The organism is Streptococcus shenyangsis (assembly GCF_006385785.1).
Taxonomy (GTDB): Bacteria; Bacillota; Bacilli; order Lactobacillales; family Streptococcaceae; genus Streptococcus; species Streptococcus shenyangsis.
On record NZ_VFSH01000001.1, the window covers coordinates 206,728 to 264,398 of the forward strand.

Sequence of the window (57,671 nt, forward strand, 5' to 3'; positions counted from 1 at the left end):
CTTTATCATCTACAACTACTGTTGCACCTGGGTTTACAGCTTTAACTTTATCTTCGATCGCTTTCTTCTCTTCTGGAGTTAAGTTAGCTGGATCTTTAACTGCTGTCTTATCTGCTGGTTTAACGATGTCGTTGCCTGCATTTGGTTTAGTTGCAGCTTCTGGATCTTTCGTCAAGTCTGTTGCTGGAATTACGGCTGTCTTACCTTCTGGGGTTGTAACTGTCGCATTTCCTTTATCATCTACAACTACTGTTGCACCTGGATTTACAGCTTTAACTTTATCTTCGATCGCTTTCTTCTCTTCTGGAGTTAAGTTAGCTGGATCTTTAACTGCTGTCTTATCTGCTGGTTTAACGATGTCGTTGCCTGCATTTGGTTTAGTTGCAGTTTCTGGATCTTTCGTCAAGTCTGCTGCTGGAATTACGGCTGTCTTACCTTCTGGGGTTGTGACTGTCGTATTTCCTTTGTCATCTACAACTACTGTTGCATCTGGGTTTACAGCTTTAACTTTATCTTCGATTGCTTTCTTCTCAGTATCTGTAAGTTTTTCTGGATTTGCTACTACAGTCTTATCTGCTGGTTTAACGATGTCGTTACCTGCATTTGGTTTCTTAGTATCTTCAACAGTACGTACTAATTCTTCTACAGGAATAACTTGTGTTTGACCATCTGGAGTTGAAACTTTAGCATTTCCTTTGTCATCAACTACTACAATTGAGTTTGGATTTACAGCTTCAACTGCTGCTTTAATTTTCTCCTTCTCAGCATCTGTCAACTTAGCTGGATCATTTACAACTACTTTATCCGCTGGTTTAACGATATCGTTGCCTGCTTTTGGATCATTTGCTGTAGCTGCAGTTTTCACTACTTGCTCAGGAGTGATGATTTCTTTGTGCCCATCTGGAGTTGTAACAGTAACATTTCCATCTGCGTCTTGAGTAATTTCTTTAGCATCTGGATTTACTTTCTTAACAGCTTCTAAGACCTTAGCTTTTTCATCATCTGTTAAAGCACTTGGATTATTTACAAGAACTTTATCAGCCGGAATATTCACTTCACCTACAGCTTTAATAGCCGCTTTATCTGACTCTTCAATTCCATCAACAGCTTCTGATGTTTTAGCTGCATCTACAGATTTCTTAGCTTGATCTGCGATTGCATCTACTTGAGCTTTAAGATCTTCTTTAGCTTTAGGAGTTAAGTCTGTACGTGCATCAATTGCTTCTTTCTTAGCTTTTGCTTCATCTTCAATTGCTTTACGTGCATTTGGCTTATCTTCTACAACAGGTACAGATTTTTCGATTTCACCTTCAGCTTCTTCTTGAAGTTGCTTAACTTCTGCATCTGTTCCAGCTTTATCGATTTCTTTCTTAGCTCCTTCTGCTAGAGCTTTAGCTGCATCTGCTGCAACTTTCTTCTCATCATCTGTAGCATCTGGAGTGTTAGCAATGTCTTCCAATTGTTTTGCTAATTTATCTTCGATGGCTTTCTTAGCTACTGGTTTAGCTTTGGCTTCTGGATCTACAGCTTTAACATCTGCTACACCTTTATCTTTAGCACCATCTACTGCTGTTTGAGCTTCTGCTGCTTTCTCTGGTGTTTCTGCGTTGCTTGGTTGAGCATCGATTGCATCTGTTGCTTCCTTAGCTTTCGCTTGAGCTTCTTCTTTGGCTTTAGCTTTCTCTTCATCTGTGAGGTCGTTACGGCCAGCAATTTCTGCTTCTTTAGCTTTCAATTCATCCGCAACTGCTTTCTTAGCTGCTTCTTTAGCTACTGGGTTAACTTTGGCGATTTCACCAGTACCAGCTTCTTTAGCTTTATCTACTTCTGCATTGCTTGGTGCTGCATCAATTGCTTCTTTAGCCTTATCTGCTGCATCTTTAGCTGCATCTTTAGCTGCTTTCTTCTCGTCATCTGTCAAGTCTGTACGAGCGTCAATTGCTGCTTCCTTAGCTTTAAGAGCGTCATCGATTGCTTGCTTAGCTTCTGGTTTAGCTTTGGCTTCTGGATTGATTGCTTCAACTGCTCCAGTACCAGCTTCCTTAGCTTTATCTACTTCTGCATTGCTTGGTGCTGCATCAATTGCTTCTTTAGCCTTATCTGCTGCATCTTTAGCTGCATCTTTAGCTGCTTTCTTCTCGTCATCTGTCAAGTCTGTACGAGCGTCAATTGCTGCTTCCTTAGCTTTAAGAGCGTCATCGATTGCTTGCTTAGCTTCTGGTTTAGCTTTGGCTTCTGGATTGATTGCTTCAACTGCTCCAGTACCAGCTTCTTTAGCTTTATCTACTTCCGCATCACTTGGTGCTGCATCAATTGCTTCTTTAGCTTTATCTGCTGCATCTTTAGCTGCATCTTTAGCTGCTTTCTTCTCGTCATCTGTCAAGTCTGTACGAGCGTCAATTGCTGCTTCCTTAGCTTTAAGAGCGTCATCGATTGCTTTCTTAGCTTCTGGTTTCTTAGTTGCTGCTGGATTTACTGCTGTAACATCTGCTACACCTTTATCTTTAGCACCATCTACTGCTGTTTGCGCTTCTGCTGCTTTTTCTGGTGTTTCTGCGTTGCTTGGTTGAGCATCGATTGCATCTGTTGCTTCCTTAGCTTTTGCTTGAGCTTCTTCTTTGGCTTTAGCTTTCTCTTCATCTGTGAGATCGTTACGGCCAGCGATTTCTGCTTCTTTCTTAGCTAATTCATCCGCTACTGCTTTCTTAGCTGCTTCTTTAGCTACTGGGTTAACTTTTGCAATTTCACCAGTTCCTGCTTCTTTAGCTTTATCTACTTCTGCATTGCTTGGTGCTGCATCAATTGCTGCTTTAGCTTTATCTGCTGCTTCTTTAGCTGCTTCTTTAGCTGCTTTCTTCTCGTCATCTGTCAAGTCTGTACGAGCGTCAATTGCGTCTTCCTTAGCTTTAAGAGCGTCATCAATAGCTTTCTTAGCTTCTGGTTTAGCTTTGGCTTCTGGATTGATTGCTTCAACTGCTCCAGTACCAGCGTCTTTAGCTGTATCTACTGCTGCATCTGTTGTTGCTGCATCAATTGCTGCTTTAGCCTTATCTGCTGCATCTTTAGCTAGATCTTTCGCTGCTTTCTTCTCGTCATCTGTCAAGTCTGTACGAGCGTCAATTGCATCTTCCTTAGCTTTAAGAGCGTCGTCGATGGCTTTCTTAGCTGCTGGTTTCTTAGCCGCTGCTGGATCTACAGCTTTAACATCTGCTACACCTTTATCTTTTGCACCATTTACTGCTGTTTGTGCTTTTTCTGCTGCTTCTGGTGTTGCTGCGTTACTTGGTTGAGCATCGATTGCATCTGTTGCTTCCTTAGCTTTATCTTGCGCATCTTTCTTAGCTGCTGCTTTTTCTTCATCAGTTAAGTCAGTACGTCCGTCGATGGCTTTTTCTTTCTCAGCTAATTCATCTGCGATTGCTTTCTTAGCTGCTTCTTTAGCTACTGGGTTTACAGCTTTAACGTCTGCTACACCTTTATCTTTTGCACCATCTACTGCTTTTTGTGCTTCTGCTGCTTTGTCTGGTGTTTCTGCGTTATCTGGTTGTGCATTAATAGCGTCTGTTGCTTCTTTTGCTTTCGCTTTTGCGTCTTCCTTAGCTTTTGCTTTCTCTGCATCTGTTAAGTCAGTACGTCCATCGATTGCTTCTTCTTTCTTAGCTAACTCTTTTGCGATTTCTTCTTTAGCTTTTGTTTTCGCTACTGGGTTTACTTTCGCAATTTCTCCAGTACCTGCTGTTTTAGCTGTATCTACTGCTGCATCTGTTGTTGCTGCATCGATTGCATCTGTTGCTTTCTTAGCTTCTGCTGCTGCTTTATCTTTAGCTGTTTGTTTTTCTGCTGGAGTTAAGTCTTCACGTGCGTCAATTGCAGCTACTTTAGCTTTAAGAGCGTCATCAACTGCTTTCTTAGCTTCTGGTTTCTTAGCCGCTGCTGGATCTACAGCTTTAACATCTACTACACCTTTATCTTTTGCACCATTTACTGCTGTTTGTGCTTCTGCTGCTTCTTCTGGTGTTGCTGCGTTACTTGGTTGAGCATCGATTGCATCTGTTGCTTCTTTTGCTTTCGCTTTTGCGTCGTCCTTAGCTGCTGCTTTTTCTTCATCAGTTAAGTCAGTACGTCCGTCGATTGCTTTTTCTTTCTTAGCTAATTCATCTGCGATTGCTTTCTTAGCTGCTTCTTTCGCTACTGGGTTTACAGCTTTAACATCTGCTACACCTTTATCTTTTGCACCATTTACTGCTGTTTGTGCTGTTGCTGCTTCTTCTGGCGTTGCTGCGTTGCTTGGTTGAGCATCGATTGCATCTGTTGCTGCTTTTGCTTTCGCTTTTGCATCGTCCTTAGCTGCTGTTTTTTCTGCGTCAGTTAAGTCAGTTCGTGCATCGATTGCTTTTTCTTTCTCAGCTAATTCATCCGCAACTGCTTTCTTAGCTGCTTCTTTCGCTACTGGGTTTACAGCTTTAACATCTGCTACACCTTTATCTTTAGCATTATTTACTGCTGTTTGTGCTGTTGTTGCTGCTTCTGGTGTTTCTGCGTTATCTGGCTGTGCATTAATAGCGTCTGTTGCTGCTTTTGCTTTCGCTTTTGCATCGTCCTTAGCTGCTGTTTTTTCTGCGTCAGTTAAGTCAGTTCGTGCATCGATTGCTTTTTCTTTCTCAGCTAATTCATCCGCAACTGCTTTCTTAGCTGCTGCTTTTGCTACTGGGTTTACTTTCGCAATTTCTCCAGTACCAGCTTCCTTAGCTTTATCTACTGCATCGTTTGTTGTTGCAGAGTCGATAGCTTTAGTTGCTTCTTCTGCTGCCGTATTATTTTTCGCAATAGCTGCATCTTTTTCTGCTTGTGTTAGATTTGGATTTGCTTTAATTGCATCTTCTTTAGCTTTACGAGCTGTTTCAACATCTGCTTTTGCTGCATCTTTCTTCGCTACTACTGGATTATCTCCTACGATTGCAGTAGTACCAGCTGTTTTAGCTGTATCTAATGCTTCTTTTGTTGTAACTTCAGGTTTCGCTATTTCATCAAGAGCTTTTTTCTTATCAGCATTTACTTTATCGATTGCTGCTTGTTTCTCGTCATCAGTAGCATTTGGAGTTTTATTAATCTCGTCAATTTTGGCTTCTGCTGCTTTTTCTACTGCCTCAATAGCTGGTTGTTTATCAAGAGTTACGAATTCTGATAATGATCTTGTATCTTTAGATCCGTCTGTGTATGTTACTACAAGATTTCCATTAGCATCTTTTTCTACTGATTTAATCTTAGTCTTAGCATCTTCAGCATCTACAGCTTTACCTTTTTTCTCTGCTAAGTTAGCATCATCATTACGCTTAGAATACTCAATTTGTAATTTTTCTTTGATTTTATCTAACTCATCTTGCGTTACGTTAGCTGGGTCTGTTACAGCTACTTTTTCTGTTGGAGTCGCTATATCGTATTTAAATGTTTGATTTTTAACTAGGAAGTGAGCGTATCCTGGTTTTTGTCTCGCATTAGGATCTTTATCTAGCGCTCTATAATCAGTGTTTGAAAGTTTACCATCGTTGTCTTTAGAAACAATAAAACTTGTCCACTGTTGCCCAGCTGGTAGATTAGTTTTACCAGTCATCTTGATAGTAGCAGTTCTTTTATCTTCAGATACTGAACCTTCTCCAGTCACTGCACCATTTTCAACTTTACCTGTTGGTAATCCATAGCCTGCTGCATTATTCCCTGAAATATCTCCAGGTCCACGTAGGTATAGATCTTTCACTTCATTTTCATCTGTACCTTTGAAAGTTAAATCAGTGTTTTCACCTGTATAAACATAGATTTGTTTATTAGCTTCATTCGAGTATGGAAGTGCTACTTTTGGAGCTACGTTTACAAAATCTGCTAATGCTTTTGTATCTTTAGAACCATCTTTATATGTTACTACAACATTATTTCCTTCTCTAGTAATACTTTCAATACGCTCATTTTGGTTTTCAACATCTTTACCTTGTTTATCAGTCAGATTTTTATCTGGGTTTGTAGTAGAGTATTGAATCTTAATACTATTTTTAATCTGGTTAAACTCGTCTTCTGTGATATTATTAGCATTTGCTACAGTAACTTTTGTCTCTGGATCTTTAATATCATATTTTGCTGTTTGAGCTTTTAATTTGATAGTGAATGATCCTGGATCACTTGCATATGCCTGCTCTGTTGCAGTATTTTTGATATAGGCACCATCAGTATCTGTAGCCGTTGCATAGCGAGTTACAATTTTCAGCTCTCCTTCTGCTGTTTTAGGGAATAAACTTGCAGAAATTCCAGAATTGTCTTTTGAAATGTTACCTTTAATTTTTACAATAGCAGGGGTCTCAGCTGTTGCTACTGTTTCAGTTGAAATTTTTTCAACTGTTGTATTAAACTCATTATTTAAAATATTTGGATTTAATGCATCTTTAGGTGGTTGTTCTACATTTCCACCGCGGGTTATTGTTGCTGATGCTACTTTCCCATTGTCATCCTTAAATTTAATAGGAATATCGAAATCTTCATTAGCATATACGTAAACGTCTTTTTTACCATCTACAGAGAAAGGAATTTCTACTGTTGGCGCTGCGTTTACACGTGCTACATTTGCAACTGGAGTAGTGTCTACTGAGTCATCATTATAGGTAACTGTGACTGTTCCACTTGCAACATCGATGTTTTTTACTACTGAAGATCTATTTGCTAAGACTTCCCCTTTGTGAGACGCTAGTCGAGCATCTTCTCTAGTTGCAGTATCAGAATATTGAATCTTAATTTTCTCTTTGATTTTAGTAATCTCAGGCGCAGTTAAGCTGTTAATATCAGCAACAGGAACTTTATTCTCCTCTGCTACTGGTTGAATATCGTATTTATATGTTTGAGATTTAACAACTAAGTTGAACCCACCAGGAGCTTTTAAGTTGCTACCTGCAGCCAGCTTTTCACCATTAGAATTTTCAAGTTGTAAATATCTTGCTCCTAATACTGCGTTTTGATCTTCAGTTTTTTTGTAAACTGAAAGTCCTTTAAATTCATCATTTGGTTTACCAGTTATTTTAATTGTTACTGGACCTTTAGTTGAAGTTAGTGTCTGACGATAAGTCCAACCAAAACCATCTATTTCATTTTCTTCTTCAACAGGTTGAGGTTTCGTACCAGCTTTTACTGCATCTCTCTTAGATTTTAGTAAGAACTGACCACTTCCACTTTTAACTGTTGCTTTAGTAATATCTCCAGCCGTTGAGTTAACTGTGATATCGATGTCTGCGTCTTCTTCATTATAAAGGTAAATTTCTTTTTTATTAGAATTAGAATATTCCATAGAATAAGTAAAGTTACCTTGAGTTTCAGGTGTTTCCGCACGGAAAGCATTGTTTTTGTCTAATGCTTGTCCATTACGTTCGTCTTTTGAACCGGTATTTTCGATAGAGTTAGATTCTGATTTTTTCTCAGTGTTTTCTGCTTTTTTACCTACAGTTTCTTTTCCGTTAGTAGTGTCTACTGCTGGAGTTTCTTTTTTCTCTACAGGTTTATTTTTTAATTTAGTGTTAGCTGTAGTGACAAGTTTACTGTAAGCTTTTTTTAGTTCAGCTTGAGTAGTTGCATTCGCTAATGTAGCTTTTGCAGATTCTAAGTCAGCTTTTAATACTGCAACACTTTCTTCCGTTTTGTTATCGTAAGAACCGTTAGAAAGTTTTGTCTCAATTTCTGAAATGTAGCTTTCAAGTTGAGTTTTATTCAAAGCTGGTGTTACTGCTTCTGCTGGTTTAGCAGTAGCCTCTTCCGAAGTTGGTTTGTTTTCAGAGGCTGGCGCTGAAGCTTCTACAGATGGTGTATCTTGTTTGCTTAGCTCATTAGCTGATACAGCTCCATTACCTAAGAACATGAAAAGAGCAGCGACCGCTACACTAGCCGCTCCAAAGCTATATTTACGAATCGAATAACGCGTGACTTTTTCACGGTGCAAACGTTCAACACGACTCATGGGATTTTTGTGTTCCATTTTATTCTCCTTTTGGAATTAGTTGATTTAGCTTCTACATAACAAAATTTATTACTTAAAACGAATAAGCAATATTCTCTTATGCATGCAGAAACCTACATTCGTATTCTACCCTATTTTCAATATATATGCAAACTTTTTGACTTCAAATTTTTGCAAAAAAAAAAGCGTTTTGGGAAAGCAAGGAATTTTCAGACAATTTAAATTTGCATTTTTTTACGTTTGAATATATATTTAATCTCTATATTATACTATTGTATTTTTGTTCGATTTATACGTAATTGCAGAAGATATTACATATATATAATTAGAATCAGAGTAAGTTTAAAAACAAGCATTGACTATTAGCCCAAAATAAAACATGCTATCTAGTTCGATAACATGTTCCCATTCTCATTTATAGTAAAGCCTCAAACTCAGCGACAGTCATGCCCAATTGCTGGCTAGCAACTTCAGATGTCAGTAGCTGTTGACGGACTAGATTTGCTAACATAGCGAAACTTCCTTCAGCTTTCCCACGCTCCAGTCCCTGTTCAAGACCACGCTCTAAACCTTGTTCAAGACCTTCCGCCCTAGCAGTCTCCAAGGCATAATCCTGAGCCAATAACGCTTGTTCTTCGCGCATACGTAGTTGACTAAACATTTTTCTGTCCTCCTCGGACCAGCTTTTGTAGTCCAGCAGTTGATCTGCCTGACTGATGGCTCGCTCGGGTTCTTGAGTAAAGGGTTTATTCCCGAAAAACTCCAACCACGGCTTACGAACCTCGTCTTTGCTGGTTTCTCTATATTTTTTTAGTTCTAAGAACGCCATCTTGACCAAATGGTTTTCTTGACCGTTATTTGTGATGGTTAAGACTTCACCTGTCGTGTTCTCCCGCATACTAAAGCTATGAAAAGCCAAGTCATCTGAAAAGTAATTACTGTCTACGATAGCGATAGCATATACTGGTGCAATATGTTTATAGCTCTGGTGGGTATCACCTTCTCGTTGGCGAATTTTTTCTAAGTTTTGATTGACCTGACTGCAAAGGTAAGCCCACAGGCGATTGATGAAAAAATTCTGATGATGGACTTGTATTTCGATAATAACCTGTGTCCCATTGTCCAACTCCGCTAAGACGTCTATACTGGTATAAAAATCCTGAGCCGAGTACGGCAGGGAAGGCAAGACATGAATATTGCTTCCCTCCAAAATAGTTACATTTTTGGTTGGTAAGTCCAGCATATCGCGGATAAATTGACAAGTGATTTCTGGATTGCTGAAAATTTTCTTAGCTACCAAATCATTGGTCGGGCTGATGCCCGGATGTCTTAAAGTCATCCATTTCCTCCTCTTATTATACCACAGTTTTAAATCTAATTTTACTAGATTCGATGGTTCTATCTATTTATTCGGAAAGGAAATGAATTGTGAAAATATTTTATCTCGTTTCAACTAAAATATGAGCTTGATCAACCAGTTGTCTATCCACATTCAGATTTCGATAAAAATTCAAAGTTCTATCAGTAGCAAAGTACAGAGTTAGTATGATCAGATCTTTTTTGGTTTCCCCAGCTTGAAATGACGGATTTTAAGCTCAAATCTTAGTTTCTAAAGGATTACTATTTTGAACTACACCCTCTTATTAACAACTTTATCCACAGCTGTGGATAAAGTTGTTAATAACTAAACATCCTCAAAAGTTTCTTATTACCGTGTGAAAAGTCTTGACTTTTCTAACTAACTACTATTCTCTACCGAAGATCCTCCCTCCTAGCTAATAATTAAAATTCTCTCCTCGTCAACAAGTGATACTCAATGAAAATCAAAGAGCAAAATAGGAAGCTGACCTAGTTTGAAGAGATTTTTGAAAAGTATGAAACAGTAGTGTTTACAAATATTGCCGTACTTCCTCCCTTTAATTTTCTACATGAAATAGACTATCAATTCAAAAAATAGTTAAGCAGATATATACACATGATTATCCACAAGTTGTTGATAACTTCTGTGAATTACCCAATTTTTAGGAACCATTTCACTCTCAGTTGTCTATTATCTCTAAGGTTAATGAGCTATTCCCACTCTTATAAATCTGTGGAAAAGTCTGATAATCACTTCATGTTCATACAAACTGTAATTTTTAAGAAACAAGGTCAAATCTTACACAAGCGCAAAAACCATCTCTCTGAATATTCATTATTACTGTATATCAGAAATAGTTTGTATTCACAAATCTTTCTAGTTATTCCCTTATCATTCCAAATTAAGGAAAACAACATACAATAATTTTAGTTAAATGTATATCAATGTTCTTTGCTTTTCTTAACAAACGCAATGCAAAAAGAGCCTGTTGCCAAGCTCTTTAGTCTATTATTTCTTCTCAGCACGGAGGGCTGACAAGATTTGTGTACGGATATCATCTACCCCATTTGGCGTATTTGGTAGAAAAATGGTTTGATTTCCTTTAGAAGCAAAGGTATTCAAGGTATCCAAGTACTGGTTGGTCAAGAGGATGGACATGATTTGTTCTTCTGTCATGCCAACATTGGCTTCCTTGAGTTCTGTGATAGACTCTGCCAGTCCATCCACAATGGCTTTACGTTGTTGGGCAATCCCCACACCATGAAGGCGATCTTTTTCTGCTTCGGCTTCAGCTGCAGTGACGATTTTAATCTTGTCTGCTTCCGCCAATTCTTGCGCTGCGACCCGCTTACGTTGCGCCGCATTGATTTCATTCATGGATTGCTTGACTTCTGCATCTGGTTCAACCTTTGTAATCAAGGTTTTCACAATAATATAACCGTAAGTAGTCATTTCTTCTGCTACCTGATGTTGAACTTCAAGGGCAATCTCATCTTTTTTCTCAAACAATTCATCCAAGGTTAATTTGGGAACAGAAGAGCGAAGAGCATCTTCGATATAAGATTTAATCTGAGATTCAGGACGCATGAGTTTATAGTAAGCATCTGTCACGCTCTGCTCGTTGACACGGTACTGGGTCGCCACATTCATCATAACGAACACATTGTCCTTGGTCTTAGTCTCAACCACAATATCACTTTGCAACAAGCGCAACTGAATCCGCGCTGCAATCGAGTCAATCCCAAAAGGCAAGCGAATGTGAATACCGCTATTGGCAACCTTTTGGTATTTCCCAAAGCGTTCAATAATCGCCACCGACTGCTGACGAACCACATAAACTGTACTCAGTGTGACTATCACCAATAGGAGCACACAAACCACCACAAAAATCATCAAAAATGTTGCCATTATCGTGACCTCCATTATTATTTTTTCCTGTATTATAGCACATTTAAAGAAGGTTGTGCAGTTTTTACTGCAATTTTTCCTGAAATGTCAATAATTAGAGGTGAAACTACATTTCAAGTTAGTAATCGCTTTTTTCATTACATTAACTTCTATAGAATCTACATCAATAGTCAGGGAATAACTTGCCTTAACTTTTCCTTCGTGCTATACTAGTGATTGAAATTAATAATGGGAGATATTTCATGAAAACAGCAAAAACTACTGTTACAATCCTTTCTGCACTTGCTTCTGTCGTCTTATTGGCTAGTTGTGCAACAAAGTCCACAGAAACACAGACAAGCAATAATAGCTCATCTGATAATCAAATTACAATGACATATGACCAACTACGGTCAAGAGAAAACACTATGTCAACCCTTTGGTACCAAAAATCAGCTGAAACTAAAGCTTTATACATACAGGGTTATAACGTTGCAACAAATCACCTAAAGGAATTGCTCAAAACAGAATCAGACAAACCTTACTCTATCGTTTTAGACTTGGATGAAACTGTCCTAGATAATAGCCCTTATCAAGTACAAAATGTCAAAGACGGTACAGCATTCACACCCGAAAATTGGGATGTTTGGGTTCAAAAAGCTGCAGCAAAAGCCGTCCCTGGAGCCAAGGATTTTCTTCAGTTTGCTGATCAAAACGGTGTCCAAATCTACTATATTTCTGACCGCTCAGCTAATCAAGTGGATGCTACTATTAAAAATCTTGAAAGTGAAGGAATTCCTGTTCAAGGACGTGATCATCTCATGTTCTTAGAAAGTGGTGTAAAATCCAAAGAAGGTCGTCGCCAAAAAGTTCAAGAAAAAACAAATCTTATCTTATTGTTTGGTGATAACCTCGTAGACTTTGCAGATTTTTCTAAGACTTCTGAATCTGACCGTGATAAACAACTTGAAGAATTGCAAAAAGAATTCGGTGAAAAATTCATCATCTTCCCAAATCCAATGTACGGATCATGGGAATCAGCTGTATACGGTGGTAACAAACTAGATGCTAAAGGTCAAGTAGAAGAACGCCAAAAAGCCTTGCAAGGTTTTGATAAATAAAACAAATAAGTTGATTCTACATAAAATTAGGTTAACTTACAATCTTCAAAAAGTGGATAGGAAGGAATTCTGATAATCAGAAAACTTTCCTATCTACTTTTATGATTGATATAACATCTGATACTATACGTTTTTTGATTTTAAAGACTTTGTCGCCTAGACCCTGTATTTCAAGCATTAAGTGAGGTTGATGAGCTAAATTTATTGTGGTATACTATTTTTGTCATCGGTTACCGATTACGTTCCTTACGGTTCGTGAGAGCCTTATCATAGAGCTCGTTCTTACTATTATAGCAGACGTCTTCGCAGGAATTATCTTGTATTTCGTTTGCAAATGGCTAGATGGTAAGAAGCAGACCGAGTGACTAGCCTATCAACACCCGTTAAATCGCTAAGATACGTCAAAAAAGCCCTTAACTACTGGCATAGTTAGGGGCTTTGGTGTTCTAATGAACCTTGCCTATCGAGTTTATTCTAACATACAGGTCCAGATATTTCAAGAGCTTTATTTATTTTTTACAGTTCTGGAAAGGTCTATAATGAAGTTAGCCATCTAATATCTAAAAACCGACTAGCTCCTATGAACTAGTCGGTTTCTCATCAATGCGCCAACATTTCTTGGGCGATTTCTTGGCCAGATAGGTTATCTGGATAGTAGGTTGGCCAGTTATCCATTTCTTCAAAGAGGGCTTCTTGGCTTGTGCCTCCAAAGAAGATATGGAAATGTTCTGCCTTAACTGGGGCGATATTGTGGTCACTAAACTGAACATACTTGAACTGTCCAGCATCAGCATCTGTCGCTTCAAAGAGGAAGCGCACACCACGATTGCCTTTCTTGTAAGTCAAGATTTTCTTTCCAACATACTTATAAGTATATTTCTTGATTTGTCCACCTTGAACAAATTCCATAGTATTATCAGTAATGTTAATCTTAGTGACATCTGTCTGATAGCCTTTTGTATAGTAGGCCTTGTACTCAGCCTGAGTCATCTTGCCAGTCAACTTAGCCTTGTAGTCAAAGACTTGATCAAACGTGCCATCTTCAAGGAAAGGATAAACTGATTGCCAGTTACCTGCATAGTCACTCAAGGTGCGATCCTTGACAGCTGTATCCTCAAAGTAACCATTTTGGACTGTTTTGGTATCCTCTGCTTTTTCAGGCTCAATTGCTGGGCCTTCTTGGTCCGTTGTTTGTTTCAGAGCCTTGAGGTTTTTCTCCATAACGGAAATATAGTTTTCGCCAGCCTTGGTGTCCTCTTCTGTCAGACTTTCCAAAGGATTGAGGACATCTGTTTTGACACCTGCCTCTTTTGAAAGTGTGTTAGCAAGGGCCTGTGAGGCATTTTCCTCAAAGTAGATATAGGCAATTTTATTTTTCTTAACGTACTCTGTCAATTCTGCCAGACGAGCAGCTGATGGTTCTGCATCTGGAGAGATGCCTGAGATTGCGACTTGTTTGAGTCCATAGTCTAAAGCGAGATAGTTAAAGGCTGCGTGTTGCGTTACAAAACTCTTTTGTTTGGCTTGAGACAAACCTTCTGCATAAGCCTTATCCAAGGCTTGCAATTTTTCGATATAAACAGCAGCATTCTTCTCAAAGGTCTCTTTTTTATCAGGATAAGCTGCTGACAAACTATCACGGATGTGTTCTACAAGTTTAATGGCACGAACTGGTGATAACCAAACATGGGGATCGTACTCATGGTGATGGCTTTCTTCTCCATGGTCATGGTCTCCCTCTTCTTCCTCTCCACCTGGCAAAAGCAACATATCGCCTGTAGCCTTGATGGTTTTGACCTTTTTCTTATCCAAAGTATCTAACAATTTAGGTACCCATGTTTCCATGTTTTCATTTTCATAAACGAAGGTATCTGCGTCTTGGATTTTGGCAACTGCCTTGGCAGACGGTTCGTATTCATGGGGTTCTGTACCAGCACCGATTAGGAGTTCCACATTAGCCTTATCTCCTGCGACTTGCTTGGTAAATTCATAGACAGGATAAAAGGTTGTCACGATATTTAGTTTACCATCCACCTGCTTTTGATTGGAACAAGCCACTAAAAACAAGGCACATAGACTGACTAGCAATAAGCTAATTTTTTTCACGTTCGTCTCCTATTTGATAAAACGTCTTACTAAACTGATTAGTATAAAGACAGTTACAAAAATAATGGTAATACTTGCACTTGCAGGTGTTTCTGCATAGTAGGAAATGTAAAGTCCTGCTACCATTCCCAAAAATCCAATAGCACTGGCAAGCAGCATAACCGATTTAAAGTTTTTCCCCAGACGCAGGGCAATACTAGCTGGCAAGACCATGATAGTCGATACCAAAAGAGCTCCTGCAGCAGGAATCATAAGGGCAATGGCCACCCCTGTCACCATGTTAAAAAGAATAGACATGGTACGAACTGGCAGACCATCCACAAAGGCCGTATCCTCATCAAAAGTCAAGATATACATAGGACGAAGGAAGAGGAAGGTCAAAATCAAAACAACCGCCGCAATGACAAAGAGGGAAATGACCTGCTCCTCACTAATAGTCACAATCGAACCAAAAAGATACTGGTCCAAACTCATAGAACTAGAGCTTTTACCCTTGCTCATGACAATCAGAGAAACAGCCAGACCCGTTGACATGAGGATAGCTGTCCCAATTTCCATAAAGCTCTTGTAAACCGTACGGAGATACTCCAAAAAGACCGCCGCAATCAAGACAATAGCAATAGTTGAAATAGTCGGAGAAATCCCCAGAACCAACCCAAAGGCTACACCCGAAAGCGAGACGTGGCTGAGGGTATCACTCATCAAACTCTGACGACGCAAGATAAGGAAGGTTCCCAATACTGGCGAGAAAAGACTCATGGCAATAACCGCCAGAAAGGCGCGTTGCATAAAGTCATAAGATAATAAACTAAGCATGACCCACCTCCTGGTCATTCTCATGAACGTTGAAACAACGCCATGGCGAGTCTTGGTTACGGACTAGATGAATATTGCGGTCCGCATAGTCCTTAACTTCTTCAGGGTCATGAGTAATCATCAAAACAGCCTTGCCATGATGATGGGCGCTGTGGTGCATGAGTTCGTAAAATTCGTTTTTACTTCCTGCATCCATCCCCGTTGTCGGCTCATCTAGGATAAACACATCTGGATCAGAAGCAAACATACGCGCAATCACCGCTCGCTGCTTTTGTCCCCCTGAGAGAGAGCCCAAGCGTTTGTCTCGGTGTTCCCACATGCCAACTGAGTCCAGACTAGCCTTGATATGCTCCTCATCATGAGCATTCAAGCGACGGAACCAGCCCTTTCGCGGATAGCGACCCGACTTGACAAATTCGTAAACCGTACTTGGAAAACCAGCATTAAAACTGGCAATCTGTTGGGGAAGATAGGCTATTCTCAATTTCTTACCTTGTGTATTTGTCTTTGAAATAGTCACCTTGCCAATGCGTGGTTGGAGGATACCAAGACTAGCCTTGATCAGTGTCGTCTTAGCTGCCCCATTCTCCCCTGTCAAGGTAACAAATTCCCCACTATCAACACTATAATTGATATGTTCAAGAACGGGCTCCTTATCATAATGGAAAGATAAATCCTCTACCGTAATATATCTCATTATTTGATTTCTCCTACTAAAGCAGTCAAAAACCGCTGAATCACTTTTTGTTCATTTGGAGTAAACTGAGTCGCCACTTGTTCATAGGTTAAAAGTGTATGCTCATGGTGATGGTGGTGCTCCTCAGCAATTGGACGAGCCAAATCAGTCAACTGATAAAAAATCACACGCGCATCCTTCGGATCTTTAGATGTTTCCAACATCCCTTCCTTGACCAAAGACTTAATGGCCTTGGTAACTGCCGCCTGACTGACATTGAGACGACGAGCCAAATCTGAATTTGTTAAAGATTCCTCCGATAAGAGCATGAGGATATGCTCCTGGGTATTGGTCAGAGCTACCTCGCTAGTACAATGACCTATTAGGATTTCATGTTGGTTTTCCGCCTGTAAAATCACCTCATTCAAAAAGCCATCGATATCCTTCGCTAGCTGTCTCATATCTGACTCCTTTCCTTTTGGACTTCTCTTTTTTAAGAGAAAAATACTATTCTTTGGAATTTTATTTACCAGTTAATTATATCACAAGCAAAAAAAGAGTCAAGAAAAAACGTGAAAATAGGCTTCATTCTTGAACTCTTCTACATTATTATCTATTGAAATTCTTTGACATCTCCATCATATGTCGCCCAATCTTTGCTGAAAAAGCGTTCATTCAGATGATAAGTCGGAGCTGGTGTAGGATTGGATAGGAAAGGATCAACTGCCTTATCAAAAGCCAACCAACCCAACCAACCAAGGTGGATAGTATCCTTCATAAAGAAAGGCTCCCCGCCGTCCTTAGAAAAATCTGCTATATTGGTAAAACCTTGACTTTCTAACTGGTAGCGAATCTTCTGCACCGTTTGTTGGTACATATCCTCTCGTAGACCAGCATAGTCCATCCATTTTTTATTAACAGGTGGAATAATAAAAATCGGGTTTACTTTAGATTTGGAAAATTGAGTTAAAACCAACTGCAGGTCATTATACTCTGGCGACTTAAGATAGGTAAAGCTTTTCTGAGAGTCCTTTAATTTCTTCAAATCCTTCTTGATCTGCGTATTATAGAAATAATTTTCCATTCCCAGATCATTATTGGAAGTATTCTTTTCAGCATCTGCTTTAACAATATCTTCTATCGCTTGATAAGAAAACTGGTCTGGCAATGTCTTTAAATATCTGGTTACATGCTTATCGTAGTTAACATAGCCTCTGACCGAAAACTGGCCAAAAAAGGAAGCTTGGTGTTGGTTAAAACGAGCCAATAATTCAATCATTTTATTGTCTGCTGTCGATAATTCTTCTTTACTTGCCAACTTCTGAACCAGGTCCTTCATAGCTACATTTGGAAACTGCTGCAGTAAGCGAGTCGCTGCATATTGGCTAGCCTGATCTCCAGATTGATTTTCCAGAAAACTGGTCAACTGGTCTCCATTAAAATACTGCTGGAAGGCAGCTGGTTCATAGCCATTTTTACTGAACCACTGAGGCGAGATAACATATACAACTTGTTTATTCTCCAGTTGTGGCAGCATCTGTTGCATTCCAAAATACTGGTTAAGCGATGCAGCTCCCCTCTGTCCTAAAAGATAAGGACGGTAGGAGCGATTGTATTTCTCAGCTAATACCGCAGGATGAGCACCATCAAAACGAAGCCATTCACTAGAGCCAAAGAAGGGAACAAAACGCATATTTGGATCAGATAGAGCTCTGACCTTTTGACTTCGCTCCTTAAAACTATCGATAGTAGTAGCCACCGCTGAACGCTTTTCAGCTCCTAGATTATGACGCATCTCAGTAGGATAAAAGAAAATGAGCAGAAAAACCAACAAACCAGCTATCAAGACCGGTCCGAAGATCATCCATAAGCGTTTAAGCATTTTGTAGCTCCACAATACCAGCTATGATTTTATTAGCTGTATTCCAGTCATCACGACCAAACTCTGTTACAGGGACACGAATGTCAAAACGGTTTTCAATCTCCACAATCAATTCAACCGTTCCCATGCTATCCAAGACACCTGCATCAAAAAGATCTTCATCCATCATGTCAGAAACATCTTCCATAAACAATTCATCAATAATTTCGATAACTTCTGATTTGATATCCATATTTTATTTCCTTTTATTTTTTAAACCATAAATCATTCAAAAATCCAGAAAAGATTAAGAATGATAGCATGACGACATGGAAGGTGACAACCATGCCAAGCAACTGAATCCAGCGATTCTCAGGTAGAGTAGCATTCCCTGCTTTTTTCCGCTCCTTATTGAGCGTTTTTTTCTTGCGAATCCAAGCGTCATTGATAACCAGTCCAATCCCATGAAAGAGGCCATAGGCGATATAGTACCAGGTCACTCCATGCCAAAATCCCATAATCAGCATATTTACAATGTAGGCCACACTTGAGGTTACATTACGATTTTTAAAGACCTTCTTTCTGGTCAATACCATGACCATCCGCATAAACACAAAGTCACGGAACCAGAAAGAAAGACTCATGTGCCAACGATTCCAAAACTCCTTTAAATCCCTTGATAAAAAGGGCTTGTTAAAGTTAATGGGACTACGGATTCCCATTAAGTTTGAGATGGCTAAGGCAAACATAGAGTAACCTGCAAAGTCAAAGAAGAGCTCCAGACCAAAGGTATACATAACCGCTAAAGCATAGAGGTTAAAGAAACCACCTGATTGCAAGGCTAAATTCTTCAGAGGAGGCAACAAGGTCTCTCCTAAAACATGAGCTAGGATAAACTTATACAAAAAGCCCCACATGATATAGCGAACAGATTCATCCAGCATATCCATCAACTCATCCCGCTCAGGAATGGTCTGATAATTTTCATTAAAACGCTTAAAGCGATCAATTGGACCACTTGAAAAAGTCGGCATGAAGAGTAGAAAGCGGAGGAATTCCCAGAGGGTAAAATCCTTAATCACTCCATCTCTCAGCTCGATGATAATCCCAACCGAACGAAAAGTCAGGTAAGAAATTCCCAAGAACCCAAGCAAAGACTGTGTTCCATTGATAGCTGGTTGCACCTTGACAAAGATAATCGGAAGGAGGGACAGAAAACTAACTAGATAGAAGACCCACTTGCCATCCTTACTTTTTCGATAATGCTTGTAGAAAAGCAAGAGCAATATCTCCCAGCAAAGGTAGATACCCAAGGCAGCCAATTGATTAGTCTTCCCACCTACCAACATGGTGACGATAAAGAAGAGGCTAACCAGCACTTCATACCAGGCAAAGCGTTTCTTAAAAAAGAGGCCAATAAAGATAGGTAAGGTTGCAGCAATCACATAGACAAAATACTGAGGATTGCCGTATGGCTCTAAATGAGGAAGCTGTTGAAAGAACTCCATCATCTCTCATTCACCTCGTTAATCAATCCTTTGATATCAATTTTTCCATTTGGAGTCAGTGGCAAACTATCTCGATAAAGGAATTTAGACGGCATCATGTAGGACATCATGATGTCTGTCAAGTCTTCCTTAATCGCCTTGGTAATATCGATATCACGTTCAAACTGCTCGCGGACACCATCTTTTAAGATGACATAGGCTAGTAGATTTTGTACCTTGTGGTCTTTATTATAACGTGGAACAGCAACAGCAGACTCGATAAAGCGAGACTTATTAAGGTTTTGAGAGACATCTTCCAACTCAATGCGGTAACCGTTGAACTTGATCTGGAAGTCCATGCGTCCGCCGTAGAGAAGCAAGCCCTCATCTGTCATAGTTCCCACATCGCCTGTGTGATAGGCTGGCAGTCCTTCGAACTCAAAGAAGGCTTCCGCTGTTTTTTCAGGATTGTTCATATAGCCTTTTGACACAGCTGGTCCAGAAACAATGATTTCTCCCTGTTCCCCATTTGGTAGTTTATTACCTTCCTCATCAATGATAAATGTTGGAGAATCAGCCTTGGTATAGCCGATTGGGAGGCGTTTGAGAGTCGCTAACATCTCATCTGTCACGGCAACTGCTGACAGAGCCACTGTCGCTTCTGTTGGGCCGTAGGCATTGATAATACGAGCATGCGGGAAACGTTCGCGCAGTTTTTGAGCCGTTTTGACCGTCAATTCTTCGCCATCAAAGTAGAAATGCGTGATACCAGGCATTTTCTCGCTATTAAAGTCTTCTGACAACATGGCCATATCTGCAAAAGAAGGGGTTGATGTCCAGATAGCGATTGGCAATGAAAAGATGGTCGCAAAGAGTTGCTTAAAGTTCTGAGTAATGGCTGAAGGAAGGGCAAAAAGCGTACCACCCAGTGCCAAGGTCGGCGCCCAGTACATGACAGACAGGTCAAATGAGTAAGGTGGCTGAGCCAGCATTTGTGGACGACTTGGCGTCGCAAATTCCTTGTCCGTAATCATCCAATTGGTAAAGCTGAGGAGGTTATCATGTGAAATCTGCACTCCCTTAGGCTTACCAGTCGTACCAGAAGTAAAGATGATGTAGTAATTATCATCACCCTTGACTGGATGCGTGATCTCATAGCTATTTCCTTGAGCAAAGGCTTCCTTAACCTGAGCTAGAGTCATCATTGGTGTAGAAACCTGCTCCAATGGGAAGTCTGAGATCGCAATAATCAAGCTTGGCTCTGCTACTTCTAAAATTGCCGAAACTCGCTCCAAGGCCGAATGGCTGTCAATGGGAATGTAGGCATGTCCTGACTTAGTCAGTGCTACAAAAGTTGCCAACATTTCATATTCTTGGCCTCCAAAAACGACTACAGGAGACTTCTCTGGTAAATCCAGTTGATCGATGGCTGCAGCCAAACTATCCGAATCAGTCTTTAAATCTCCATAAGTGTGTTCCTGCCCCAAAACATTATAAACAGGATAGCTAGGCTGTGTCTGAGCAAAATGCTCAATGGTTTCAATCATATCTACTATTGGTTTATTTGACACAATAGGGGTTCTCCTTCAAGTTAAAATTCATTATAGATAAAGCCTCCTTGACCCTGACCAAGATAGCTAAAGAAGTAAAGCAGCCCTAGAAAGATAAGAAAATACAAGGCTGTCCGACCAAGAAAAAGGTACAATTCTTTTCTTTGTTTCATCAAGAAAAACCATTCATTTCTGTAATTTTTGTTAAAATAAGATGAACTCTTACTATAGTATTTTTCTACCATTGTACCACTTTCTAGGGTGTTTTTTCAATTGTTTACCGTACATTTTCACTACATTTCAGCTTGTTTTAAGGATTATGCGGTTTTTCTATGCATATTTTTAAAAAAAGCCTGAGATTTCCATCTCAAGCCCTATCAAAAATAATTGTTTTCTAGATTAGAAAAGTGAGAATACAAGCACAGCCAAGGCTGCTCCGATAACAGGTCCTACAACAGGAATCCAAGCATAAGACCAGTCTCCGTCTCCCTTGTTTGAGATTGGCAAGATGCTGTGCATGATACGAGGTCCAAGGTCACGCGCAGGGTTCAAGGCATAACCTGTTGTCCCACCTAGTGATAGACCAATACCAACAATCAAGGTTCCTACTGCAAAGGTTCCGATACCTGCCTGAAAGTCGTAAAGACCCAAAGCAAAGATTGTCAAGACCAAAACAAAGGTTCCAATGATTTCGCTAATCAAGTTTGATACAGTATCTTTGATGGCTGGTCCAGTACTGAAGGTTGCCAAGATATTTCCTGCATTTTCTTCTGCCTCATAATGCGGTTTGAATTGCAACCAAACCAAAACCTGACCCAGCATAGCCCCTGCGAACTGAGCTAGGATGTAAGGGAAAACGGAAGCCCAAGGCAAACCACCTTTTAAAGCCACACCAATTGTCACAGCTGGGTTTAAATGAGCTGGACTGAGCTTCCCAGATACAAAGACCGCAACTGCAACTGCAATCCCCCAACCCATAGTAATCACAATCCAACCTGCATTGTTGCTCTTGGTTTTAGGAAGAACCACACCTGCAACAACACCATTTCCTAGAAGAATCAGGATTAAAGTCCCTAGAAATTCTCCAAATAATTCATTCATCATCTTTCTGTCTCCATTAAAAAGGAGGAGAGGGTAGACTAGGAGTCCTACCCGCCACCTCTTTTATTTTTTCTTAATTTTTTAATTCTGCTAAATCGTTGTTAGCAAGAGCTGATTCGACATCCGCACGGTAGGCTACTTTTTCTTCTTCTGACCAGTCATAGAATCGTCCCATTTCATTCAAAACTGGCTCAACGATGCTATCCAAGCTATCACGCATAAAGAGCATATGGTTGGTACGACGAAGAAGGAAGTCAACTGGGCTAAGAGCCAACTCATTGCGCATTGCATAGTGAAGTGACAAAGTATCTGCCAAGCTGAGTCCTGGCGCTTGTTCCAAGCTATGAGCAAGGGCAAAGACTTTCGGTGCATTTGAACCGTATAGATTTGCGAGATAGTGGGCTTCCTTGCTATCCAATCCACGTGACACTCCAAGTTGCGCAAAGGCTTCGATTTCTGAATCCACATTTGCTGGGTTCAATTCTCCACCTGAAACAGGGTAAGTCTTAGAGTTGATGAGTTTAAAGCTGCGATCAAATTCTGCTTTGAGGATTTCAACCACGCGCTCCATAGCTCCTTCAGCCATCTTACGGTAGTCTGTGATTTTACCACCAGCAAGAGTCAAGAGACCATTATCATCACGGTCCAAGCTAGAACCACGAGAAACTGCAGATGGATCCAAATGCTTCTCAGATGTGCTGCTTTCAAGCTTGCTGACAGCAGACTCAACATCTTCACGCGTTTTTTCTTTAGAAAGATAAGATTCAACAGTCGCAATCAAGTTGTTAAAGCTTTCATCACTAATGGTTCCGTTATTTCCTCCATTGTAGTCAGAAGCGCTATTGCCTGCAATCAATGGACGAAGACCTGCCCAGCTACTTTCAATGTCAGCAACAGTAATATTTGCTTCTGGGAAGCGGTTGTTTACAATACCAAGTAAGTAATCAACATCTTCTTGAGTTACTTTTGGATGTTCTAAATCACCTGTATAGTCTGTGTCTGTTGTACCAAAGTAAGTCTTGTTTTCACGTGGGAGAACAAAGACCATACGACCATCACCCAAACCTGTATCAAAGTAAACTGGTTGAGAAACCTTAATCTTACTTGAATCCACTACCAAGTGAACTCCCTTAGTTGGACGCATTTGTGAGAATTGTGTTCCCTTATTAGATAAATTGCGTACCTTGTCGCTCCAAGGACCTGTTGTGTTAATAACCAGACGGGCCTTGATTTCAAAGACTTGGTCTGTCAACAAATCACGAGCTACGACACCTGTAATCTTGCCACTTTCGTCAAAGAGGAAGCCTTCTGCTTTAACGTGGTTGGCAATGAGGGCACCGTCTTGGTTGGCACGTTTGATGTTTTCAATCACGAGACGTGCATCGTTGTTACAGAAGTCAAGGTAAACCCCACCTCCTACCAAGCCTTCTTTCTTCAAGTTTGGTTGACGTTCCAAGACTTCTTCCTTGCTCAAGACCTTGTTAGCAGCTGGCGTATTGTTAACCCCTGCCAAAAGGTCGTACAAATCCATGGCTACTTTCAGACGGAAGAGGCTAAAGGTAGCTCCATCTTCATCGTAAACTGGCAAGAGCATTGGATCTGGTTTTGGAATGTGTGGAGCGATTTGTTGAACCACTGCACGTTCAGAAACTGTATCTGATACCACTTCTACGTCAAATTGTTTGAGGTAACGCAGACCTCCGTGAACCAATTTTGTTGAACGGCTAGATGTTCCTTCTGCGAAGTCCCGCATTTCAATCAAACCAGTATCTAGACCACTAGCTGCTGCCTGTAAAGCTACACCAGCCCCTGTGATTCCTCCACCGATAATCAAGAGGTCCAGGGTACGTTCCTGCATTTTTTTAATTGATAATTCACGTGTTTTCTTTGAAAATTCCATACTTACACACTTTCTAACTGAGTCGCTTTATTCTCCCAGTATTAGTCGTCTACTTCCGCAAAGACTTGAGTTGCTTTCACAGCCTTCTTCCAGCCTTTGTAGAGTTGTTCCTTGCGGGATTCGTTCATAGATGGTTCAAAGAGTTCTCCTGTCTCATTCAAGAGTTTCAACTCATCCAAGTCTTTCCAATAGCCCACTGACAAACCTGCTAGGAAGGCTGCCCCTAGAGCTGTTGTTTCTAAGTTTTTGGCGCGTGCGATGTCGATTCCCAAAATGTCGGCCTGGAACTGCATGAGGAAGTTGTTCATAGCTGCACCACCATCTACTTTCAAGACCTGGATAGCTGTCTGCGCATCCACTTGCATGGTGTCGATGATGTCACGTACTTGATAAGCAATTGATTGAAGAGTTGCCTTGATAAAGTCTTCCTTACTTGTTCCACGAGTCAAACCAAAGACAGAACCACGAGCGTTTTGGTTCCAGTATGGAGCACCTAGACCTGTAAAGGCTGGAACGACATAAACTTCATCATCGTTGTGAGAATCACGAGCGTATTTTTCAGATTCTGGTGAATTCTCAACCATGCGAAGACCATCACGAAGCCATTGAATCGCACTTCCTGCGATGAAGATAGAACCTTCTAAAGCATAGTAGACCTTGCCATTGATTCCGTAACCAATTGTTGTCAAGAGGTTGTTTTCAGACAACTGCATTTCTTCCCCAGTGTTCATGATGATGAAAGAACCTGTTCCATAAGTATTTTTAACCATACCTGGTTCAAAGGCCAACTGTCCAAAGAGAGCTGCCTGTTGGTCCCCTGCCATACCTGAGATTGGCACTTCTCCACCATAGAAATGGAATGGAGCTGTCTTACCATAGATTTCAGAGTTAGAACGAACTTCCGGAAGCATAGCCTTAGGAATGTTGAGAATTTCCAGAATCTCATCATCCCATTTGAGTTCTTTAATGTTATAAAGCATGGTGCGAGCTGCGTTTGAGTAGTCCGTCACGTGAGCCGCACCGTCTGTCAATTTCCAAACCAACCAAGTATCAATGGTACCAAAGAGCAATTCACCCTTTTCAGCTCGCTCTTGAGCACCCTCTACATGGTCCAAAATCCAACGAACCTTGGTAGCTGAGAAGTAAGCATCGATAATTAAACCAGTCTTTTCATGGAATTTTTCCACATAACCTTGGTTTTTCAGTTGTTCAGCCAGAGGAGCAGTTTGGCGTGATTGCCAAACGATAGCATTGTAGATAGGAAGCCCTGTTTTCTTATCCCAGACAACCGTTGTTTCACGCTGGTTGGTAATCCCGATTGCCTCGATTTGATTTGGCTTGACACCACTTTCGATGAAAGCACCCGCAATAACTGACTGAACAGAGTTCCAAATTTCATTAGCATTGTGTTCTACCCAACCTGCGTGAGGGAAAATTTGAGTGAACTCTTTTTGACTAGAGCTAACCTTTTCCCCTTTTTTGTTGAAAATGATGGCACGAGAACTTGTTGTTCCCTGGTCAATAGCCATGATGTATTTTTCTTGTGACATGTGATGTCCTCCTCATAAAGATCTTGAGGATGTCTCCTCTTTACACTAACTAGTATACAAAATAAAGCGCTTTCTTGTTTATCAACTTTTTTTAATTTTTAAAAAAATGTGAGGAGATTGTGTAAATTTCACAAAAAAGACCTGGAAGCACCAAGTCTTTTAAGTGAATAATAACTGACGAATCCCTGCCAAATCTTCCATATCCAAGTCGTTTTTTAAATAATAGACTGGTATCTGTTCCTTCTTATGAATCGGGTTATTTGTAACCAGCAAATCATAATGCCGAGTTCGGTCATAGGCTTCAATGGTGATAAAACGATTGTATTCCAAATACCGTTTTAAAATAGCTGCCATCCTTGAAAAGACAAGAAAACCAGATGTCAAATCCAGACCAATCCGCATATGCTGGCCACCATTTTCAGCCATATATTCGATCAACTGGAGCCATTCCCAGAAAATTTTCTTATCCAAATCCGTCCCCTGCTGAAAAGTGGGCAAGGTATGAAAAATCTCTTCTGCTGTCTCTTTAAAATCATGTTCCATCAACAAATAAGGATGACGATTCTCTAACTGGTACTTGTAGCGGTCCTGTAAAATATAGCCCTTGTATAGATAGACTTGAGCACAAAGCTGACTAAGTTCATAGGTGACATGGTCCTCTGTATAATCACCCAGCAATTCCTCCTTCTTCATTTCTTGAATCAATTGCGTCAGCAAACCTACTAATTGCCCTCCAAAACCAAGAATATACTCCATAGTATGAAGAGGAAGAATGCGATGAGACAAGAGGAAAGAGAAGAATATCATCATCTCACCATCCTCAGTTCCCAGTGGAAGGTGTTGTCCAGCGAAAAAAGACGAGGTCTTTCTGAGCAAACGAAGGTAGAAAATATTGTCAAAATACCCTCTCATTTTCTCTTCTATGACTTGAAACTGACAGGCATTGACCCGAAGACGTTGTTGACTGATGTGAGCCCAGAGAATCAAATCTAATTTCTGCCCCGAAGACAAACTTGCACCGCAGATTTCTTCTAGTGTAGCAATTTCCTGCTTTCTCTCTGGTCTCTGCATATGGTCTTCCCATTCCTGACTCGACCAGATCTTGCGTAAAAGACAGAAATAGAAATAGCGAATCTGATGCTCTGGACCTCGCCAACGTCCATTTTGGATGGATAAGTCAAATTCTGACAAAATCTGATTTAAACTAGCCAAGTGACGACCAAGCGTAGCCTCGCTAATCATCAATTCTTGAGCCAGCTGATGGGCTAAAAACTGTTGGTGGTAGAGAAGATAGACCAAAATCTGATATTTAACAGCATTTTCCAAAAACAAGCTCCGGATATCTCTCCCCTTGGTAGCTGCACCGATAGACAGACGCAGATTTTCATCTTCTAAGGATATGTTTAGCTCTAAACCACTGTCCGAAGCCTTATCATTGAGCAGGGTGACATATTTGGTTAGGGTTGCTTTTGAAAATCCTGTTTCCTCCATTACAGCCTTGACGGTCGTCTGAGACTCTTGTAATAGAAAGGAAAAGATTGAAAATTGGCCAGATTCAGCCTTTTCCATCAAATCTCCTAAATACATTTGTTACCCCTTTCATTTTCTACCTTAAGCATAGCATAAATCTTACAAATGCTGAAATAATCTGTTTCTCTTTTTATTTACCTGCTGATTTCCTGGTCCATTATCCTGAAAATCAGCAAACACACGGCTCCCCCTTTGGGCATTTTTATGCTAAAATAGTAGCTATGGATAAAATTATTAAAACTATATCAGAAAGCGGAGCCTTTCGTGCTTTTGTCCTTGACAGCACAGAAACCGTCCGCATTGCTCAAGAAAAACACCAAACCCAAGCTAGCTCAACTGTAGCGCTTGGTCGAACTCTTATCGCTAGCCAGATTCTCGCAGCCAATGAAAAAGGAAATACTAAACTAACAGTTAAGGTTCTGGGATCTAGCTCACTAGGTGCCATCATCACCGTCGCTGATACCAAGGGGAATGTCAAAGGTTACGTTCAAAATCCAGGTGTCGATATCAAAAAGACTGCAACTGGTGAAGTCCTAGTCGGACCTTTTGTTGGAAACGGTCAATTCCTCGTTATCACAGACTACGGCATTGGAAATCCTTACAACTCTATGACTCCCCTCATCTCTGGAGAAATCGGTGAAGATCTGGCCTTTTACCTGACCGAAAGCCAACAGACCCCTTCTGCTGTCGGCCTCAATGTCCTTTTAGACGAAGAAGACAAGGTCAAGGTTGCAGGTGGTTTCCTAGTCCAAGTCTTGCCGGGAGCCAAGGAAGAAGAGATTGCTCGCTTTGAAAAACGCATCCAAGAAATGCCAGCTATCTCAACGCTTCTCGAAAGTGAAGACCATATCGAAGCCCTTCTCAAGGCTATCTACGGTGACGAGACCTACAAGCGTCTTTCTGAAGAAGAAATCCGTTTCCAATGTGACTGTAGCCATGAACGCTTTATGAACGCTCTTGCCAGCCTTCCAAGCTCAGACTTACAGGAAATGAAGGACGAAGACCACGGAGCAGAAATCACTTGTCAATTCTGCCAAACCACTTACAACTTTGATGAAAACGACCTGGAGGAACTCATTCGTGACAAATCTTAATACACCTTTTATGATTGGCAATGTTGAGATTCCCAATCGTACCGTTTTAGCACCCATGGCTGGCGTGACCAACTCAGCCTTTCGTACCATTGCAAAGGAGCTCGGAGCTGGACTCGTTGTCATGGAAATGGTCTCTGACAAAGGAATCCAATACAACAACGAAAAAACCCTGCATATGCTTCATATCGATGAAGGCGAAAACCCTGTCTCTATCCAACTTTTTGGTAGCGATGAAGATAGCCTAGCACGCGCAGCAGAATTTATCCAAGAAAATACCAAGACCGATATCGTTGATATCAACATGGGCTGTCCAGTTAACAAAATCGTGAAGAACGAAGCTGGCGCTATGTGGCTCAAGGATCCAGATAAGATCTACTCTATCATCAACAAGGTTCAATCTGTCCTTGATATTCCCCTTACTGTCAAAATGCGTACCGGCTGGGCTGACCCATCTCTTGCAGTAGAAAATGCCCTCGCTGCTGAAGCTGCAGGTGTTTCTGCCCTTGCTATGCATGGTCGTACACGCGAACAAATGTATACAGGTCATGCAGACCTTGAGACCCTTCACAAGGTCGCTCAAGCTTTGACCAAGATTCCATTTATCGCCAACGGTGATATCCGTACTGTCCAAGAAGCCAAACAACGCATCGAAGAAGTTGGTGCTGACGCAGTTATGATTGGCCGCGCTGCCATGGGAAATCCTTACCTCTTCAACCAAATCAACCATTACTTTGAAACAGGAGAAATCCTCCCTGATTTGACTTTTGAAGACAAGATGAAAATCGCCTACGAACACTTGAAACGCTTGATTAACCTCAAAGGGGAAAACGTCGCAGTTCGTGAATTCCGAGGACTCGCTCCTCACTACCTCCGTGGAACATCTGGCGCTGCCAAACTCCGTGGAGCTATTTCACAAGCTAGCACTCTGACAGAGATTGAGGCTCTCTTGCAATTGGATAAGGCATAAAATGGTTCATACTGCTCTACTGATTATCGATATGCAAAAAGCATTTGATAACCCTATCTGGGGAGAACGGAACAACCCTCAAGCTGAACAACAAGCACTGAGGGTACTGGCATACTTTCGTAAACACGCTCTTCCAGTCTTACACGTTCAACACATATCTGACAATCCCCAGTCGCAATTTCATAACAAACAAAATCAGGTGTTTAAAAGTGGATTTGAGCCAGTTACTGCAGAACCTGTCTTTCAAAAAACGGTTAATAGCGCCTTTATTGGAACAAATCTTGAAACATATTTACGAACAAATCAGATTTGTCATTTAGTCGTTGTTGGTTTGACCCTGCCTCATTGTGTATCTACTACGACACGAATGGCAGCAAATCTTGGTTTTGAAGTCACTTTACTAGCAGATGCTACTGCCAGTTTTACCCTATCTAACAAAAACGGTCAGACCATCTCTCCTGAGACTATTCATGAAATTCATCTCCTTTCTCTACAAGATGAATTTGCTCAAATTCTTACTACAGAAGAATTTTTAACCCAAGTATGAGTATAAAATAATCCGTCAACTCTTATTTGAGCTGACGGATTTTCTTTGACTGTAAAATTCAAATACTGAGAGCTATTATTGACTCAAAGCAACGCTGGAAACCTTACCATCCGCTCCTGTTGTAATTTGGATGATTTTTCCTCCACCGATTTTGGCATTATACTTACCATCATCAAGAGTATAAGAATAGCCTTTGATAGAGTAATTTTCTTTCTTTCCATCAGCAGATTCTACTGTAAATTGACCGCCTGATGAAACTGTGATGGTTTCGCCATTTTCTCCCTTCCAATTGCCCGCTGCAGCTGAGAAATCACCATCTACCATGGTTAAAACACCCTTGTAGCGTTTATTTTGCTCTGCTTGCTTATCTTGAAGTTTGCGGTCAGTTGTAGAATCATAGCTTGATTGGTTAGACTGGGCTTGAGGAGCCTGAGCAGGCGTTTGTTGACTAGCTGCCTGTTGATTAGACACCTCTTGACCTTGTCTTTGTTCTGGTGCTACTTGTGATGGTGCTGCACTTGCTGAAGACTGATCAGTAGACGCCTTGGCCTGTTCAGATGAAGCTGAACTTGAAAACTTCTGAGTCTTGCTTTCTTTGCTAGCAGAAGCTGCTTTGGAGCTTGATGATTGGCTTGTCTTAGCAGAACTGCTCACTTGAGTTGTTTCCTTTTTATTTCCACAAGCTCCTAATAGTATAGTTGATGCTAATACTGTAGCTGTCATCAATTTGATATAGGTTTTCTTTTTCATTTTTCTACTCCTTTGTAATATTTTTGAAATATTGAGAAATCTTTTTGTAATATAATTGTAACATCGGGATTTAAATATGTCAACAATTTATCTAAACTATTTTAAAAATCTTAAATACTTTAGATACATTTACTCCTCCTACTCTTCTATTCGTAATAAAACAGAAAAAAATTCCTATTTTGATTAAAATTGTTTAAATCCCCTTTGTGTAATCGCTTGCATTATTGAGTGTGAAGGAATATAATAACATTGAAATAGAATATAGGAGGTGTAGGCTTATGTTAAGCAAATATTACAAGTATCTTCCTTGGTTGATTTTAGATGCTTTCGCTTCTTACGGGGCAGCTACTCATTACGCTCAAACAACATTTGATTTGTTCTTCTTAACTATCGTTTTTATGATTGTCTACGTGGCTTTATTGTATTTACACGAAACCTATTTAAAATATAAATACAAAGACTTCTTTACTCACATATTGAGTAATCCTAAGAAAGATAGCCATCCCTAAAAACAGTCGCAACAGCAAAGCAGACTAATAAAGGTAAACAAAGAGGTCGGGAACTTTGTCCCGACCTCGTTTTTTATGCAATATCAAATTTTAACTGGCCTGCTTTGACACCAATCTTAAGTGTGCTGCCTGCCACCAAATCTCCCTTAAGAAGAAGTTCTGCTAACTTGTCTTCCACTTCTGTTTGCAGGGTTCTGCGAAGTGGACGAGCTCCCATCTCTGGGTCATATCCTTGATTTGCCAATAATTTCAGTGCGGAAGCTTGTAATTTCAAGTCAATACCTTTTTCAGCCAAACTTGCTACTAAAGGTTTGACCATAATCTTCACCACTTCCTGCATATGGTCACTAGATAGGCTATGGAAGACCACCTTTTCATCAATACGGTTAATAAACTCAGGTCTATAAGCTTTTTTCAGCTCTTCGAACATGCGTTTCTCCATATTTTTCTGATCAAAACGAATATCCTTAGCCCCAAATCCAACTGTCTTGTCATCACGAAGGGCTGTCGCACCAAGGTTTGACGTCATGATGATAATGGTATTTGAAAAGTCAACCTTGCGTCCCTTACTATCAGTCAAGACACCGTCATCCAAGACCTGCAAGAGAACATTAAAGATGTCTGGGTGGGCCTTCTCTACTTCGTCAAAGAGGAGAACGGAATAGGGTTTGTTGCGAACCTTCTCGGTCAACTCCCCACCTTCTTCATAGCCCACATAGCCCGGAGGAGCTCCATTGAGACGGCTGGCTGCAAATTTCTCCATATACTCACTCATATCAAAGCGGATAAGAGCTGATTCGTCATCAAAAAGAACTTCTGCCAGAGCCTTAGCCAATTCAGTCTTACCGACACCTGTAGGCCCTAAGAACATAAAGGAACCAATCGGACGCTTATGACTGCGAATCCCTGACTGGTTGCGGCGAATGGCACGGCTAATGCTTGAAACAGCTTGATCTTGGCCGATGACACGTTTGTGCAATTCAGCTTCCAAATTCAGGTATTTCTTAGCGTCAGTCTGAGTCAGTTTTTGGACTGGAATACCTGATAAACGACTCAAGGTAGTCAAAATATCAGACTCTGTCACCAAGTCTTTATAGACAGGCACTTCCTCTTCTTTTGCTATTAGCTGGGCTGCCTGTTTCCACTTGCCATCCATCAAGGCCTTGTCAGCTGGACTCAAACCTGAATCGTCTGCTTTTACATGCTTTACCTTATTTTGCACTGTTGCTGCTGCCTCATCCAAAAGGTCGATAGCAGAATCTGGTAAGTGACGACTAGTTAAGTAACGATGGGCCATCTTAACCGCTGTTTCAACCGCTTCATCTGTGATTTGCACACGATGATGTTTCTCATAAGTCGCCTTCAAGCCTTGCAAAATGGTCATGCTGTCTGCCACACTTGGCTCTTCAATCGTCACTTTAGCGAAACGACGAGAAAGAGCTGTGTCTTTTTCAATGTGTTTTTGGTATTCTTCTTGAGTGGTGGCACCAACCGTTCTCAAAGTTCCACGCGCCAAGGCTGGTTTCAAGATATTGGCCGCATCTAGAGTTGAGTCAATCCCACTACCAGAACCCATGATAGTGTGGAGTTCATCGATAAAGAGGATGACTTGGCCATCTTCTTCAATATCCTTAATGATATTGTTCATGCGTTCTTCAAAGTCACCACGGAAACGTGTCCCTGCAACGACATTCATCAAATCCAGCTCCAACACGCGCATCTTAGCCATTTCCGCAGGTACATCACCACTAGCAATACGCTGGGCAAGACCAAGCGCCAGAGCTGTTTTCCCGACACCAGCATCCCCGACCAAGACAGGATTATTCTTGGTTTTACGGCTCAAGATTTGAATCATACGTGAGATTTCCTTGTCCCGACCGATAACTGGCTCTAACTTGCCAGAACGCGCTTGCTCTGTCAAATCATGCGTATAGTCCTCGAGACCACCGCTCGGAGTCTGGGGCATGCCCATCATATTGGCCATAGAATTTTGCTTGTCAGCTACTGTACGATGGCGTTGGCGTAAAGCCTTGAGATCTTCACGAGTCCAGCCTGCTCGTTCTTCTAAATTTCGACGAAGGGCTGCAATCTTAATCTGATCTTTCTTGTCTTCATAAGAAAAACCAGCCCTCTCCAAGATACGAGTTGCCAAGGCATTGCCATCATGCAAAATCGCATAAAGGACGTGCTCCGTCCCTAGCACCTTAGCATGGACCACTGATGCTACATACTCTGCTTCATCAAAAAGGACCTGCAAACGATGAGAAAACGGCAATTCCGTAAAGGTTTCATCCTGGCTATAGTCCGTTTCAGTCAGTTCCAAAGCGACCTCTTCTAAACGGTCCATCTCATATGGATAGTCATTTAAAGTTGCCCCTGCCACACTATAACTGTGATTGGACATGGCAATCAACAAGTGCCAAGACTCTAGATAACGAGCTCCAAAATGGCCAGCAACCATGTAGGCACTTTCGATACATTCATTCAATGCTTTTGAATAGTTCATCTTACTTCCCTTTTCTATCTACCTCTTGTATGACCTGTCGTAGCATATTAGCTCGAAGGACTGGAGCTTCTTCTCCTAAAACGCGATCCAAAGCTACTGTCATTAGCAAATTCATCTCCTGCTTGGTCATCAATTCCTGCTCAACCAAAAGTTGCAGAATATCCTCATAAATTTCTTGACTGACCCGCTCACCAATCGAGTAAAGCAAATCGCGGAGCATTTCATGATGACTAGAAAACTCAATCCTTCCTATACGAATGTATCCTCCGCCACCACGCTTACTTTCAACCAAGTAGCCTCTACTTTCCGTAAAGCGTGTCTTGATCACATAGTTAATCTGACTAGGAACAACCTGAAAGGTATCTGCCAACTGACTTCGTTGCAATTCCACAATACCAGATTGATCTAAAATCGCCTTGATGTAGGCCTCAATATGATCCGATGTATTTTTAAATCTCATTACAAACCCACCTCTCTCTTTAAACCTTGACTATCTTTGACTATACTATCATTTAACACTCTATAAGTCAAATTTTTAGAGCTCAGCCCTTGAAAATACTGACTTTCTTTAAAAACATTTAGGCATTAAAACGCCTTAGTTTTTCTTGAAAGTTCCTAAAAAAGTCCACAAAAAAGAGCCCTAAAAAGGGCGTAATATTGATGAGTTCAGCAGGCAAGAAACTAGCACGGTCAGACGTGCTTTTTTTATTACCTGGTAATATTATAGCATATCCTCTCAAACTTATATATAACCAGAATCCCGCAAAAGAAAAAGATAAAAGCATAGAGGATAGGGAAAAAGCTGTTCTTACTTTTATTTTATCAAATAGCAATATGAGAAGCAAGGATAAAAAGCCCTCAGAAATAAATCTAAGGACTTAAATAACGATGTGTTGGTTTGCTCACTTAATTAGTCTACTTAATACTATTCAATTATAGTTTACTTTGAAATGTTCTTAATCCTTTCTGTAAATTTTTGAATCGCATTCAGTTCTGCAGGTCTTAAATGAGGGTACGCCTTAGTCCTCCCCCCATTTCGTTTAATATGTCCAAATTCAAGTAAATGAGTAAGAGAGCCGTATTTAAAACTATATACGACCCAAACTCCATTTCTCACTCTTTTCTTACGCCATCCTTTTGAATATTTACCTGTTCTTTTAGGGCTAGTTTCCTTTAATTCTTTAACTGTTTCTTTAGCGACTTGCTCCGCAATTTTATCAACTTCTTCATTAACCTCTTCGCAATATTCTGCTAAAATATTTGCTAATTGTGCTGCTAAATCCATTTTCTAAAAACTCCTTCTATTTTTTTAAAATATCAACTTTTTACCCCCTTTTTGGTTGACAGCTTCCGACTTGGAAAAAGTTACCGCTCCCGGTACCTAAAATCAACGAAAATGCTTTACAAAGTGGGGGGGAGTGTCAATATCCTTTCAGTTCTATAAATCTTTTAGCGATTACTTTTCTTCGACTATTTATATAACGAGTAGTTTTATTTAGTTTCTCTGCCACGTCTTCCCAAGTCGCACCAGCTTCTAAATATCTCATTTTAAAAATGACTAGATCACTTTCAATTAAGTTTTCCATCAAGGTATCTACAACTAGTTTGAAGCCTTCTAAATATCTTAGTGTTTGGTCTTCTTCAATTCTAATGATTGTCGCTTCAGTAGGACTAGATACTGTCTTGCCTTTCCCACCAGTATAATCTTCAGCGCTATGTTTCTTATTATGTATTAGTTCCTGTCTTCTCAAATAAATTTTATTAGCAAGCGTTCTATACCGTCCTAACTCAATATCTATCCCGTCCAAGTCTCTGTTACTCAACTCGTACATAGGCAAGTACCTCCACTTAAATTTTAAAAATTTTTTATCTTGCAATTTGTCAAATTGTAAATTCTGTCAAACTGACAAAAAGCGCTAAAAGCCTTCCAACACTCCACTTATCAGGTATCATTGTTTTAAGTTTGACAACTCTTCAGTATGACAAGTTCAAGGGAAATTTCTTTAATTTATCCCCTCAGTTTCTCATATCTTACATTCTGTGAAACTCACTCCATTCTGTAAACCCCTGATATACCTTGCTTTCAAGCTATTACTTCTTTTCAGTTTATGCTTACTTTGTTATGTGAAACTTAGTAAAGCATAAAAGTAGGACTAGCGATATTTCTTTTGTTTGAGCCATATATCACTAGCCTTACTTAATTTGTTCCCTATTTTTCTAAATACTCTTTAATGTCCCGATATTCCTTAGAAAAATTCATCCATCCGCTAGAATCAGGGGTTAAGAATGGTAGGACAGTAAGCGGACTTACTTCTGTTCGATACGGCGATAGAGAATGTCTCTGACTTATTTCTCTGACTACACCTGTATGAATTTCTTCTACATCCTTCTTCAGTTCTTGAATTTCATCATATGCGTCCAAAATTCGTCTAAGTTTCTTTCGGTATTGTTTATAGATCTTCTTAGTTTCCATCCGTTGCTTAGTTTCTTTAAAAATGTATTCAAAGATGACTGCATTAGCTTCTGAAAAATCACTATCAAATTTTTCCTGAAGGCCATTAATAGCTTTTTCCATCTTTCCCAGCTGCTCTAAAGATTCTAAGTTATTTGACAAAAAAGAATCTATGTTCTCAAATGAAACTGCTTGATTGCCTAACAGGCTTTTCCTTTTTTCGCTTAACTGTTCTCGTGCTGAATTAATCTTACTTTTTTTATTATCTAGATCATCCAGTGTTTCAAATACTTGATTAATATCCATTTCTTTCTCCTAGTTCCATTGAATAAAGTAACCACAATCTGCTTCAACTTTTTTTACATCAAATCGGGTATGTAAAATCAACCGTTTCCCAAAATAGTCATTCGCATTCACCCAACTAAGTGTATCTTTCTTGCGATCAAACAAAGTAACAAAATTTTCTAGATCTCCGATAAAGCCTTTTTTGTCACCTTTGTTCCCTAATGTCGTATCATCTACAATTAAAAAGTTATCTACAAAGAATGTTTCACTTGTCCCTGTCTCTTTATCAACTTTAAGAAGATAATTTCCTGAAGTGTCTTTCATTTTGTCTAAGACATTAAATAGTGATTGACTAATAACCATAGATACATTGCGCTCTGGATTGATTAAAGAAACAATAGATTTCAAGTCGTCCATACTTGTAGCAGTCTGCACTTTCGCAGTTTGGAGAATTTTCCCAATCTCTCTATTTCGTGTTCTACGTTTTAATTTAATAATCTTCTTACCAAGAAAATCCGTTAAATTATATTGGCCATCGTCTAATTGTTCCTGTGAAAAATCAAGTTTTCCACTGAATAATTTAACTAAGTAATCAACGCTGATAGTTTTCTTTTTATCTTCTTCTGTTCTATCAACCGAATTTTCGCTAACTTCTTGTAATGAATCATATTCAAAGTCAGTTACTTCATACTTCCCGCCACGGGTACAAGTCTCAATAACATTTACTAGATCAACCAGTTCTTTACGTTGATGTTCATCTTCATAACTATCAAGGATTGGTTTTTCAATGAGTACATGATTATTTTCTACGTTCATCCCTCTAGTGTTATAACCTGTACTTCGAATATAAGCTTCTAGATTTTCTTTTTGTTTAGCTAAGTTAGTTGTCATTTTTTGCTCCTTCATCTTTTAATATCTGATTTTTGTTTATAATTTTTTCTAAAATTCTTTGCTCTTAGCTTTTCTTTTATGACTCTCCGAGCCTTTAGAATCATTTTTTCTAGATTTTGATTTGTCTTGTTTGTTAGCATATTTTTCTAGTATTTCTTGTTTCCGTTGTTCTAAGCTATCATCTTCTTTTTTACACTGAGAAAAGATTTTCTGTCTTTTATCTGGATCCATAGAAAACTTATTGGCTACTACATACCCTAAAGAAGTATCTCCTGACATCTCCCTCACCCCCTTTCTATGCAAACAAAAAGGGACATACCACTAGCATTATATGCTTACGGTATGTCCCTGAGTTGTTCTCAATAGACTTATTTTTTAGTTTCTTTTTTGACTAGATGAGTAAATTTCCCATCTGAATAGAATAAAGTTATCTCTCCAAAACTTGGAACTTTTTCTATCTCTATTATACCACATTTTTCGTAGACAACAAAGCCTTTTTCTGTTGCAAATCGCATTTTATCATCATTCATTGAAATTCTCCCCTCACTGTGTTTATAGTGTATCTCTTGTCTTTGATCGTGAAAGCCTTGAAAGTGTTCCCTTCTAAACCTTTCAAAATCCTACTTGAGTTTCTAGCATTGTATACCGTCCGCAGTTCACTACTATCTAGGTTCGTGTTGAAAATCGTAGTTTCTCGATTATTGATAATATCAAACAAGAAATCCTGTTCCCAATCGCTCTTAGGGGTTACCGTCCCATTTTTTGCCCCCAGGTCATCAATGATTAGAAAATCAACATCAACAAGCTTTTTAACCGCCTCATACTCTGTTAAGTTTGCATTTCTTCCATAAGCCCAGCCTTCTTTTATCTGCTTGATAATCTCGGTTAAGCTGACAAACAAGACGCTCTTAGGCTCGTTCTTCTCTCTGAAGCTCTCATTGATTTCTTTGGCCAGGGCAAGAGATAAATGACTTTTTCCTATTCCTGTGCTACCGCTGATTAAAGTATTTCCCGTCATACCTGCAAGGTACTTCTGGGCTTGCCCCTTTACAAACTCTAACATCTGACTCTCCTCTGTCGTCTTAACAAAGAAATTATCAAACGTTGCCCCCTTCAACTCGTTAGGAATCGTACTATCACGCATTAAGACATCATAAGTTTTAAAGTAAGCTTGCCTGTCCTCGAACTGCTGTAATAAGTCTTGCTCTTTTTGTTTAATCTCTCCCTTTACACACTCTGGGCAAAATGCTTGTAGTTTTCTTTCTGAACTCCCTAACACTGGTACAGAAATTTCCCAATAATTTACCTGGTGAATATCGCAAACTGTATCTGATATTTTTCTGTTATTAAATTCTTTAAATTGTTCCTTCATCTTCGCAACTCCTAAAATGGTAGATCTGGGAAGTTATCTTCAGATTTCCCTCTTATTGTTTTAGGCTTTTGATTCAAATAACCGTCAAACTTAGATCCGAAAAGTGTTTCAGGTCTCAGATATTTAGAAAATTCAGGACTATCCTTCCATTCTGCCGTTTTAATATCTATCACCTGTTTAAAATCTTCAAGTGTATAGCCTTCTTTGAATCGTGCTAGTAAAAGCCTTTTAGTCTTGTCAACAAATTTATATCTCTTGTTAGCTACTTGATTCAGATAAGCAATAGGAACCCAAAGTTCTTTATGTTTTGTTTTCTCTAAATCTTTTATAGCTGTTTCTTCAAGCCAAGTAGGAAAAGTGAAGTCGGGATTTCCCGACAATATATTATCTAAATATAAATTATTACTCTTACTATTAACTCTATTCTCTTTCTCTATCTCTGTTGGACATGAGTTGGAAATAGTCTTTTTATTTTGGACATTCTCCAATTTTGGTAAATTTTGACTATTTTTTCTTTGGTCTCGCTTGTATTTTGCCCAATTTGTTTCACTCTCAACCATGGCTTTTGCTTGTGATAATGTAGCATGGCCATCATCGTCTATCTGAATCAGTCCACATTTTGTAAAATATGCAACTGTCATATTTATATCATCTTCAGAAACATCAAGTTTTAAAGCTAATTCCTGTACCAAGCTATCAAAATATCCTTCATAGTACAAAATACAATCATCTTCTAAACTTTCCAACATAAGACGGATATAAATAACTGTCATAGTGTAGCCACCAGGCATATTTTTAAGTCGTTTAATAAAAAGATTATCAAAAAACTTCTTGTCAACTTTTAACCAAAAATATATTTTAGTCTTTGCCATCATCTACCCCCAAAAACTTTAAAACGTCTGAGATTTTATAATACGCTTTTCTAGTATCTTCAATAGGCGGTATATACTGTGGTAGTCCCGCACCTTCCCATTTTATCAAGGTTTTATCTCCTATGCCCAGTTCTTCCTTTAGTTCCACCTTGCTGATCAAATCTAATCTTTTTTGAGGTACTTTCTCATGGCTTTTTAAATACCGTTCCACTGCTTCCAAAATCTTAGACTTTAAATCTTCAATCATTTTTTCAAACATCTTAGTACCCCCATGGCTTAACCGCTGCAAGCTGAATATATCGCCCATAATCAGGGTTTAAATCTTCGCTATATGTTTCTGTTATCTGTGTACTTTCTCGCTCAATTCGGGCGCTTTTTTGGCGGTCTAGGTGGTTTAGATAGATTAGTAAACCAATAGCTACCACAATAAAGATAACCGCCTGTATGTTGGTTAAATCTAACTCATTCATGTTTTATCCCCTTTCTATAGTCATTAGCCTGTTGAGTATGTTCTGAAATGAGTTGGTTCATAGCTTGGATTACTGTATTTAGTAAAGCTGATGATTGTTTACTGTCTTCCATACTAGCCATTTCTAAGACTAGTAGAGTATCAGTTAACTGACAACAAAGCCCCTCATAATCTACTAGAACATCATTTGTATTTACTGTCATATTATTTCCTTTTCTTTTGCCTTTTCTTATACAGGTTTCCACCCACTCCAAACGCTGGGCGATTGCCCCAAGTTGGCGAACGCTTGTAGCGGTGTTTCATGAGTAATTACCCATCTTTCAGCTAAACAAGGCCTTAGAATCACCCTGTCAGCGCTTGATTTCAAAACCTTTTCTAATTGCTTGCCTGCTCTTCGGTTTTTCGTTTGTATTTGATAAAATAGCTGTTTTCTGCTATAATCGGAGCATAGAAAAAATTTCTATATCCTTAATCTTGTCGCTTGCTCTCCTCGGTCAAAATTTGAGCAAGTGATTTTTTTATTTTCTTTTTGCATGATTACTACCTGACTTTGGTTTATAAAGCAAGTCTTTACTTTCGATAAGATCCAGAATCCAGCTGAATCCCTGCTCCACCGTTTCAAGAAATGCGCCCAGGTCTTCACTGTCCAAGTTCTCGTAGTTCATACAAAGATATTCGGCTAGTTGTCTGTCTTTCTCAACTAGCTTTTTAAAATCCTTGGGATACTTAGGAATTTCTAATCCCTTGGCATTTGTAACTGTCTTAAAATCATTTTCCATTTTCTATACTCCTATACTTTAAAAATTAATTCCTTAATTTCTGAATATCCCCTATTCAAATTAATCATAGCTATTGCCATATCTTCCAAACGTTGATAGTTTGTCAGTTCTGCACTTGTCAAGCCATCAATGCCGTTCTTACTTTCTCGCTCCTTCATGAGTTGCGCTTTATTCTTCCCTGTCGCTCCCTTTAGCAGTAAGTTTGTAAGGGTACTATAGGCATGCTTGGGGGCTTTCTCCCATGTTTGAATAGCTTCGGTTAAGGTCTTGCGCTTTGGCTTTTCCAGTTCCCTTTGAAGATAGCGTTTAGAAAGTTCATCACGCATTTCAAAGAATGCTTTGACTAGGTTCATTTTGAATTGCCGTACTGGTTCGGTATTCTTTAGATAAGTGATCAGCAAGGTTGCCTGTTGCTCATTCAGAAGATAGATTTTTTTCGGTTGCCCTCTCTTATCTAATTTATGGATTTTAAATCCAAGTATTCCCAACGCTTCAAAATCAGCTTTATTGTCTCTGACTAAGCGTGTAATAGTATGGTGCTGTACTTCAGCACATTCAGCGATAATCTCGCTCGTAGTATACGGCTCTTTCTTGCCGTCCATGTAAACCAGTTCCATTGGTTCACTCCTTTCTTCTTTTGTCAGTGCTTGCCACCTAAAACAGTACCAAGGTAAAGCATTAAGGTAGGGTAAAATCGGAGAATATGAACCCCTACAAACCCTTGATACTGCTATAGGTAGCAAGCAAATTACACTAGCGAATATTTAGCTAGATCTGTTTATCAATCCCCAGTGGTAAAGCACCACATGAGAAATCTGTAAATGTAGAGTAGTATTGCGATTAGTTCGCTCCTTTCTAATAGTCTTTGGCAAGCCATTCCATAACACTAGCATATATTCTTTTGGGCGCTTTATAATCTCCCTTCAAAATTTTAGGAACTGTTCTAGACGCTACACCAATTTCTAGAGCTAGTTCATAATTTTTTAGTTGCAAATCAGCTTTTTTCCTTCTTAATGCTTTCGCCTGTTCTTGTGTGATAAGCATTTTTCTTTCTCCTTTCCCTTTTTTTATTCTCATTTCAAGAACAAATTGATTATATAATCTTATTTTGAGAATGTCAAGCATTTTTGTTCTTTTTTTGAGAATTTTTTGTAGATAATATTTTTTTACTATGATATAATCAATTCAAAAAGTACTTGAATTAGGTGGTATCACATGAAAATTAAACTTAAAGAACTGAGGGAGAAAGAAAAAATATCTTTAAATAAACTCAAAAACATTTTGAAAGAAGAATACGATATAACAGTATCCGATAGTCAACTAATGTACTACGAAAATGAAATTAGAAAACCTAGAGATGAAAATATATGGTCAGCTTTAGCTGATCACTTCGGAGTAAGTGTCGCTTACTTATTAGGGCACGAAGATGAACAAAATATTTTAAAAATAATCCAAAGTAACGAATTTAAAAAATTACTTAATGATATAGATATTGAAAAAATAAATGAACTTAGTTCAGCATACAAAAACGTTGAAGAACATATAAATAATCCTGTAAAGTATAACAATTTTGGAAAAGGATTGCTTAATCATAGCCAATCGTATATGTTTACAATTGAAGAACTAATAAATGCTGATAAAGAGAACAATACAAATTTTGCAGATATTTTAATCAACTATATTTCTTTAAATGACTATGATAAAAAAATAGCTTTTGATTTAGTTCAAAAACTATCTGATAGAGACGACGAAAAGGAGTAACCCCCATGGGATTTTTTGATACTGTAAAACAAAAAGGTAGTTTTTCTACCGCTTCTGGAGTAAATGGACTACACTACGTTGTCCTTCAGGTAACTTTGAAAGAAAAGTTTTTCGGCACTGGATCAGGAAACCTTACAGAATTAGAAGATGTTATCAATAAACAAGCTTCTAAAGGTTATCGCCTGCATACCATCACAACCGCCAATGGTGGAAGCAAAGGACTAGGCGGTGGAGACCGTATTCAAGCCACAATGGTATTTGAGAAAATTCTATAATCCCCCATCTTTTATCAGAAAAACATCAGCATATAGGAGACTACTTATGAAAAAATTACTAAGCACATCAGCTGTTTTACTTTCTGCTACTGTCCTAGTGGCTTGCTCTAACAATCAATCAACTACTAAAGATAGCTCGGAGCAACCAAAAACGGAGCAAAAAAACACTACTTCAACAAACGTTAAAACCAAAGTAGATAACAGTAAATACGACAATCTAATTTCTGAAATCAAATCAAAATTAGATCCTGAATCAACTGGAGCAATAAGCGTTAAAATTCAAAATAACGTAATCGATTCAGATTCATCCGAACCGCATGATACAATCATGATTTTGCTAACTGGAACGGCTAAAGATAGCGCAAAAGAGACTATGGACGCAATCAATTCAAATTCTGCTACAACTAATCAGCAAAATGCAATTACCGTATTTCGGATGTCTATATCTGAGTTTGCTAAAAAATTACCAGACGACAATACTACTCTTTCCCTTGGATATGAAAAATCCGCTGATCAATACGACTTAATCGCAAAATCTTCAAAACAAAAAGATTTTATCCCTGTTGGAGAAATCATCGTACAATAAAAAATCCCCCATATTCGCCAATAGAACCCCTATTTCTAAGGTCTATTGTGCAAAAACAGGGGAAATTGAAGAATAGAAAGCCGATTTTACAGACTAAAGTGCAAAAAACGGCAAAATTGACAAATAGAAAAAGACAAGCCTGCTACCGCTAACTTGTCTGACAATGCAATAAAAGCAATGTTCCCAGCGTTGAGTTTTTTCGATACTCAAAAATTTTTAAAAAACAAACTAAAAATATTGACAAAAACTAAAAATTACAGTATTATTAGGCAATGAGAAGAGTTTCTGCTCCCAAGGGAACAGAGTACGCGAAACACCGCCTAGTGCTACTAGGTGGTGTTTTTGTATACAAGGAATATATATGAAACCATTTCAAACATTAGATGAACAAATAAAACTTCTCCAATCTAGAGGTTTAGAAATAGATAACATAGAAGAATGCAAAAGATACCTTCTAACTAACAACTATTACAACGTCGTCAACGGATATAGTAAGTTTTTTCAAACATCAAAAGATAAATTTATAGCTGGTGCAGACTTTAGAGAAATAGCTGCAACACACTTTTACGATAAAGAAATTAAATCAGCTTTTTTAAAAGCAATTATAGATGCAGAAAAACACTTTAAATCCGTACTGGCATATCGTTTTTCAGAATCATATCCAAAGCCATACTCTTATCTAGATATTAATAATTTTGAAACACAAAAAGATGCAAAAAGGCTCGCACAAATTACAAATTTAATCAGTATATTAGCTAGAATACTCAATGAGTATAACAGGGATAAACAAAACAATTCTATAAAACACCACTATAAACAACATGGCGTTGTTCCTTTCTGGGTTATCATCAATGAACTTACACTAGGGCAAGCATTTAACTTTTATAGAAATCTAAACACTGATATAAAAAATCAAATAGCTAGAGATTTATCACCATTCTTACAAGAAAATATTGAATACATCCAAAATAGACCTAGTAAAGACCTTTTAAGCGGAAAGGCTTTAGAAAGTATTATTAAAAATATACTAGAAATTAGAAATATCACTGCTCATAATAATAAACTTTTCAATTATAAATGTCGGGAGAATCTTCCACAACTAGCTTATTTTCACTATTACAATAATAATGCTAATACGTCAAGACAATCTGTATATTATGTTTTTCTTGCCTTGCAATGCCTACTTGCGTCCACACAATACGCTCAATTACATAACACTATTATAAAAAGAACCAAAGCTCTAAATAAAAAAGCGCACTCCATTGAAGCCGGCATTGTATTGGATACACTTGGATTTCCGAATAATTGGTATAATATCACCGACACATTAAGATAGAACTACTTGCAATATATGGGCCTTTTCAAACCCCATATCCGCCTTGTTTCCTATTCTGCTACAATTTACCGTCTGACTGCTTAAAATCGAAAATAGGGGCATTCTCGTAGCTCCTCGCATGGTATAAACTCAAAACCTTTTCTAATTGCTTGCCTGCTGATGGAAAAAGGAGTTAAAACCATGAAAATTACACAACACACGAAAAAAGACGGATCAGCAGTCTACCGCTCTAGTATCTATCTTGGCATTGATTCTGTAACTGGTAAGAAGGTCAAGACTACCATATCAGCACGAACAAAAAAAGAACTCAGAAATAAGGCCATTCAGGCCAAGGTAGAATTTGAGAAAAACGGCTCTACACGGAAACAACGCTCACATATAACAACCTATAGCGAACTTGTGGACTTATTCTGGCAAACCTACCAGCATACCATAAAGACTAATACGCAGATAAAGATAAAAGGTTGCTTAAATAATTACCTCTTGCCCTCATTTGGTACTTACAAACTAGATAAACTTACACCTGTCATTATCCAAACTCAGGTAAATAAATGGGCGGATGAGTACAATCAGGACGGAACGGGATATAAAGAATACAATCACCTTCATGCCTTAAATAAACGTATACTACAGTATGGAGTTTCTATCCAGACATTAAACAATAACCCTGCTCGTGACGTTGTCATTCCTAGAAAGATAACAAGAGATAAACAAGAAATTAAATACTTTCAAGATCAGGAACTTAAAAACTTCCTCTCCTATCTCGATAACCTGGAGAATACCTTTGTCAATTTCTATGATACTGTGCTTTATAAAACGCTCCTAGCTACTGGACTGCGCATCCGTGAATGTCTGGCCCTAGAATGGTCTGATATTGACCTGCAGAACGGAACAATCGATATTAACAAAACACTCAACATTTTAAACCAGGTAAACACTCCTAAGACAAAATCAAGCTATAGAGTTCTAGATATCGATCATAAAACAGTACTCATGCTTCGTCTCTACCGAGCAAGACAAGCAGAAAACGGTAGAAACATTGGCTTAACCTATGAGAAAGTATTCTCTGATAGCTTTGACAACTATGTCAATACTCGAAAGGTTGATTATCGCCTACATAAGCACTTAAAAAACGCTAACTGTACTGATTTAGGCTTTCACGCTTTCCGACATACTCACGCTAGTATCTTGCTTAATGCCGGACTACCATACAAGGAAATACAGACACGGCTTGGCCATGCAAAAATATCTGTAACTATGGACACTTACAGCCATTTATCAAAAGAGAACCAAAAAAGAGCAGTCTCATTCTTTGAAACTGCCCTCGAAAAAATAAAAAGTTCTTAAAAAAGTCCACAAAATTAAAAAAGCGATACATAAAACCCTTATGTATCAACGATTATAGAATGATTTCGGTATAATTGACTATTATACCGAAATTTTCTCATTTTTAAAAGAAAAAGGGCGCTGGTAAAGGATAATCTTCACCAACTCCCTATTTTTCTACTTATCTAAGCCTAATTCTACCAAGATTTGACGTTTGTAGGCAATCTTTTGAACTTCTTTGTCCTCATCTTCAGACCAGTCTAGTTTAATTTCTGAAACAATCTGCCCAGGGCGATTTTTCAAGATATAGATGCGGTCACTGAGATTGAGAGCCTCCTCGATACTGTGAGTAATAATCAAGGTTGTTAGCTGCAACTGCTTGTGAATTTCAAGGTACCAAGCGTGGAGTTCCATCTTGGTCATCTCATCCAAGGCGCTAAATGCCTCATCTAAGAGAAAGAGCTTGTGCCCAAAAAGGTAGGTCCGGAGTAAGGCTACACGCTGGCGCATCCCCCCACTAAGTTCATGAGGATACTTGTCCCGTACCGCCGTTAACTGGAAGGTAGCAAGAATTTCATCCGCACGGGCAATGGCTTCCGCCTTATCCACTTTTTGAATCAAGAGGGGCAGGATGATATTACCAAGCACCGTCTTGTGCTCCAAGAGTAGATCCTTTTGCAACATATAACTCACGCGCCCCTGGGGATTTTCTTCACCATCAAGGACAATTCTCCCTGACTGAACTTCTAAAATCCCAGCGATTAGATTAAAGAGGGTGGTCTTTCCTACACCACTTGGGCCTAGGATAGAAACCACTTCACCTGAAGTCACCTGCAGGTTGATGTCTTCTAAAATCCTCTCCTGACCATAGGCATAACTGACGTGTTCTAGTCTAATTTCTGTCATTATTTCACAAATTCATTAGTGAAGCCTTTGTCTGTCAAATCTTCTTTAAGGATACCATTTTCTTTATCCCATTTGTAGAAGGCATTCCAGCGAGTTGCATCAAATTGACCCCATTTTTCCTTGTCGCTTGCGTATTCTTTTGACAAGTATTTTTGAGATTCGATGACAAAATCACGTTTTTCTTTGAGCTCAGGTGCATTCTTGATGAGGATATCTGCCGCTTCCTCTGGATGCTCCATAGCATATTGGTAACCTTTTTTGATAGCTTGGATGACTTTGCGAGCTTCTTCTTTGTTGTCTTTCAAATAGTCGTTGTTTGCGATGATAACTGGTGAGTAGTAATCAAATTCCTTGACGTAGTCTTTCAAATACATGAAGTTAGCCTCTACACCTTGAGATTTTGCAAGGATACCATCCCATCCGTAGTAGATCCATGCAGTATCAAATACTCCATTGGCAATCGGTGTGATTGAGTTTGAGTCGTTATTTGGTACTTTTTCAACCTTCTCAAAGTCTCCACCTTGAGATTCTACCAAGGTTTTCAACATAGCAAGTTCAGTTGGGTCATTCCAAGTTCCGTATTTCTTACCAACCAAGTCCTTTGGACTACTTACATTGTCAGATTTACGAGAGATGATTCCTGATGTATTGTGCTCAACAATAGCTGCAACGGCAGTGATTCCTGCCCCTTTTTCTAACTTCTTAGCCATGTAGTCTTGGAAATACACTGCAAATGGTGCCTTACCGTTAATAACCAAGTCAGAAGAACTTTCTTCTGGCGGCAATTTCAAATCAACATCCACTCCAGCTTCTTTGAAATAACCTTTTTCCTTAGCCACATAAAGCCCTGTGTGGTTGGTATTTGGTGTCCAGTCTAGGATAAAGTCAATCTTCTTGAGTTCTGCCTCTTTGTTGTTCTTAGAAGCAGTTCCTTGACCACAGGCTACAAGCACAACAGCTACAAGAGCTGTTACTAGCGTTAAAAACACTTTCCATGTTTTCTTCATTTTGATTTCCTCTTTTCTTTTTCAGAAACATCCTTCTTCTTATGAACGTTTCCATTTAATAACATATTTTTCACTAATATCGACCAATTTCATACCAAGAAGGCTGATAATCGATACCAGAATAATAATAGCAAACATGGTATCATACTGAAACAGTTTCTTGGACTGAATCATGTAGACACCTAGTCCTTCAAAGCCTCCCAACCACTCAGATACCACTGTTGTGATAAAGGCGTAGGAGACACTGACCCTCAGACCTGCATAAAAGTAAGGCAGGCTGACTGGAATTTTAAAATGCCACAGGATTTGCCAAGGCTTGGCCCGCATCAGACTAAACAAGGTCAGCATATCCTTGTCACAATGCCTAAAACCGTCCAAAATGCTGACGATAATAGGAAAGGTTGTCGTCAAGATAATCAAGACAATCTTGGGCAAAATCCCATAACCTAGCCACAAGACCAAGATAGGAGCTATGGCAATGGTCGGAATGGTCTGAACGACCACCATCATGGGGTAAATCAAATCATTGAGCCAAGTCAAACTGTCCATGAGTACAGCCATGAGACAGGCAATCAAGACTCCTAGAACCAACCCCAATAAAGCCACTCTCAAGGTGGCCCAGCTATGGTGCCAGAGAAATTCTCTGTCACGAACAAATGACAGGAAAATTTCAAGAGGTGTCGGTAGAATAAACTTGGGGAGAAGTTTAAGCAAACCTGCTAACTGCCAGATTGACAAGACTCCTAGAAAACCCAATAGACTAATGTGTCGTCTCAGTATACTTTTCAAGTTTCTCATCAATACTTAAAATCTCTCCTACGTTTATTTTGACATTGGCAAAGACATTATCTGCCTCCTGCCCTGCCACTTCTAGCGCTTCTTTGAGAATGCGCATAAGCTCATCAAATTCCCCTTCCAAGACCGTTTCAAATGGTGTCACCACCATGGTCACTTCTTGACCTTGCAGATAGGCAATGACCTGATCGATTACGTAAATCCGATCAATCCCCTGTGCTAGGGGTAAAACTTGCAAGGCGATGCTTGCTTTCATAAAAACCTCCTCTTCTCGTTTTCCTTTGACAAAAAGAAAAACCTTTACCATATATGGAAAAGGTCAAGAATAGACTAAGTATCGTTCCCTACGCTGGCATTACCCAGATCAGGTGCGGTCGAAGTTTAACACTTCCTCTCAGACTGTACACAGACTCCCATATATTATATGGACATATGATAGCGCAAAATAAAAAAAATGTCAAGGAAACTGCTTACAGAAAAAGTAGGAAAAATTTCCTACTTTTTCTATACTCTCACACCATCACTATTTACTCTGTAGCCATCCACTGTTGTATTAACAGCTAAGGCCCCTGAAGAGTAAGAATAATACCACTTACCAGAGACTTGATACCATCCTGTTTTCATTGCCCCTGAACTATCTAGATAATACCACACCCCATTTTCCTTTAACCATCCTGTCTGCATTTCACCAGATGATTTCAAATAATACCAGCTAGAACCATCCTTCAACCAGCCTGTTGATTTAGACCCATTTGATTTGAAATGATACCAACTACCATTTATTTTCTTCCAACCGACAGTCAGAACATCGTTGGAACTATCTTCTGGTTGATTCTGCGATGAAGAAACCTCCTCTAACTGGATATAGCGACGACTTCCACTATAAGATATATAACTCAACCACTTGTACCCATCTTTTTCAAGTACCTGATCATAATGAACACTCTCACCTGGAGAATAATAGGCAAGTGAGGCTGCACTAGCTAAAGGTTGATTTTTAATAGCTGCCTTATTCTTAAAATAATGAGTTCCTCCTGTCGAAGACGAAGGTTGACTATTGAATACTTTGCTACTACTTACTACATTACCTCCCTCCAAATCTTTAAAATGAATAAATCCTGTCATCGTATTCGCTTTTATAGTTCGTTTATTATAGGATCCTGTATAACCATAGTTGTATTCCTCAATTTCTATATTATCCCCCATTACATTTGAAACCCAGGCAACATGACCATATCCTCCTGCAGTAGACCAAGCAATAGATCCAATAGCTGGTGTATTATCTACACGATATCCTTCACGACGAGCACGATAACCCCATTCATTCGCATTTCCATAAGCTCCTGTAATCTCAAAACCGTTGACACTACTCAAGCGAAAGGCTGCAAATGAAGTACACTGACGAGAGTACATGCGCCACTTATCAATCTCCTGACTCCCATTTTTATAATAAGCAGGATAATCATCCCCACGCGCAATCGATCCATTTCCTCCAGAATAGGCATATACACTATCACTCGCTGCTAGCATCAATCCTACTACTAAAAAAGGAACAACCTTTTTAGCTGATTTTCTAAAAGAAAATCCTGTCTCTGTTACTTTGAATGGTAAAACTTTCATTCTTCCTCCTTGAAAAATAATATAAATTGAAGATTACCTTCACTTAAATTATTCGGAGAAAAAAGAAAAAGTGAGAAAATTTCTCACTTTAATCAAGATAATGAATCAAATTCTTTTCCGTAAGGATATCTGAGTAAGTAAAGGATTCAACGTAAACATTAGCTTGTTTATCTCCTTCAACATTTCCAAATTCCACAATAAATAGGGATGGATAAACTTCAATTAACTTACCCAATCTATTTTTTTGGCGCTTACGCCCATTTTCCAAAGTCATTTCAATTACATGACCCTCATGCGCCTTGATTTCCTCTTTAATTTTTTTCATCTTAGCTACATCTGTAAATGCATCTGTCATCTTATTTCCTCCCTTTTTGAAATACTTGAAAATTTATTGTATTCTTTTTGGAAAATTAATTCCACTGTTCCACGAGCTCCACTACGGTTTTTCTCGATAATAACTTCTACCTTATTGTTTGGTATGCCTTCCTCTTCTTCACCACCACGCTCATAGTAGTCGTCGCGATAAAGAAAGGCTACGATATCAGCGTCCTGCTCAATAGACCCAGATTCACGAATATCAGACAAGACTGGTCTCTTATCCTGACGTTGTTCTACACCACGAGAAAGCTGACTTAGAGCGATCACTGGAACTTTCAGTTCTTTTGCTAGGATTTTCAACTGACGTGAAATTTCTGAAACTTCTTGTTGACGATTTTCTCGGCCTGTACCTGTAATCAATTGCAAGTAATCTATCAAAATCAAACCAAGATTGCCCGTTTCTTGAGCAAGTTTACGTGAGCGAGAACGAATTTCCGTAATCCGAATCCCTGGCGTATCATCAATATAGATACTTGCATTAGCTAGATTACCCTGAGCAATGGTATATTTTTGCCACTCCTCATCAGTCAATTGCCCTGTACGGATAGAATGGGATTCCACCAAACCTTCTGCCGCCAACATACGATCCACTAGACTTTCCGCACCCATTTCCAGTGAGAAAATAGCTACCGTCTTGTCCAACTTAGTCCCAATATTCTGAGCAATATTCAAGGCAAAGGCTGTCTTACCAACCGCCGGACGAGCTGCTAAGATAATCAACTCCTCCTCATGAAGACCAGTCGTCATATGATCTAAATCACGATAGCCTGTCGCAATACCTGTAATATCAGTCGTTTGTTGAGAGCGAACCTCCAGATTTCCAAAGTTGACATTCAACACATCTCGAATGTTCTTAAATCCACTTCGATTAGCATTTTCACTGACATCAATCAGTCCTTTTTCTGCCTGAGCAATGATTTCATCAGCTGGTTGTGAAGCCTCGTAAGCTTGATTGACAGACTCTGTCAACTTGGCGATTAATCGCCGTAACATAGCCTTTTCTGCAACGATTTTAGCATAATACTCCGCATTAGCAGAAGTTGGCACAGAATTGACAATCTCAACCAGGTAAGACAAGCCACCAATATTCTGCAAATCGCCTTGATTATCAAGAATGGTACGAACCGTTGTTGCATCTATGGCATCGCCACGATCGGATAAATCGACCATAGCTTGGAAAATCAAACGATGGGCATACTTAAAAAAGTCTCGAGACTCAATATATTCTCGCACAAAAACAAGCTTACTCTCATCAATAAAGATAGCCCCTAAAACGGATTGTTCAGCTAAGATATCTTGAGGTTGTACTCGTAACTCTTCTACTTCTGCCATCAGATTTCCCTTCCTTTTACAATCTTGTCAAGAAGGTGTAAACTTATCCTTCTTTCACACGAAGATTGATTACACTTGTGATATCTTGATAGATTTTCACTGGCACATCAATCAAACCAACCGCTCGAATCGGAGCTTGTACTTGAATATAACGTTTATCAATCTTAATTCCAAATTGCTTTTGCAATTCTTCTGCAATTTTCTTATTGGTAATAGAGCCAAAGGTACGACCATCTGGACCAACTTTTTCAACAAATTCTACAACAGTTTCTTCAGCTTCAAGTTGGGCTTTAATTGCTTTTGCTTCTGCAATCATCTCAGCGTGAGCTTTTTCTTCAGATTTTTGTTTACCACGAAGTTCACCTACAGCTTGGGCAGTCGCTTCTTTGGCTAGATTCTTTTTGATAAGAAAGTTTTGCGCATACCCTGTTGGTACTTCCTTAATTTCGCCTTTTTTACCTTTTCCTTTAACATCTGCTAAAAAGATTACCTTCATTCTTCTTTCTCCTTTTCCTTTATTTCATTTAATACAATTTCTGTCAGTTTTTCACCTACTTCTGACAAGGTTAAATCTTTAATTTGAGCTGCTGCCAAATTAAAGTGGCCTCCACCGCCTAACTCTTCCATAATCCGTTGTACATTCAGTTTACTACGACTTCGAGCTGAGATAGAGATAAATCCTTGTGTATTTTTCGCAAGAACAAAACTCGCTTCAATACCTGACATAGCTAACATGGCATCTGCTGCCTTACTAATAACAACTGTACCATAGCATTTCGAGTCCGTAGCCTCTGCTAGCAATACATCGGAACCTAATTTACGCCCCTGTAAAATCAGTTCATTGACCTCACGATATTCTTCAAAATCTGTCGCAGCGATTTCTTGGATAGCAATACTATCACTTCCGCGCGTTCTGAGATAGCTAGCAACATCAAATGTCCGACTAGTCACTCGTGAGGTGAAATTTTTAGTATCCAGCATCATACCAGCCATCAAGACGCTTGCTTGCATACGACTCAAACGATTTTTCTTAGAATTCTGGAACTGAATCAATTCCGTTACCAACTCACTGGCACTACTTGCACCACTTTCGATATAAGTGATAACTGCATTGTCTGGGAAATCCTGATCCCGTCTGTGGTGGTCAATAACAATAGTTTGAGTAAACAAATCATAAAATTCTTTTGATAATGTTAAGGCTGTCTTTGAATGGTCTACAAGAATCAACAAAGAACGATTGGTCACCATCTCCATTGCATCCTTAACAGACAACAACTTCGTAACTCCTTCTTTTTCTAAGAATGTAACAGCTCGTTCAATATCCGGAGACATTTGTTCTTCGTCATAAAGAGCATAACTATTTTCAATCACATTACTAGCAAATAACTGCATACCTACAGCAGAACCCAAAGCATCCATATCTAGATTTTTGTGACCAACTACAAAAACTTGATCCACACTCCGAATCTTATCTGAAATAGCCGTCATCATAGCTCGCGTACGAGTCCGTGTACGTTTGATTGAAGCAGCAGACCCACCACCAAAATAAACTGGATTTTTCGTTTCGTTGTTTTCCTTGACAACCACCTGGTCGCCACCACGCACCTCAGCCAAGTTCAAGTTGAGCAAAGCAACTTTCCCTATCTCATCATGATTTCCATCACCATAAGAAAATCCCATACTTAAGGTCAAAGGCAACTGTCTCTGTTTCGACTCTTCTCTGAAAGCATCAATAACAGAAAATTTATCATTCATCAATCCCTCAAGTACAGTATAGTCAGTAAATAGATAAAAACGGTCCATACTTACTCGACGGGAGAACATAGAATCTTTCCCAGCAAATTCTGAAACAAAATTGGCTACAAAACTGTTAATATGACTGATATCAGACTCTGATGTTTTATCTTCTAAGTCATCGTAGTTGTCAATAGAAACGATCCCAATCACAGGTCGACTCGTTACTAACTCAACAGTTGCTTCGTATTCTCCAGACACATCAAAGAAATAAAGAACCCCAGATACCTTATCCATATGAACCGAATAGCGGGTCTCACCCAAGGTAGCATAAGAACCGGGATTCCCCACAGAAGCCTTTATAATTGTTTGAATTAATGCCACATCAATCTCGCCCACTTCATTAGTCAAGATCAATTCAGCATAAGGATTAAACCATTCAATGTCACCTGAAGACAAGTCTAATTTAATGACTCCGACAGGCATCTGTTCTAACAAGGTCGTCAAACTTTCTTCAGCTTGGTGGTTTACATACTGAATTTGTTCTACTTCACTCCTTGAGTAGTACTCTCTTTGATGAATGAATAATAAAATATATGAACCCAAAATAAGTAGCAAAAGAAATAGCGTTACCAGTGTATTCGTTACAAAAACAAGTTGCACAGATAGCACTCCGAACGCCACTATTCCTAATATTAAAGGGAAAATAGGACTTACATAAAATTTTTTCATTCCAAACCTCTTGGCACCCATTATACCATAATAACCACCAAAAAGCGACTTTTTAAAAGTGTAATCAGTAATTCCATCCATTGTAAGAAAAAGGAGGTTTACAAATCAGTAAACCTACCTTTACACATATTGAAATTAAGATTCTTTAACTTCTAACAGACCAATTTCTCCATCTTCACGACGATAAATCACATTAGTTGTCTGATCTTCAACATCCACATAGATAAAGAAATCATGTCCCAACAAATCCATCTGTAAAATAGCTTCTTCCAAATCCATTGGTTTTAAATCAATTTGTTTTGAACGAACAACTCTAGATTGGACAACATTTGAATCTTCCACCAATGCATCTGTAAATAATTGACTAGTTGCTACCTTATTTTTATTTTTACGCTCGATTTTTGTTTTATTTTTACGAATCTGACGTTCAATTTTATCAGTTACAAGGTCAATTGAACCATACATATCTTGGGAAACATCTTCTGCACGAAGAGTTATAGAGCCAAGCGGAATCGTTACTTCCACTTTAGCAGTTTTTTCACGATACACCTTCAAGTTAACTCGAGCATCCAACTCTTGTTCAGCTTGAAAATACTTTTCGATCTTTTCGAGTTTAGAAACTACATAATCACGAATTGCTTCTGTTACTTCTAGGTTTTCACCACGGATACTATACTTAATCATATGAGTACCTTCTTTCTAAACATTTTTGTTTTTCTGATTTCATTATAACGCTTTCATTTTATTTTTGCAAATTTTTTCCTCATCTTACAAGGGAAAATGTTTTTACATCCTCAGCACCAGCATCTTCCAGCAGTTTCTTCACACGATTTATAGTTGTTCCAGTAGTATAAATATCATCTATAATCAAGATTTTTTTAGGAATAGTGACTCCACTTTTAACAAAGAAAGGAAGTCCTGTTGCCAAGCGTTCTGAACGACTCTTAGAAGAACTAGCTCGCTCTTCTCTTTTCTCTAATAAATCCAAATACTTGAATTCTGCTGCCTCTACCAAGCCCTCAACCTGATTAAATCCTCTATCAGCATATCTCTCCTTACTTAATGGAATGACTACAAATTGGTACTCTTTGTACTTTTTCAACTCCTCGCTTAAAAATGAAGAAAAAACTTTTCTTAAAAGGAAGTCTCCATCAAATTTATATCGACTAAAAAAATCCTTCATAGCTTGATTGTAAGTGAAAATCGCTCTATGAGAGACCTCAACCCCTTCTTTACACCAAAATTGACAATCTTGACACTTTGTTGACAATCCTGTTTTCATACAGTTGGGACAGTGCTCTTCTCCAATTCTCTCAAAAGTAGAATCACAGTCTGAACAAAGATAGGAGTCATCATTCCTCAGAAGTAAGAGACTACTAAAAGTTAAAATAGCCTTCATAGTCTGCCCACACAACAAGCACTTCATAGCCCCGCCTCCTTGTTCATCTGCTGAATTTCCTTAATTGCCTTCTTGATTGAAGCATTTAATCCATCATGGAAGAAAAGCAAATCTCCTGTTGGTCTATCCATGCTTCGTCCAACTCGTCCACCAATCTGAATCAAACTAGACTTGGTAAAAAGGCGATGATTGGCCTCTACTACGAAAACATCCACACAAGGGAAGGTAACTCCACGCTCCAAGATTGTCGTACTGATAAGTATTGTCAGTTCTCCATCTCGAAAAGCTTGTACCTGATCTAATCGATCTTCTGTTACAGAAGATACAAAGCCAATTTTCTCATTTGGAAATTGCTCTTGTAAAATTTCTTTTAACTGCTCCCCTTTCTTAATTTCTGAAGCAAAAATGAGTAACGGATAAGCTGTCTTTCTCTGCTTCTCAATATAGGACTTTAGCTTTGGTGACAACCGACTTTTCTCTAAACAGTGATTAAAATCGGATAACCAAACAGGTTTAGGAATAATCAAAGGATTTCCATGAAATCGTCTTGGCAAACTCAATCGTTTTAATTCTCCGATGCGAACCTTCCTATCTAACTCATCGGTAGAAGTTGCTGTTAAAAAGATTCTCAGCCCATTCTCCTTTACACTATTCTTGACAGCGTGGTAAAGCATGGGATTATCAACATAAGGAAAGGCATCTACTTCATCCACTATCAGTAAATCAAAAGCTTGATAAAATTTCAATAACTGATGAGTCGTCGCAACAACTAATGGTGTTCGAAAATAAGGTTCCGATTCTCCATGTAGGAGGGCTACCTCACAAGAAAAATCATTTTGAAGGCGCTTGTACAGCTCCAAACAAACATCTATGCGAGGACTAGCCAAACATACTGCACCACCCGCATTGATCACTTTAGCCACTACTTGATAAATCATTTCTGTCTTTCCAGCTCCTGTCACCGCATGAACTAAAGTTGGCTCTTGCTTGTCTACTGCTTGAATCAGTCCCTCTGACACCTTCTCTTGAAAAGGAGTTAATTGACCACGCCATTTAAGAACATCCTGTTTAGGAAAATCCTCCTGCGGAAAATAGTACAAAACTTGATCACTCCGAACTCGCTTCATCAGCAAGCATTCCCGACAATAGTAAGCACCGATGGGCAAATACCATTTCTCTAGAATAATACTATTACAACGTTGACAGAAAAGTTTCCCCTTCTCCTTTCTCATTGCGGGAAGCTTCTCCGCCAACTGACGTTCCTCTTCTGACAATTCATTCTCAGTAAACAAACGACCGAGATAATTTGAATTTACTTTCATACTTCTTTATTCGTAAAAACTAGCGCTTTAGATGATTTTTTAGTACAATTAAATCATGGAATTTAGAACAATTAAAGAGGACGGACAAGTCCAAGAAGAAATCAAAAAATCTCGCTTTATCTGTCATGCTAAGCGTGTTTATAGCGAAGAAGAGGCTCGTGACTTCATTACTGCCATCAAAAAAGAACACTACAAAGCTACGCATAACTGCTCTGCCTTCATTATTGGGGAACGTAGTGAAATCAAACGTACAAGTGATGATGGTGAGCCCAGTGGTACTGCCGGCGTTCCCATGCTTGGGGTACTAGAAAATCACAATCTCACCAATATCTGTGTGGTAGTGACACGCTACTTCGGTGGTATTAAGCTAGGCGCTGGAGGATTGATTCGTGCTTACGCAGGCAGTGTTGCCTTAGCTGTCAAAGAAATTGGCATCATTGAAATAAAGGAACAGGTTGGCATTGCTATTCAAATGTCTTACACTCAGTACCAAGAATATAATAACTTCCTTAAAGAACATACTCTCATGGAGCTGGATACAAATTTTACAGATCAAGTCGATACGATGATTTATGTTGATAAAGAAGAAAAAGAAAACATTAAAGCTGCACTGGTAGAGTTTTTTAATGGAAAAGTTACTTTAACTGATCAAGGTTTACGCGAAGTTGAAGTTCCTGTAAACTTAGTGTAAACAATGGAAAAGTAGTGTTTCATTGATATTCTCACCGCTACTTTAA

The 57,671-nt window shown here is 39.1% G+C and carries 56 protein-coding genes, 1 pseudogene and 1 riboswitch; of the genes and pseudogenes, 11 read left to right on the plus strand and 46 right to left on the minus strand.

Annotation, left to right across the window (positions count from 1 at the left end):
• From FJR77_RS01110 to FJR77_RS01125, 4 genes and pseudogenes are all read right to left on the minus strand, one after another.
• Nucleotides 1-8,005: DUF1542 domain-containing protein (locus FJR77_RS01110; protein WP_216629097.1), on the minus strand; the 8,005-nt coding region annotated here is incomplete at its 3' end.
• A 397-nt stretch (nucleotides 8,006-8,402) separates the two neighbouring features.
• Nucleotides 8,403-9,326, minus strand: a complete 924-nt coding sequence (locus tag FJR77_RS01115) for an Rpn family recombination-promoting nuclease/putative transposase (protein ID WP_140833995.1) — start codon at nucleotides 9,324-9,326, stop codon at nucleotides 8,403-8,405.
• 100 nt (nucleotides 9,327-9,426) lie between these two features.
• Nucleotides 9,427-9,567: pseudogene (locus tag FJR77_RS01120) on the minus strand (alpha-L-fucosidase); the annotation flags it as partial.
• Nucleotides 9,568-10,355: 788 nt separating this feature from the next.
• Complete coding sequence (locus FJR77_RS01125; protein ID WP_004235732.1) at nucleotides 10,356-11,240, minus strand: SPFH domain-containing protein; 885 nt, start codon at nucleotides 11,238-11,240, stop codon at nucleotides 10,356-10,358.
• A gap of 257 nt (nucleotides 11,241-11,497) precedes the next feature.
• On the opposite strand from FJR77_RS01125, the gene FJR77_RS01130 reads away from it, so the two are divergent.
• Nucleotides 11,498-12,355 (plus strand): 5'-nucleotidase, lipoprotein e(P4) family, encoded by an 858-nt coding sequence (locus tag FJR77_RS01130; RefSeq protein ID WP_049532988.1) that lies wholly within the window; start codon nucleotides 11,498-11,500, stop codon nucleotides 12,353-12,355.
• Nucleotides 12,356-12,955: 600 nt separating this feature from the next.
• Here the strand turns inward: FJR77_RS01130 and adcA are convergent.
• The 13 genes from adcA to FJR77_RS01195 form a co-directional block, all read right to left on the minus strand.
• Nucleotides 12,956-14,461 (minus strand): zinc ABC transporter substrate-binding lipoprotein AdcA, encoded by a 1,506-nt coding sequence (gene adcA / locus FJR77_RS01135; RefSeq protein WP_140833993.1) that lies wholly within the window; start codon nucleotides 14,459-14,461, stop codon nucleotides 12,956-12,958.
• Between the two features lie 9 nt (nucleotides 14,462-14,470).
• Nucleotides 14,471-15,277: a metal ABC transporter permease gene (locus FJR77_RS01140; protein ID WP_049551168.1), complete on the minus strand. Its 807-nt coding sequence runs from the start codon at nucleotides 15,275-15,277 to the stop codon at nucleotides 14,471-14,473.
• Nucleotides 15,270-15,974, minus strand: a complete 705-nt coding sequence (locus FJR77_RS01145; protein ID WP_140833991.1) for a metal ABC transporter ATP-binding protein — start codon at nucleotides 15,972-15,974, stop codon at nucleotides 15,270-15,272. The genes FJR77_RS01140 and FJR77_RS01145 overlap by 8 nt, the downstream gene beginning before the upstream one ends.
• A complete protein-coding gene (gene adcR, locus FJR77_RS01150; protein ID WP_001249312.1) occupies nucleotides 15,974-16,414 on the minus strand; it encodes a zinc-dependent transcriptional regulator AdcR in 441 nt (146 codons plus the stop codon). Before adcR ends, FJR77_RS01145 begins: the two co-directional genes overlap by 1 nt.
• Nucleotides 16,415-16,566: 152 nt before the next feature.
• Nucleotides 16,567-17,835 (minus strand): D-alanyl-lipoteichoic acid biosynthesis protein DltD, encoded by a 1,269-nt coding sequence (gene dltD, locus FJR77_RS01155; RefSeq protein WP_140833990.1) that lies wholly within the window; start codon nucleotides 17,833-17,835, stop codon nucleotides 16,567-16,569.
• On the minus strand, nucleotides 17,828-18,067 hold the full coding sequence (gene dltC, locus FJR77_RS01160; protein ID WP_000351967.1) for a D-alanine--poly(phosphoribitol) ligase subunit DltC: 240 nt from the start codon (nucleotides 18,065-18,067) through the stop codon (nucleotides 17,828-17,830). Before dltC ends, dltD begins: the two co-directional genes overlap by 8 nt.
• A 13-nt stretch (nucleotides 18,068-18,080) precedes the next feature.
• On the minus strand, nucleotides 18,081-19,325 hold the full coding sequence (gene dltB, locus FJR77_RS01165; RefSeq protein WP_060805984.1) for a D-alanyl-lipoteichoic acid biosynthesis protein DltB: 1,245 nt from the start codon (nucleotides 19,323-19,325) through the stop codon (nucleotides 18,081-18,083).
• The gene (dltA, locus tag FJR77_RS01170) at nucleotides 19,322-20,872 is read right to left on the minus strand and encodes a D-alanine--poly(phosphoribitol) ligase subunit DltA (RefSeq protein ID WP_061759627.1); all 1,551 of its coding nucleotides are present in this window, start codon (nucleotides 20,870-20,872) and stop codon (nucleotides 19,322-19,324) included. The genes dltB and dltA overlap by 4 nt, the downstream gene beginning before the upstream one ends.
• Nucleotides 20,873-20,892: 20 nt before the next feature.
• A complete protein-coding gene (locus tag FJR77_RS01175; protein ID WP_000813666.1) occupies nucleotides 20,893-21,024 on the minus strand; it encodes a teichoic acid D-Ala incorporation-associated protein DltX in 132 nt (43 codons plus the stop codon).
• A gap of 226 nt (nucleotides 21,025-21,250) precedes the next feature.
• Entirely contained in the window at nucleotides 21,251-21,955 is a 705-nt protein-coding gene (locus tag FJR77_RS01180) for an MIP/aquaporin family protein (protein ID WP_140833988.1), read from the minus strand.
• 70 nt (nucleotides 21,956-22,025) lie between these two features.
• Nucleotides 22,026-23,852, minus strand: coding sequence for a type 1 glycerol-3-phosphate oxidase (gene glpO / locus FJR77_RS01185; RefSeq protein ID WP_140833987.1), 1,827 nt, complete (start codon nucleotides 23,850-23,852; stop codon nucleotides 22,026-22,028).
• Between the two features lie 41 nt (nucleotides 23,853-23,893).
• Complete coding sequence (glpK, locus tag FJR77_RS01190) at nucleotides 23,894-25,402, minus strand: glycerol kinase GlpK (protein WP_140833985.1); 1,509 nt, start codon at nucleotides 25,400-25,402, stop codon at nucleotides 23,894-23,896.
• Between the two features lie 159 nt (nucleotides 25,403-25,561).
• Entirely contained in the window at nucleotides 25,562-26,989 is a 1,428-nt protein-coding gene (locus FJR77_RS01195; protein WP_140833983.1) for a helix-turn-helix domain-containing protein, read from the minus strand.
• A 164-nt stretch (nucleotides 26,990-27,153) separates the two neighbouring features.
• On the opposite strand from FJR77_RS01195, the gene hslO reads away from it, so the two are divergent.
• The 3 genes from hslO to FJR77_RS01210 are packed head-to-tail and all read left to right on the plus strand — an operon-like array spanning nucleotide 27,154 to nucleotide 29,540.
• Nucleotides 27,154-28,026, plus strand: coding sequence for an Hsp33 family molecular chaperone HslO (hslO, locus tag FJR77_RS01200; protein ID WP_140833981.1), 873 nt, complete (start codon nucleotides 27,154-27,156; stop codon nucleotides 28,024-28,026).
• A complete protein-coding gene (gene dusB / locus FJR77_RS01205; protein WP_162927899.1) occupies nucleotides 28,013-28,993 on the plus strand; it encodes a tRNA dihydrouridine synthase DusB in 981 nt (326 codons plus the stop codon). Before hslO ends, dusB begins: the two co-directional genes overlap by 14 nt.
• Nucleotide 28,994: 1 nt before the next feature.
• On the plus strand, nucleotides 28,995-29,540 hold the full coding sequence (locus FJR77_RS01210) for a cysteine hydrolase family protein (protein ID WP_140833978.1): 546 nt from the start codon (nucleotides 28,995-28,997) through the stop codon (nucleotides 29,538-29,540).
• A gap of 75 nt (nucleotides 29,541-29,615) precedes the next feature.
• On the opposite strand, the gene FJR77_RS01215 is transcribed toward FJR77_RS01210, so the two are convergent.
• The gene (locus FJR77_RS01215) at nucleotides 29,616-30,290 is read right to left on the minus strand and encodes a hypothetical protein (RefSeq protein ID WP_140833976.1); all 675 of its coding nucleotides are present in this window, start codon (nucleotides 30,288-30,290) and stop codon (nucleotides 29,616-29,618) included.
• A 278-nt stretch (nucleotides 30,291-30,568) separates the two neighbouring features.
• Between FJR77_RS01215 and FJR77_RS10245 the strand changes: the two genes are divergently transcribed.
• Entirely contained in the window at nucleotides 30,569-30,799 is a 231-nt protein-coding gene (locus FJR77_RS10245; protein WP_140833975.1) for a hypothetical protein, read from the plus strand.
• Between the two features lie 73 nt (nucleotides 30,800-30,872).
• Here the strand turns inward: FJR77_RS10245 and FJR77_RS01225 are convergent, their stop codons facing one another.
• The 16 genes from FJR77_RS01225 to FJR77_RS01300 form a co-directional block, all read right to left on the minus strand.
• On the minus strand, nucleotides 30,873-33,305 hold the full coding sequence (locus tag FJR77_RS01225) for an ATP-dependent Clp protease ATP-binding subunit (protein ID WP_140833973.1): 2,433 nt from the start codon (nucleotides 33,303-33,305) through the stop codon (nucleotides 30,873-30,875).
• Between the two features lies 1 nt (nucleotide 33,306).
• On the minus strand, nucleotides 33,307-33,765 hold the full coding sequence (locus tag FJR77_RS01230; RefSeq protein ID WP_140833971.1) for a CtsR family transcriptional regulator: 459 nt from the start codon (nucleotides 33,763-33,765) through the stop codon (nucleotides 33,307-33,309).
• A 480-nt stretch (nucleotides 33,766-34,245) separates the two neighbouring features.
• The gene (locus FJR77_RS01235; protein WP_004261968.1) at nucleotides 34,246-34,590 is read right to left on the minus strand and encodes an HK97 gp10 family phage protein; all 345 of its coding nucleotides are present in this window, start codon (nucleotides 34,588-34,590) and stop codon (nucleotides 34,246-34,248) included.
• Nucleotides 34,591-34,726: 136 nt separating this feature from the next.
• Nucleotides 34,727-35,137: a DUF722 domain-containing protein gene (locus FJR77_RS01240; RefSeq protein WP_061864797.1), complete on the minus strand. Its 411-nt coding sequence runs from the start codon at nucleotides 35,135-35,137 to the stop codon at nucleotides 34,727-34,729.
• Between the two features lie 377 nt (nucleotides 35,138-35,514).
• Nucleotides 35,515-36,063: a hypothetical protein gene (locus tag FJR77_RS01245; RefSeq protein WP_094752986.1), complete on the minus strand. Its 549-nt coding sequence runs from the start codon at nucleotides 36,061-36,063 to the stop codon at nucleotides 35,515-35,517.
• A gap of 9 nt (nucleotides 36,064-36,072) precedes the next feature.
• On the minus strand, nucleotides 36,073-36,933 hold the full coding sequence (locus FJR77_RS01250) for a phage major capsid protein (protein WP_094752985.1): 861 nt from the start codon (nucleotides 36,931-36,933) through the stop codon (nucleotides 36,073-36,075).
• Between the two features lie 48 nt (nucleotides 36,934-36,981).
• Nucleotides 36,982-37,212: a hypothetical protein gene (locus tag FJR77_RS01255; protein ID WP_004261935.1), complete on the minus strand. Its 231-nt coding sequence runs from the start codon at nucleotides 37,210-37,212 to the stop codon at nucleotides 36,982-36,984.
• Between the two features lie 89 nt (nucleotides 37,213-37,301).
• The gene (locus tag FJR77_RS10125; RefSeq protein WP_162837499.1) at nucleotides 37,302-37,463 is read right to left on the minus strand and encodes a hypothetical protein; all 162 of its coding nucleotides are present in this window, start codon (nucleotides 37,461-37,463) and stop codon (nucleotides 37,302-37,304) included.
• On the minus strand, nucleotides 37,460-38,305 hold the full coding sequence (locus FJR77_RS01260) for an ATP-binding protein (protein ID WP_094752984.1): 846 nt from the start codon (nucleotides 38,303-38,305) through the stop codon (nucleotides 37,460-37,462). Before FJR77_RS01260 ends, FJR77_RS10125 begins: the two co-directional genes overlap by 4 nt.
• A gap of 11 nt (nucleotides 38,306-38,316) precedes the next feature.
• On the minus strand, nucleotides 38,317-39,177 hold the full coding sequence (locus FJR77_RS01265) for a conserved phage C-terminal domain-containing protein (protein WP_140833969.1): 861 nt from the start codon (nucleotides 39,175-39,177) through the stop codon (nucleotides 38,317-38,319).
• Nucleotides 39,164-39,436: a hypothetical protein gene (locus tag FJR77_RS01270; RefSeq protein ID WP_049490554.1), complete on the minus strand. Its 273-nt coding sequence runs from the start codon at nucleotides 39,434-39,436 to the stop codon at nucleotides 39,164-39,166. The genes FJR77_RS01265 and FJR77_RS01270 overlap by 14 nt, the downstream gene beginning before the upstream one ends.
• 1 nt (nucleotide 39,437) lies before the next feature.
• Nucleotides 39,438-39,647, minus strand: a complete 210-nt coding sequence (locus FJR77_RS01275; protein ID WP_140833967.1) for a hypothetical protein — start codon at nucleotides 39,645-39,647, stop codon at nucleotides 39,438-39,440.
• Entirely contained in the window at nucleotides 39,640-39,849 is a 210-nt protein-coding gene (locus FJR77_RS01280) for a hypothetical protein (RefSeq protein WP_049509650.1), read from the minus strand. Before FJR77_RS01280 ends, FJR77_RS01275 begins: the two co-directional genes overlap by 8 nt.
• A 315-nt stretch (nucleotides 39,850-40,164) precedes the next feature.
• The gene (locus FJR77_RS01290; RefSeq protein ID WP_140833965.1) at nucleotides 40,165-40,425 is read right to left on the minus strand and encodes a hypothetical protein; all 261 of its coding nucleotides are present in this window, start codon (nucleotides 40,423-40,425) and stop codon (nucleotides 40,165-40,167) included.
• Between the two features lie 11 nt (nucleotides 40,426-40,436).
• Nucleotides 40,437-41,042 (minus strand): Rha family transcriptional regulator, encoded by a 606-nt coding sequence (locus FJR77_RS01295; protein ID WP_140833964.1) that lies wholly within the window; start codon nucleotides 41,040-41,042, stop codon nucleotides 40,437-40,439.
• Between the two features lie 238 nt (nucleotides 41,043-41,280).
• Nucleotides 41,281-41,550: a hypothetical protein gene (locus FJR77_RS01300; protein WP_000884271.1), complete on the minus strand. Its 270-nt coding sequence runs from the start codon at nucleotides 41,548-41,550 to the stop codon at nucleotides 41,281-41,283.
• A 90-nt stretch (nucleotides 41,551-41,640) separates the two neighbouring features.
• Between FJR77_RS01300 and FJR77_RS01305 the strand changes: the two genes are divergently transcribed.
• The 5 genes from FJR77_RS01305 (at nucleotide 41,641) to FJR77_RS01325 (ending at nucleotide 45,730) form a co-directional block, all read left to right on the plus strand.
• Nucleotides 41,641-42,186: a helix-turn-helix domain-containing protein gene (locus tag FJR77_RS01305; RefSeq protein WP_140833962.1), complete on the plus strand. Its 546-nt coding sequence runs from the start codon at nucleotides 41,641-41,643 to the stop codon at nucleotides 42,184-42,186.
• Nucleotides 42,187-42,191: 5 nt separating this feature from the next.
• Entirely contained in the window at nucleotides 42,192-42,461 is a 270-nt protein-coding gene (locus FJR77_RS01310) for a DUF4177 domain-containing protein (protein WP_140833960.1), read from the plus strand.
• Nucleotides 42,462-42,507: 46 nt separating this feature from the next.
• The gene (locus FJR77_RS01315; RefSeq protein ID WP_140833958.1) at nucleotides 42,508-43,047 is read left to right on the plus strand and encodes a hypothetical protein; all 540 of its coding nucleotides are present in this window, start codon (nucleotides 42,508-42,510) and stop codon (nucleotides 43,045-43,047) included.
• Between the two features lie 361 nt (nucleotides 43,048-43,408).
• Nucleotides 43,409-44,383 carry an Abi family protein gene (locus tag FJR77_RS01320; RefSeq protein ID WP_140833956.1) on the plus strand — a complete coding sequence of 325 codons (975 nt, stop codon included), beginning with the start codon at nucleotides 43,409-43,411 and terminating at the stop codon, nucleotides 44,381-44,383.
• 180 nt (nucleotides 44,384-44,563) lie between these two features.
• Entirely contained in the window at nucleotides 44,564-45,730 is a 1,167-nt protein-coding gene (locus FJR77_RS01325) for a tyrosine-type recombinase/integrase (RefSeq protein WP_140833954.1), read from the plus strand.
• Nucleotides 45,731-45,886: 156 nt separating this feature from the next.
• On the opposite strand, the gene FJR77_RS01330 is transcribed toward FJR77_RS01325, so the two are convergent.
• From FJR77_RS01330 to FJR77_RS01385, 12 genes are all read right to left on the minus strand, one after another.
• A complete protein-coding gene (locus tag FJR77_RS01330) occupies nucleotides 45,887-46,615 on the minus strand; it encodes an ABC transporter ATP-binding protein (RefSeq protein ID WP_140833952.1) in 729 nt (242 codons plus the stop codon).
• Nucleotides 46,615-47,622 (minus strand): ABC transporter substrate-binding protein, encoded by a 1,008-nt coding sequence (locus FJR77_RS01335; protein WP_140833951.1) that lies wholly within the window; start codon nucleotides 47,620-47,622, stop codon nucleotides 46,615-46,617. Before FJR77_RS01335 ends, FJR77_RS01330 begins: the two co-directional genes overlap by 1 nt.
• Before the next feature lie 39 nt (nucleotides 47,623-47,661).
• Entirely contained in the window at nucleotides 47,662-48,420 is a 759-nt protein-coding gene (locus FJR77_RS01340) for an ABC transporter permease (RefSeq protein WP_181146614.1), read from the minus strand.
• Nucleotides 48,383-48,673, minus strand: coding sequence for a thiamine-binding protein (locus tag FJR77_RS01345; RefSeq protein ID WP_140833948.1), 291 nt, complete (start codon nucleotides 48,671-48,673; stop codon nucleotides 48,383-48,385). Before FJR77_RS01345 ends, FJR77_RS01340 begins: the two co-directional genes overlap by 38 nt.
• Before the next feature lie 68 nt (nucleotides 48,674-48,741).
• A riboswitch (TPP riboswitch) is annotated at nucleotides 48,742-48,844 on the minus strand.
• 77 nt (nucleotides 48,845-48,921) lie between these two features.
• Nucleotides 48,922-50,037, minus strand: a complete 1,116-nt coding sequence (gene cbpD, locus FJR77_RS01350) for a choline binding-anchored murein hydrolase CbpD (protein ID WP_049535495.1) — start codon at nucleotides 50,035-50,037, stop codon at nucleotides 48,922-48,924.
• An 88-nt stretch (nucleotides 50,038-50,125) separates the two neighbouring features.
• Complete coding sequence (locus tag FJR77_RS01355; RefSeq protein WP_000128619.1) at nucleotides 50,126-50,392, minus strand: Veg family protein; 267 nt, start codon at nucleotides 50,390-50,392, stop codon at nucleotides 50,126-50,128.
• Nucleotides 50,389-51,747 (minus strand): replicative DNA helicase, encoded by a 1,359-nt coding sequence (dnaB, locus tag FJR77_RS01360; RefSeq protein ID WP_125451719.1) that lies wholly within the window; start codon nucleotides 51,745-51,747, stop codon nucleotides 50,389-50,391. The genes FJR77_RS01355 and dnaB overlap by 4 nt, the downstream gene beginning before the upstream one ends.
• Nucleotides 51,748-51,790: 43 nt before the next feature.
• Nucleotides 51,791-52,243 (minus strand): 50S ribosomal protein L9, encoded by a 453-nt coding sequence (gene rplI / locus FJR77_RS01365; RefSeq protein WP_000864216.1) that lies wholly within the window; start codon nucleotides 52,241-52,243, stop codon nucleotides 51,791-51,793.
• On the minus strand, nucleotides 52,240-54,213 hold the full coding sequence (locus FJR77_RS01370; protein WP_140833947.1) for a DHH family phosphoesterase: 1,974 nt from the start codon (nucleotides 54,211-54,213) through the stop codon (nucleotides 52,240-52,242). The genes rplI and FJR77_RS01370 overlap by 4 nt, the downstream gene beginning before the upstream one ends.
• 135 nt (nucleotides 54,214-54,348) lie before the next feature.
• Nucleotides 54,349-54,897, minus strand: coding sequence for a ribosome hibernation-promoting factor, HPF/YfiA family (gene hpf / locus FJR77_RS01375; RefSeq protein WP_000599101.1), 549 nt, complete (start codon nucleotides 54,895-54,897; stop codon nucleotides 54,349-54,351).
• Between the two features lie 79 nt (nucleotides 54,898-54,976).
• Entirely contained in the window at nucleotides 54,977-55,639 is a 663-nt protein-coding gene (locus FJR77_RS01380; RefSeq protein ID WP_049540323.1) for a ComF family protein, read from the minus strand.
• On the minus strand, nucleotides 55,636-56,934 hold the full coding sequence (locus tag FJR77_RS01385; protein ID WP_140833946.1) for a DEAD/DEAH box helicase: 1,299 nt from the start codon (nucleotides 56,932-56,934) through the stop codon (nucleotides 55,636-55,638). The genes FJR77_RS01380 and FJR77_RS01385 overlap by 4 nt, the downstream gene beginning before the upstream one ends.
• A gap of 55 nt (nucleotides 56,935-56,989) precedes the next feature.
• On the opposite strand from FJR77_RS01385, the gene FJR77_RS01390 reads away from it, so the two are divergent.
• Nucleotides 56,990-57,625 (plus strand): YigZ family protein, encoded by a 636-nt coding sequence (locus tag FJR77_RS01390; RefSeq protein WP_033680905.1) that lies wholly within the window; start codon nucleotides 56,990-56,992, stop codon nucleotides 57,623-57,625.
• Nucleotides 57,626-57,671: the final 46 nt, after the last annotated feature.

What these genes read in the sequence shown, in the direction of transcription:
- FJR77_RS01115 (WP_140833995.1), bottom strand. Translation starts at nt 9,326, where the DNA reads ATGACTTTAAGACATCCGGGCATCAGCCCGACCAATGATTTGGTAGCT.
- FJR77_RS01125 (WP_004235732.1), bottom strand. Translation starts at nt 11,240, where the DNA reads ATGATTTTTGTGGTGGTTTGTGTGCTCCTATTGGTGATAGTCACACTG.
- FJR77_RS01130 (WP_049532988.1), top strand. Translation starts at nt 11,498, where the DNA reads ATGAAAACAGCAAAAACTACTGTTACAATCCTTTCTGCACTTGCTTCT.
- FJR77_RS01140 (WP_049551168.1), bottom strand. Translation starts at nt 15,277, where the DNA reads ATGCTTAGTTTATTATCTTATGACTTTATGCAACGCGCCTTTCTGGCG.
- FJR77_RS01145 (WP_140833991.1), bottom strand. Translation starts at nt 15,974, where the DNA reads ATGAGATATATTACGGTAGAGGATTTATCTTTCCATTATGATAAGGAG.
- adcR (WP_001249312.1), bottom strand. Translation starts at nt 16,414, where the DNA reads ATGAGACAGCTAGCGAAGGATATCGATGGCTTTTTGAATGAGGTGATT.
- dltD (WP_140833990.1), bottom strand. Translation starts at nt 17,835, where the DNA reads ATGCTTAAACGCTTATGGATGATCTTCGGACCGGTCTTGATAGCTGGT.
- dltC (WP_000351967.1), bottom strand. Translation starts at nt 18,067, where the DNA reads ATGGATATCAAATCAGAAGTTATCGAAATTATTGATGAATTGTTTATG.
- dltB (WP_060805984.1), bottom strand. Translation starts at nt 19,325, where the DNA reads ATGATGGAGTTCTTTCAACAGCTTCCTCATTTAGAGCCATACGGCAAT.
- FJR77_RS01175 (WP_000813666.1), bottom strand. Translation starts at nt 21,024, where the DNA reads ATGAAACAAAGAAAAGAATTGTACCTTTTTCTTGGTCGGACAGCCTTG.
- FJR77_RS01180 (WP_140833988.1), bottom strand. Translation starts at nt 21,955, where the DNA reads ATGATGAATGAATTATTTGGAGAATTTCTAGGGACTTTAATCCTGATT.
- glpO (WP_140833987.1), bottom strand. Translation starts at nt 23,852, where the DNA reads ATGGAATTTTCAAAGAAAACACGTGAATTATCAATTAAAAAAATGCAG.
- glpK (WP_140833985.1), bottom strand. Translation starts at nt 25,402, where the DNA reads ATGTCACAAGAAAAATACATCATGGCTATTGACCAGGGAACAACAAGT.
- FJR77_RS01195 (WP_140833983.1), bottom strand. Translation starts at nt 26,989, where the DNA reads ATGTATTTAGGAGATTTGATGGAAAAGGCTGAATCTGGCCAATTTTCA.
- hslO (WP_140833981.1), top strand. Translation starts at nt 27,154, where the DNA reads ATGGATAAAATTATTAAAACTATATCAGAAAGCGGAGCCTTTCGTGCT.
- FJR77_RS01210 (WP_140833978.1), top strand. Translation starts at nt 28,995, where the DNA reads ATGGTTCATACTGCTCTACTGATTATCGATATGCAAAAAGCATTTGAT.
- FJR77_RS01215 (WP_140833976.1), bottom strand. Translation starts at nt 30,290, where the DNA reads ATGAAAAAGAAAACCTATATCAAATTGATGACAGCTACAGTATTAGCA.
- FJR77_RS10245 (WP_140833975.1), top strand. Translation starts at nt 30,569, where the DNA reads ATGTTAAGCAAATATTACAAGTATCTTCCTTGGTTGATTTTAGATGCT.
- FJR77_RS01225 (WP_140833973.1), bottom strand. Translation starts at nt 33,305, where the DNA reads ATGAACTATTCAAAAGCATTGAATGAATGTATCGAAAGTGCCTACATG.
- FJR77_RS01230 (WP_140833971.1), bottom strand. Translation starts at nt 33,765, where the DNA reads ATGAGATTTAAAAATACATCGGATCATATTGAGGCCTACATCAAGGCG.
- FJR77_RS01235 (WP_004261968.1), bottom strand. Translation starts at nt 34,590, where the DNA reads ATGGATTTAGCAGCACAATTAGCAAATATTTTAGCAGAATATTGCGAA.
- FJR77_RS01240 (WP_061864797.1), bottom strand. Translation starts at nt 35,137, where the DNA reads ATGTACGAGTTGAGTAACAGAGACTTGGACGGGATAGATATTGAGTTA.
- FJR77_RS01245 (WP_094752986.1), bottom strand. Translation starts at nt 36,063, where the DNA reads ATGGATATTAATCAAGTATTTGAAACACTGGATGATCTAGATAATAAA.
- FJR77_RS01250 (WP_094752985.1), bottom strand. Translation starts at nt 36,933, where the DNA reads ATGACAACTAACTTAGCTAAACAAAAAGAAAATCTAGAAGCTTATATT.
- FJR77_RS01255 (WP_004261935.1), bottom strand. Translation starts at nt 37,212, where the DNA reads ATGTCAGGAGATACTTCTTTAGGGTATGTAGTAGCCAATAAGTTTTCT.
- FJR77_RS10125 (WP_162837499.1), bottom strand. Translation starts at nt 37,463, where the DNA reads ATGAATGATGATAAAATGCGATTTGCAACAGAAAAAGGCTTTGTTGTC.
- FJR77_RS01260 (WP_094752984.1), bottom strand. Translation starts at nt 38,305, where the DNA reads ATGAAGGAACAATTTAAAGAATTTAATAACAGAAAAATATCAGATACA.
- FJR77_RS01265 (WP_140833969.1), bottom strand. Translation starts at nt 39,177, where the DNA reads ATGGCAAAGACTAAAATATATTTTTGGTTAAAAGTTGACAAGAAGTTT.
- FJR77_RS01270 (WP_049490554.1), bottom strand. Translation starts at nt 39,436, where the DNA reads ATGTTTGAAAAAATGATTGAAGATTTAAAGTCTAAGATTTTGGAAGCA.
- FJR77_RS01275 (WP_140833967.1), bottom strand. Translation starts at nt 39,647, where the DNA reads ATGAATGAGTTAGATTTAACCAACATACAGGCGGTTATCTTTATTGTG.
- FJR77_RS01280 (WP_049509650.1), bottom strand. Translation starts at nt 39,849, where the DNA reads ATGACAGTAAATACAAATGATGTTCTAGTAGATTATGAGGGGCTTTGT.
- FJR77_RS01290 (WP_140833965.1), bottom strand. Translation starts at nt 40,425, where the DNA reads ATGGAAAATGATTTTAAGACAGTTACAAATGCCAAGGGATTAGAAATT.
- FJR77_RS01295 (WP_140833964.1), bottom strand. Translation starts at nt 41,042, where the DNA reads ATGGAACTGGTTTACATGGACGGCAAGAAAGAGCCGTATACTACGAGC.
- FJR77_RS01300 (WP_000884271.1), bottom strand. Translation starts at nt 41,550, where the DNA reads ATGCTTGACATTCTCAAAATAAGATTATATAATCAATTTGTTCTTGAA.
- FJR77_RS01305 (WP_140833962.1), top strand. Translation starts at nt 41,641, where the DNA reads ATGAAAATTAAACTTAAAGAACTGAGGGAGAAAGAAAAAATATCTTTA.
- FJR77_RS01310 (WP_140833960.1), top strand. Translation starts at nt 42,192, where the DNA reads ATGGGATTTTTTGATACTGTAAAACAAAAAGGTAGTTTTTCTACCGCT.
- FJR77_RS01315 (WP_140833958.1), top strand. Translation starts at nt 42,508, where the DNA reads ATGAAAAAATTACTAAGCACATCAGCTGTTTTACTTTCTGCTACTGTC.
- FJR77_RS01320 (WP_140833956.1), top strand. Translation starts at nt 43,409, where the DNA reads ATGAAACCATTTCAAACATTAGATGAACAAATAAAACTTCTCCAATCT.
- FJR77_RS01325 (WP_140833954.1), top strand. Translation starts at nt 44,564, where the DNA reads ATGAAAATTACACAACACACGAAAAAAGACGGATCAGCAGTCTACCGC.
- FJR77_RS01330 (WP_140833952.1), bottom strand. Translation starts at nt 46,615, where the DNA reads ATGACAGAAATTAGACTAGAACACGTCAGTTATGCCTATGGTCAGGAG.
- FJR77_RS01335 (WP_140833951.1), bottom strand. Translation starts at nt 47,622, where the DNA reads ATGAAGAAAACATGGAAAGTGTTTTTAACGCTAGTAACAGCTCTTGTA.
- FJR77_RS01340 (WP_181146614.1), bottom strand. Translation starts at nt 48,420, where the DNA reads ATGAGAAACTTGAAAAGTATACTGAGACGACACATTAGTCTATTGGGT.
- FJR77_RS01345 (WP_140833948.1), bottom strand. Translation starts at nt 48,673, where the DNA reads ATGAAAGCAAGCATCGCCTTGCAAGTTTTACCCCTAGCACAGGGGATT.
- cbpD (WP_049535495.1), bottom strand. Translation starts at nt 50,037, where the DNA reads ATGAAAGTTTTACCATTCAAAGTAACAGAGACAGGATTTTCTTTTAGA.
- FJR77_RS01355 (WP_000128619.1), bottom strand. Translation starts at nt 50,392, where the DNA reads ATGACAGATGCATTTACAGATGTAGCTAAGATGAAAAAAATTAAAGAG.
- dnaB (WP_125451719.1), bottom strand. Translation starts at nt 51,747, where the DNA reads ATGGCAGAAGTAGAAGAGTTACGAGTACAACCTCAAGATATCTTAGCT.
- rplI (WP_000864216.1), bottom strand. Translation starts at nt 52,243, where the DNA reads ATGAAGGTAATCTTTTTAGCAGATGTTAAAGGAAAAGGTAAAAAAGGC.
- FJR77_RS01370 (WP_140833947.1), bottom strand. Translation starts at nt 54,213, where the DNA reads ATGAAAAAATTTTATGTAAGTCCTATTTTCCCTTTAATATTAGGAATA.
- hpf (WP_000599101.1), bottom strand. Translation starts at nt 54,897, where the DNA reads ATGATTAAGTATAGTATCCGTGGTGAAAACCTAGAAGTAACAGAAGCA.
- FJR77_RS01380 (WP_049540323.1), bottom strand. Translation starts at nt 55,639, where the DNA reads ATGAAGTGCTTGTTGTGTGGGCAGACTATGAAGGCTATTTTAACTTTT.
- FJR77_RS01385 (WP_140833946.1), bottom strand. Translation starts at nt 56,934, where the DNA reads ATGAAAGTAAATTCAAATTATCTCGGTCGTTTGTTTACTGAGAATGAA.
- FJR77_RS01390 (WP_033680905.1), top strand. Translation starts at nt 56,990, where the DNA reads ATGGAATTTAGAACAATTAAAGAGGACGGACAAGTCCAAGAAGAAATC.